41 protein-coding genes and 1 pseudogene (2 of these 42 running past the window's edge) are annotated in these 57,671 nt (G+C 42.5%); 29 read left to right on the top strand and 13 right to left on the bottom strand.

The window, feature by feature from the left end:
* Nucleotides 1–673 carry the beginning of a site-specific integrase gene (locus OCW38_RS13865; RefSeq protein ID WP_261894542.1) on the bottom strand. It extends 2,408 nt beyond the left edge of the window, so the window shows 673 of its 3,081 coding nt (coding positions 1–673); its start codon is at nucleotides 671–673; the stop codon falls past the left edge of the window.
* Nucleotides 663–2,282, bottom strand: coding sequence for a hypothetical protein (locus OCW38_RS13860; protein WP_261894540.1), 1,620 nt, complete (start codon nucleotides 2,280–2,282; stop codon nucleotides 663–665). Before OCW38_RS13860 ends, OCW38_RS13865 begins: the two co-directional genes overlap by 11 nt.
* Nucleotides 2,283–2,744: 462 nt before the next feature.
* On the opposite strand from OCW38_RS13860, the gene OCW38_RS13855 reads away from it, so the two are divergent.
* Nucleotides 2,745–3,923: a hypothetical protein gene (locus OCW38_RS13855; RefSeq protein WP_261894538.1), complete on the top strand. Its 1,179-nt coding sequence runs from the start codon at nucleotides 2,745–2,747 to the stop codon at nucleotides 3,921–3,923.
* 347 nt (nucleotides 3,924–4,270) lie between these two features.
* On the opposite strand, the gene OCW38_RS13850 is transcribed toward OCW38_RS13855, so the two are convergent.
* A complete protein-coding gene (locus OCW38_RS13850) occupies nucleotides 4,271–5,980 on the bottom strand; it encodes a putative bifunctional diguanylate cyclase/phosphodiesterase (protein ID WP_261894536.1) in 1,710 nt (569 codons plus the stop codon).
* A 355-nt stretch (nucleotides 5,981–6,335) separates the two neighbouring features.
* On the opposite strand from OCW38_RS13850, the gene OCW38_RS13845 reads away from it, so the two are divergent.
* Together OCW38_RS13845 and OCW38_RS13840 are read left to right on the top strand one after the other, a co-directional pair.
* The gene (locus OCW38_RS13845; RefSeq protein WP_261894534.1) at nucleotides 6,336–6,518 is read left to right on the top strand and encodes a hypothetical protein; all 183 of its coding nucleotides are present in this window, start codon (nucleotides 6,336–6,338) and stop codon (nucleotides 6,516–6,518) included.
* Complete coding sequence (locus OCW38_RS13840; RefSeq protein WP_241904388.1) at nucleotides 6,503–6,703, top strand: hypothetical protein; 201 nt, start codon at nucleotides 6,503–6,505, stop codon at nucleotides 6,701–6,703. Before OCW38_RS13845 ends, OCW38_RS13840 begins: the two co-directional genes overlap by 16 nt.
* Nucleotides 6,704–7,336: 633 nt before the next feature.
* On the opposite strand, the gene OCW38_RS13835 is transcribed toward OCW38_RS13840, so the two are convergent.
* A complete protein-coding gene (locus tag OCW38_RS13835; protein WP_261894532.1) occupies nucleotides 7,337–11,521 on the bottom strand; it encodes an MSCRAMM family adhesin SdrC in 4,185 nt (1,394 codons plus the stop codon).
* A 493-nt stretch (nucleotides 11,522–12,014) separates the two neighbouring features.
* Between OCW38_RS13835 and OCW38_RS13830 the strand changes: the two genes are divergently transcribed.
* The 15 genes from OCW38_RS13830 to OCW38_RS13760 all read left to right on the top strand — a co-directional run bounded on the left by OCW38_RS13830 (nucleotide 12,015) and on the right by OCW38_RS13760 (nucleotide 36,339).
* Nucleotides 12,015–12,575 (top strand): hypothetical protein, encoded by a 561-nt coding sequence (locus OCW38_RS13830; RefSeq protein WP_241904387.1) that lies wholly within the window; start codon nucleotides 12,015–12,017, stop codon nucleotides 12,573–12,575.
* Nucleotides 12,576–12,692: 117 nt separating this feature from the next.
* A complete protein-coding gene (locus tag OCW38_RS13825) occupies nucleotides 12,693–13,058 on the top strand; it encodes a hypothetical protein (protein WP_261894530.1) in 366 nt (121 codons plus the stop codon).
* A gap of 58 nt (nucleotides 13,059–13,116) precedes the next feature.
* The gene (locus OCW38_RS13820) at nucleotides 13,117–13,881 is read left to right on the top strand and encodes a hypothetical protein (RefSeq protein WP_261894528.1); all 765 of its coding nucleotides are present in this window, start codon (nucleotides 13,117–13,119) and stop codon (nucleotides 13,879–13,881) included.
* Between the two features lie 478 nt (nucleotides 13,882–14,359).
* Nucleotides 14,360–15,925, top strand: a complete 1,566-nt coding sequence (locus OCW38_RS13815; RefSeq protein ID WP_261894526.1) for a hypothetical protein — start codon at nucleotides 14,360–14,362, stop codon at nucleotides 15,923–15,925.
* Between the two features lie 52 nt (nucleotides 15,926–15,977).
* Entirely contained in the window at nucleotides 15,978–18,149 is a 2,172-nt protein-coding gene (locus OCW38_RS13810; protein ID WP_261894524.1) for an AAA family ATPase, read from the top strand.
* Between the two features lie 161 nt (nucleotides 18,150–18,310).
* On the top strand, nucleotides 18,311–19,513 hold the full coding sequence (gene csm6, locus OCW38_RS13805; protein ID WP_102397605.1) for a CRISPR-associated ring nuclease Csm6: 1,203 nt from the start codon (nucleotides 18,311–18,313) through the stop codon (nucleotides 19,511–19,513).
* Nucleotides 19,514–19,539: 26 nt separating this feature from the next.
* On the top strand, nucleotides 19,540–20,262 hold the full coding sequence (locus OCW38_RS13800; RefSeq protein ID WP_102397604.1) for a vWA domain-containing protein: 723 nt from the start codon (nucleotides 19,540–19,542) through the stop codon (nucleotides 20,260–20,262).
* Between the two features lie 121 nt (nucleotides 20,263–20,383).
* Nucleotides 20,384–20,917 carry a vWA domain-containing protein gene (locus OCW38_RS13795; protein ID WP_102397603.1) on the top strand — a complete coding sequence of 178 codons (534 nt, stop codon included), beginning with the start codon at nucleotides 20,384–20,386 and terminating at the stop codon, nucleotides 20,915–20,917.
* The gene (locus OCW38_RS13790) at nucleotides 20,904–21,668 is read left to right on the top strand and encodes a PP2C family serine/threonine-protein phosphatase (RefSeq protein ID WP_157936169.1); all 765 of its coding nucleotides are present in this window, start codon (nucleotides 20,904–20,906) and stop codon (nucleotides 21,666–21,668) included. Before OCW38_RS13795 ends, OCW38_RS13790 begins: the two co-directional genes overlap by 14 nt.
* The gene (locus tag OCW38_RS13785; RefSeq protein WP_102397601.1) at nucleotides 21,665–23,131 is read left to right on the top strand and encodes a protein kinase domain-containing protein; all 1,467 of its coding nucleotides are present in this window, start codon (nucleotides 21,665–21,667) and stop codon (nucleotides 23,129–23,131) included. Before OCW38_RS13790 ends, OCW38_RS13785 begins: the two co-directional genes overlap by 4 nt.
* Entirely contained in the window at nucleotides 23,131–26,718 is a 3,588-nt protein-coding gene (locus OCW38_RS13780; RefSeq protein WP_261894517.1) for a DEAD/DEAH box helicase, read from the top strand. Before OCW38_RS13785 ends, OCW38_RS13780 begins: the two co-directional genes overlap by 1 nt.
* Nucleotides 26,719–28,752, top strand: a complete 2,034-nt coding sequence (locus OCW38_RS13775) for a hypothetical protein (RefSeq protein WP_261894515.1) — start codon at nucleotides 26,719–26,721, stop codon at nucleotides 28,750–28,752. It begins immediately after the preceding gene.
* The gene (locus OCW38_RS13770; protein ID WP_261894513.1) at nucleotides 28,745–31,597 is read left to right on the top strand and encodes a hypothetical protein; all 2,853 of its coding nucleotides are present in this window, start codon (nucleotides 28,745–28,747) and stop codon (nucleotides 31,595–31,597) included. Before OCW38_RS13775 ends, OCW38_RS13770 begins: the two co-directional genes overlap by 8 nt.
* Before the next feature lie 3 nt (nucleotides 31,598–31,600).
* Nucleotides 31,601–35,278: a DUF2357 domain-containing protein gene (locus OCW38_RS13765; RefSeq protein ID WP_261894511.1), complete on the top strand. Its 3,678-nt coding sequence runs from the start codon at nucleotides 31,601–31,603 to the stop codon at nucleotides 35,276–35,278.
* Between the two features lie 122 nt (nucleotides 35,279–35,400).
* Entirely contained in the window at nucleotides 35,401–36,339 is a 939-nt protein-coding gene (locus OCW38_RS13760) for a hypothetical protein (RefSeq protein ID WP_261894509.1), read from the top strand.
* Nucleotides 36,340–36,409: 70 nt separating this feature from the next.
* Here OCW38_RS13760 and OCW38_RS13755 read toward each other — a convergent pair whose 3' ends face one another.
* Both OCW38_RS13755 and OCW38_RS13745 read right to left on the bottom strand, forming a co-directional pair.
* Nucleotides 36,410–36,874: a DUF6998 domain-containing protein gene (locus OCW38_RS13755; protein ID WP_261894507.1), complete on the bottom strand. Its 465-nt coding sequence runs from the start codon at nucleotides 36,872–36,874 to the stop codon at nucleotides 36,410–36,412.
* A gap of 410 nt (nucleotides 36,875–37,284) precedes the next feature.
* Nucleotides 37,285–38,118, bottom strand: coding sequence for a hypothetical protein (locus OCW38_RS13745; RefSeq protein ID WP_102397595.1), 834 nt, complete (start codon nucleotides 38,116–38,118; stop codon nucleotides 37,285–37,287).
* Between the two features lie 112 nt (nucleotides 38,119–38,230).
* Between OCW38_RS13745 and OCW38_RS13740 the strand changes: the two genes are divergently transcribed.
* On the top strand, nucleotides 38,231–38,539 hold the full coding sequence (locus tag OCW38_RS13740; RefSeq protein ID WP_261894504.1) for a hypothetical protein: 309 nt from the start codon (nucleotides 38,231–38,233) through the stop codon (nucleotides 38,537–38,539).
* A 404-nt stretch (nucleotides 38,540–38,943) separates the two neighbouring features.
* Here OCW38_RS13740 and OCW38_RS13735 read toward each other — a convergent pair whose 3' ends face one another.
* On the bottom strand, nucleotides 38,944–40,086 hold the full coding sequence (locus OCW38_RS13735) for an RNA-guided endonuclease InsQ/TnpB family protein (RefSeq protein ID WP_261894502.1): 1,143 nt from the start codon (nucleotides 40,084–40,086) through the stop codon (nucleotides 38,944–38,946).
* A 213-nt stretch (nucleotides 40,087–40,299) separates the two neighbouring features.
* On the opposite strand from OCW38_RS13735, the gene OCW38_RS13730 reads away from it, so the two are divergent.
* The 4 genes and pseudogenes from OCW38_RS13730 to OCW38_RS13715 all read left to right on the top strand — a co-directional run bounded on the left by OCW38_RS13730 (nucleotide 40,300) and on the right by OCW38_RS13715 (nucleotide 43,559).
* On the top strand, nucleotides 40,300–40,566 hold the full coding sequence (locus OCW38_RS13730) for a type II toxin-antitoxin system TacA family antitoxin (protein WP_261894500.1): 267 nt from the start codon (nucleotides 40,300–40,302) through the stop codon (nucleotides 40,564–40,566).
* Nucleotides 40,557–41,066, top strand: a complete 510-nt coding sequence (locus OCW38_RS13725; RefSeq protein ID WP_261894498.1) for a GNAT family N-acetyltransferase — start codon at nucleotides 40,557–40,559, stop codon at nucleotides 41,064–41,066. The genes OCW38_RS13730 and OCW38_RS13725 overlap by 10 nt, the downstream gene beginning before the upstream one ends.
* A 43-nt stretch (nucleotides 41,067–41,109) precedes the next feature.
* Nucleotides 41,110–41,520: pseudogene (locus OCW38_RS22990) on the top strand (hypothetical protein).
* Nucleotides 41,521–42,203: 683 nt separating this feature from the next.
* Complete coding sequence (locus OCW38_RS13715; RefSeq protein ID WP_065100529.1) at nucleotides 42,204–43,559, top strand: Fic family protein; 1,356 nt, start codon at nucleotides 42,204–42,206, stop codon at nucleotides 43,557–43,559.
* A gap of 115 nt (nucleotides 43,560–43,674) precedes the next feature.
* On the opposite strand, the gene dhiA is transcribed toward OCW38_RS13715, so the two are convergent.
* Entirely contained in the window at nucleotides 43,675–44,187 is a 513-nt protein-coding gene (dhiA, locus tag OCW38_RS13710) for a type II toxin-antitoxin system antitoxin DhiA (protein WP_261894493.1), read from the bottom strand.
* Nucleotides 44,188–44,305: 118 nt separating this feature from the next.
* Nucleotides 44,306–44,758 (bottom strand): excisionase family DNA-binding protein, encoded by a 453-nt coding sequence (locus tag OCW38_RS23055; RefSeq protein ID WP_391852432.1) that lies wholly within the window; start codon nucleotides 44,756–44,758, stop codon nucleotides 44,306–44,308.
* 512 nt (nucleotides 44,759–45,270) lie between these two features.
* Here OCW38_RS23055 and OCW38_RS13700 point away from each other — a divergent pair.
* Nucleotides 45,271–46,506, top strand: a complete 1,236-nt coding sequence (locus OCW38_RS13700; protein WP_261894491.1) for a GlyGly-CTERM sorting domain-containing protein — start codon at nucleotides 45,271–45,273, stop codon at nucleotides 46,504–46,506.
* A 728-nt stretch (nucleotides 46,507–47,234) separates the two neighbouring features.
* Here OCW38_RS13700 and OCW38_RS13695 read toward each other — a convergent pair.
* From OCW38_RS13695 to OCW38_RS13685, 3 genes are all read right to left on the bottom strand, one after another.
* Nucleotides 47,235–47,696 (bottom strand): hypothetical protein, encoded by a 462-nt coding sequence (locus OCW38_RS13695; protein ID WP_261894489.1) that lies wholly within the window; start codon nucleotides 47,694–47,696, stop codon nucleotides 47,235–47,237.
* A 9-nt stretch (nucleotides 47,697–47,705) separates the two neighbouring features.
* Nucleotides 47,706–49,631: an alkyl/aryl-sulfatase gene (locus OCW38_RS13690; protein WP_391852435.1), complete on the bottom strand. Its 1,926-nt coding sequence runs from the start codon at nucleotides 49,629–49,631 to the stop codon at nucleotides 47,706–47,708.
* A gap of 391 nt (nucleotides 49,632–50,022) precedes the next feature.
* Nucleotides 50,023–51,165 (bottom strand): transposase, encoded by a 1,143-nt coding sequence (locus tag OCW38_RS13685; protein WP_261894485.1) that lies wholly within the window; start codon nucleotides 51,163–51,165, stop codon nucleotides 50,023–50,025.
* A gap of 56 nt (nucleotides 51,166–51,221) precedes the next feature.
* On the opposite strand from OCW38_RS13685, the gene tnpA reads away from it, so the two are divergent.
* The 4 genes from tnpA (at nucleotide 51,222) to OCW38_RS13665 (ending at nucleotide 56,669) form a co-directional block, all read left to right on the top strand.
* Nucleotides 51,222–51,650, top strand: coding sequence for an IS200/IS605 family transposase (tnpA, locus tag OCW38_RS13680; protein ID WP_261894483.1), 429 nt, complete (start codon nucleotides 51,222–51,224; stop codon nucleotides 51,648–51,650).
* 243 nt (nucleotides 51,651–51,893) lie between these two features.
* Nucleotides 51,894–53,495, top strand: coding sequence for a hypothetical protein (locus OCW38_RS13675; protein WP_261894481.1), 1,602 nt, complete (start codon nucleotides 51,894–51,896; stop codon nucleotides 53,493–53,495).
* Nucleotides 53,496–53,515: 20 nt separating this feature from the next.
* Nucleotides 53,516–54,205 carry a hypothetical protein gene (locus tag OCW38_RS13670; RefSeq protein ID WP_261894479.1) on the top strand — a complete coding sequence of 230 codons (690 nt, stop codon included), beginning with the start codon at nucleotides 53,516–53,518 and terminating at the stop codon, nucleotides 54,203–54,205.
* Nucleotides 54,206–54,923: 718 nt separating this feature from the next.
* Nucleotides 54,924–56,669, top strand: coding sequence for an EAL domain-containing protein (locus tag OCW38_RS13665; protein ID WP_261894477.1), 1,746 nt, complete (start codon nucleotides 54,924–54,926; stop codon nucleotides 56,667–56,669).
* An 8-nt stretch (nucleotides 56,670–56,677) separates the two neighbouring features.
* Here OCW38_RS13665 and OCW38_RS13660 read toward each other — a convergent pair whose 3' ends face one another.
* Complete coding sequence (locus tag OCW38_RS13660; RefSeq protein ID WP_241497556.1) at nucleotides 56,678–56,926, bottom strand: hypothetical protein; 249 nt, start codon at nucleotides 56,924–56,926, stop codon at nucleotides 56,678–56,680.
* A gap of 380 nt (nucleotides 56,927–57,306) precedes the next feature.
* On the opposite strand from OCW38_RS13660, the gene gdhA reads away from it, so the two are divergent.
* Nucleotides 57,307–57,671 carry the start of an NADP-specific glutamate dehydrogenase gene (gdhA, locus tag OCW38_RS13655; RefSeq protein ID WP_261894474.1) on the top strand. The gene runs 988 nt beyond the window's last position, so the window shows 365 of its 1,353 coding nt (coding positions 1–365); the start codon lies at nucleotides 57,307–57,309; the stop codon falls past the right edge of the window.

Here is a 57,671-nt window from a genome sequence, read left to right as displayed (position 1 = left end):
AGCGAGTAAACGACGCGTCATCGGCTTCTTTATCAGGCCGGCCTTTGCTTTGGCGGCCTTGGATATGTATCAGGCGTAGATAAAGACGGTTATCTACGATTTCAATACAATCTGGCGAAGTCAGTATGTGATGGAGATAGTCGATGGGCAAAGGGGCCACTTCTAGCGCGACGATTAACGCGACCTGCTCTTGACTAAGCGGAGTTCTCTTTTGATAAAAAGTCTCTAAAAACGTGTTGTACCCTTGAAGAAGGCGATGGGCCGCATGCGCATGAGACGTGATGTTTTCAAAGAGTTTGGCGTCGTGGTCGACCAGTTTTTTTTCTTCTGTTTTCGGTATTTCCCACCCAAGCGCATGGTGCAGGTACAGTAAGATGGCGGTCAATGCGTTTTGGTAATTCGATTTGAGTCTTGCCGGTTGGTGTGTCCATTGTTGTCTGATGTCACTTAACGTGTTTTCCGTGACTTGACGGCGGGCTTCTTGAGTGTTTGGCCAACGGTGCAACACCCACTCTATAGCGTCTTCTGATGGCGTTAATGCATGGTTTTGCTGCGTGTAATGCACAATGTGCTGGATAGAGAGCGCATGCAAGAGCGAAGCTGAAGCTTGGATGGCAGCTTTATCGTCTTTATGGCTGGTTGAAGGCGCGCTGCGCGCTGAGTTATCTGACATAGCACACCTTTTGTAAGTTAAAGTTCGAGGCAATGCGATTGACGTGTTGAACGAGCTGTTGACGATGCAGGGGGAAGATATGGTCATTGCCGATATTTTCACCCATGTTCGCGTGCCCCATCAGTCTATCGATTTGAGCGTTACTCAAAGAAGAGGGGGTAACATATTCGAGTGCAAATTGAGCAAAAGTATGTCGTATCGAGTAGGCCACAAAGGTCGCCCCTCGTTGTTCTAAAAACTGCTCCAAGAGACTGGCAGAGACCGTTTGCGCTGTTTGATTGTCATCGATCAGGTACCATAATACGTCTTTCTCTAACTGGAAAACCTGCGCGGGTAAACGCGACATGATCCTCTGTTGTAATCGCTGATATTGATGAATTTGCTCAGAAAGGTACTCATTGATGAAGATTTCACGATAATGCCCCTTATCGTACACACTCGCTTTTTTCCCTGGAAAGTAACGCCGAGACTCAATACTGATATGATGGGTAGGGCGTACACCAGTACAGATCAAAAAGCATAATGTGAGGTGATAGGTGCATAAGTTGTAATAGGAGATGAGCGCCTCGAGAGAGTTGTCTTCCTCAATCAGTATGGCGTGTGAATGGATATCACTCTCCAGTTGGCGAAAAAAGCTCGCTAAAGTCACCACATCTACGTTACGCCGGCTGCCGACCAATAGGGGGGGGTGCGCCGAACTTGGCCTGGATTCGCCGTCGTGATAGTGAAGTTGTTCAATGCTATGGGCTTTAAATACCTTAGGTTTTTTTTGTTTTAAGGTGGTATCCACTAAGTAGGTGTGTTCTATCCCCTTGCTGTTTTTTGTGCGTCTCTCTACGGTGAATTTCTCTTTAAGATTTAATGCTCGGATCTCAAACATTAAGCGTTCAAGATAGCGTTCATGCGCTCGAAATATTTTTGCGCGTATTCGGTCACTGGATTCTTGTTGGTAATACCGAGCATGGTCGTGATGAACTCGATGATGCTGATGAGTAAGCACATATCGAGGCAGTGCGGAGAGGCGATTATCATTTTGAATGCAGATATTGAAATAGTTAATGAGGTTATCTTTTCGGCCCACGGACAGCTCTAACTCATCCAATCCATCTTGTTTCCAACGTTTCTCAATCATTGTTTTGAGTTCGCTTTTTTCCTCTGAGCTTAAAAAAGGCCGTTCGTAGCCGCGCGAGGAAATAAACCGCTGAAAAAAGGGATTGAGACGAGAGGGGACCGGTTGCCATAAATAGACGATGCGGTCTTCGACTGGGTAGGCGACGGCGTATTCAACCCAAGAAGTGGATTCGTACATGACGGTTCGAAACGCATTTTTTTGACACGCTTTGTAAGCCTGTTGGCGGAAAAGATCGGGCAGTGAGTAGTCTGAAATTCTAGCACTATTGTCTTGTTTTCTTAACGAGGCCAATTCGCCCGTGAGCCATAGATAAATGAACACAAAAAAGAATTTTTCTCGTTTTTTGAACGGGAGTTGGCTGCGATTTAAATTTTTGAAAATTCGGGCAAGGGAAGTGACTGAGAGCTTGGCTTCAGGGTAAGGGGCGCCACTTTGTTTGTTTCGATTTTTTCTTTTTTCGTTCGCAATATAACCCAAAGCGTCCCCTCTGATTGATCTTAGAGTGAAGTGTTGTTCAATTAATAAACTGATATTTATAATAAAATCAAGAGTGATTTGTGAGGTCAAGAGAAAAGAAAGGAGGTCACCATTGTTTGTGCGGTAAATGTGAGCTGACATCCAGAAAAAGTGAGTCACGTAGCATCGGCCTGCCGGGTGACATAGACAATATGGCATAACCAGTCAACACACGCCCGATCTAAGATGAAGCGTCTCAAGCCATTACAGTGACTTGACTAAAGTTTATATCGAAGAGAATCACATCCACTACAGAGAGTGGGGCGTTATCTAGCATCTTTTCACAACATGCAATAATGCTACCGGCTTTTAAGGTGACACAGCCTAATAACCGGATAAACATCATCAAAACCTTACCTCGGGCTTTTTCAACCTATGAGTTTTCGGTATGCTACTAGTATCAATCTCAACGACTTGTGCATTATGACAACGGCTCCTCTTTCCTTTCTAACGACAACTCCATCTTCTCCGAAACAGAAGAATAAACTTAATCAGTTATGGGAGGACGTCGAGAAAAAACAGCGTCGCATTGAGCGTTATCAAGCCAAATTGGATGATTTTTATCATGACTTCAAAGCGTCGACTGAAAAGCAAGAACGCGCAGTGTGCCGAGCAACAGAGAAATGGATCCATCGCTTAATTTCTTTTATCCCGCGCAAAACGATTAAAGGGCCACAGCGTGAAGCCTTGTACGACTGGATACAAGAAGAGTTAACCATTTTAGAATCTAATCCCTTTAACCCTGTGGATTCGATAGCGTTACGTGAATCGTTCAACCAAGCCCTTTTGGCACTGCCATCAAATAAAGCCGATGTAGACGTGATGACGGAGGACCAAATTGAGGCCTTTCGCGAAGAGATGTTTATGATGCTGGGCTATGAGCTTGATATCAGTGATGACGAATTAATGGCGATGGTGAAGGATCCTCAGAAATTTCACGATTACCTGCAAAGCGTGATGGCTGAAAAAAGCCAAGAAGAACACGCAGCAGAAGACGACATTGACTGGGGAGGCGAAGACTTTTTCTCTCAAGCCAATGACGACAATCACTTCGAGCCGTCACATCATCAAGCGAGCGATGCGCTTTACAGTGATAAACAAATAACCAAGCTGTATCGCCAGTTAGCCAAACAATTACACCCAGATAAAGAAACGGACGAAGAGAGGAAGTCAGAGAAAAGCGCGCTTATGCAGCAACTGTCACAAGCAAAGAAAGACAAAGATGTGGTGGCCTTGTTTATGTTGGCTCAGCAGCATCTTCCTGATCATGAGATGGTGATGGATGAAGATATGCTTGAACGCTTGAAGATGACGCTGACGGAAAAAATTGAGCAATTAAATCTAGATTATCAAGATCTCAAGCATGGTGGTGACATCAAAAATATCATTTGGCAACGGTTTGGTGGAGGGAATAAAGCATCCCGTCAGAAAGGGTTAAGAGAGTATCGCGAGCATTTAAAAAAAGAGTCACAAGAGCTCCTCGCCCAATCCCAAGAGATCAAAACGGTGAAACAAATGCAGGAGCGTTTAAAGAAAAGAGTGGGGGCGTCTTATTTTGACAATCCGTTTTTTAACATGGATCCGTCTGAGTTGTTTGCCTGATTGTGTTTGAAATGGATGAGTAAATGACAGTGTTAGAAATGTTGGGCTCACCTATTATGGTATGTCATTGCAATCGAGGAGAGTGAGTCCTGCGTAATTATATATTTGAAAAAGTGCTGTTACGTGACTCACTCATATCGACGAGATCTGTTCCGTGAGCGCATGTTTTCACTGATAGAAACCGCCAAGCTTCAGCAAATCTCAGTTTATAAGTGGCAGCGTAAAATCGTCGAGCACCATATGTTTAAAGAGGATTAACAGGTGCCAGTATGCTTAGCATAAATCGACGTCAAGAACTCGCGGGTGAATAGTTACACTTTGATGCAGGTTAACAAAAAAATTAACCGCTATCGAAGCCGTATTGCCTGGGTAGTGTAAGCTAGGATTTGCTCTGCAGGCATAGGTTTAGCGTATAAGTAACCTTGTACCACATCAATGTTCAGAGCTTGACAAAATTGGCTTTGCGACGGGGTTTCGACGCCTTCGGCGACAATCGTCAGATTCAATTGATGACCAATATTGACCATTGCTTGAACCAGGGCGGCATCTAGATCGTGTTCAGGAGCAAGGGTGATGAAGGAGCGGTCGATTTTTAAGTGGGTGATTGGGAAGTTCTTTAAATAACTTAACGAAGAATAGCCAGTGCCGAAGTCATCAAGAGCGATGTTCATACCCTGTTCCTTTTGGGTATTCAGTGTCTCGATTAACCAGTCTGGTGATTCAATCAAAGTGTGTTCCGTCAATTCAATACCCAGATCAGATGCAGCCAAACCATATTTATCTCTGTAAGCCTCTAGTTGATTTAAAAAGTGGATATGCTCTAACTGTTTGCCAGACACATTGATGTCAATCCGGATGTTTACGCCTGCTTTTTTCCATTTTTTAGCTTGAATGCATGCGTGTTTGAGTACCCATTCTCCAATGAGAAGGATCAGGTCGGAACGCTCCGCAATCGGGATGAAAATGTCGGGTGACACCGCTCTATTAGATTCTGAGGGCGCCCATCTGAGGAGAGCTTCGCAAGAGATCAACTGTCCAGTTTGAAAGTCGAACTGGGGTTGGTAAACCAGCTTAAACTCATCACTAAGTAAAGAGTCGCGGAGTTGTGATGAAAGGGTCCATTGTTGTTGCAACGCTTGGCTGAGGGACGAGGTATAGAACTCGTAACGGTTGCGTCCCGCTTTCTTCGCTTGATACATCGCGATATCGGCATGTTTAAGCAGAGTCTCTTTGTTGCCGCCGTCGCGCGGATAGACACTGATGCCAACGCTAGCTGTGAGAAATACATGCTCATCGTAGAGGGCAAAGCTTCGACTAAACGCTCGAACTGCTTTATTTGCAAAGATGTGGACGTCGTCCGTACATTCGATGCTGTGAATGAACAAGATAAATTCGTCTCCGGCAAAACGTGCCAGAAAGTCCTCTTTTCTGATGGTTGTTTTGAGTCTCTTGGCTACGGAAAGCAATAAGCGATCCCCCCAAACATGACCAAAGGTATCATTGATATCTTTAAAATTATCCAAGTCGATAAACAACACGGCAAAGGATTGGTTTAAGGAATGAGCTTGAGCGATCCTAATGTCCAACTCTCTCTCTAAACCTCGTCGGTTTGGGAGGGAGGTCAGCGGATCGGTAACGGCAAGAACTTTTAATTCCTTGCGAGCAGCATATTGTTCGGATAAATCAATATCTACACAAAACATTTCCGGAGAGTTGGTATGTTGCTTTAACATTACGTGCGCAGAAAATACGGGTACGAGGTGCCCCGCTTTGTGACGAAGCATGAGCTCAGATGATGGAATAGGTATCCCTTGTTTTATCCAGGTTTGATGGTGCTGTATGACTTCATCTCGCATTTCATCTGGGATGATGAGGTCTTCAAGTCGATGGCCAAGGGCTTCACTCCGGTCATACCCATAGATTACCGTACTGGCCTTATTCCAGTAGATCACACGTCGGTGAACGTCATAACCTTGAACGGATACTTTAGGCAACGTATCCAGCAACTGAATAAAATGGTGTTCATCAGAGTTATGATTTGGCTTAGTAGGTTTCATGTATCACTAACCTTATTTTTAGAATGGAGATCTCGTGCTGTCCTCGACAAGCTGAACCGTCAAATATTAAGTGGTGTTATGAAATTTGGTGCTCATATAATTATATAATATTCCAATGGAGATGGGGGAGGATAGTCAGAGGGAGGTCTGTAAGTTGTGATGAGGCTCTGAGTTGAAACCACATTGCTTGGGTAAAGATGGGCTTGCATGAAGAACACGCAGCAGAGGACGACATCGACAGGGGAGACAAAACTTTTTCTCCCAAGCCGATGACGACAATCACTTCGATCCGTTACATCATCAAGCGAGCGATGCGTTTTACAGTGATAAGCAGATAACCAGGTTGTATCGCCAGTTGGCCAAACAGTTACATCCAGATAAAGAAACGGACGAAGAGAAGAATTCTGAGAAAAGCGCGCTCATGCAGCAACTGTCACAAGTGAAGAAAGACAAAGGTGTAGTCGCCTTGTTTATGTTGGCTCAGCAGCACCTTCCTGATCATGAGATAGTGATGGATGAGATATGCTCGAACGCTTAACGATGATGCTGACCAAAAAAATTGGGCAATTAAACAGGGGATACCAAGAACTCCAGCAGGGTAACGATCTCAAAAGTTTGATATGGAAACGTTTTGGTGGGGGCAATAAAGCACGCCAGAAAGGGTTAAGAGAGTATCGCGATCATTTTAAAAACGAGTCACAAGCGCTCCTCGCCCAATCCTAAGAGATCAAAACGAGTGGTCTGGGCTATACGATTAACCAGTGAGGCTTTGATCAATCTCTGTCTTTAACTAAGCCTGTTCGTTTTTAAGTCTGAAATGTCACTAATCTCGCACTTCCCGTTGGATTTAGAAGGGCATCAAGGGTGTATCCGGATAACATCGAAAGGACTGAAATGTACAACTCCGTAATTTATTAAGTTATATGTAAAGAAAAGCCAGTAAAAAAGAGTGCTGTAACAAATGATAAGAGCAACGGATCTGACATAGTACTTCAGTGTTCCGTTGTTATTCATTTTTCTATCTTTACTTCGGACATCGCTAATCATCACCAAAGTGACAGTAAGGAATAAGCAAGTAATCACCGTCATTAGGTCATTTCCCGTATTTCGCCCGCTCATGCCGGTAACGAGCACCTTAGGCTCGTATATTTCGTGTATGAATATAGCCCAAGAAAAGGCCAAAATATGGATTAACCTATTCCCTGTTTTTTCGAAGGCATTAAGCTTGTTCTCATCTATAAATTTGCCAAAAAATAGAAAGCTAATAACGTCTTGAATTTTACTTATCACGCTCATTTCAGACTGTATTCCTAAGGTATTAATGATGGCCCCATCCGGAAATGGGGCCCTGAGTTTTTAGTTTTCTGTTACAGTCTTAGCGCTCATGACTGCTACGCTGTTTTGCTGTGTACTCGTTACGGTAAATCCGTACTCCTTCGGTGGCGTATTAGGCTCTAGGTCTGAACCTGATAATGAATCACCTGAAACCGAGCTGGCTCCGTTAAACGTTATTGAATAGGTCCCTACTCCATCAGGAGCATCTAGCCCCGATAAAGAGGCAGTGTGTTGACCTACACTTAGCGTGATTGGGAATGTAAAACAATATTTCGATTTCGTAGTCTGCGTCTGCCCAACTCGTTGGTTGTTAACGTCTAGAGCAAAGTTATCATCCTTTGCCGAACCGTTGTCACACACCGTAATCTGAATATTATTCTGAGCGATGGTCACTTGAAGCTCATTAGACCACTCTGGGTCCTCTTTTAACTTCGCTTTTATTGTATGAACACCTGAAGCTAAGGTGACAGGTAGTCGCACCATCAAGCGGTTTTCAGAAGAACTTGATATCGCCAGTTTCGTTTCGTTATCCAATAGGACTTCGTTTTCTAACTGGACATGGCTGAACCCCGTACCATGAATGATGTATTCATTGGAAAGGCTGCCTGCAACACGTTCAAGATAATCAAGTTGTACTTGGTCATCAACAATTTCAATCGCGCTCTCTAATCGGCTACTACCCGCAGCGGTATCAGCGGCCTGCACTTCAATGTTGTAGGCATGCCCTTCGACTAAAAAGTTATTATCAACCATAACCCAAAGTTCCGTGCCGTCACTTTCAATATGATACGGCGATAACGTTAATTGTTTATTCGTGGTTGCATCCTCTAGAATGATTGTTGGCTTCATCTCACTGCTGAATATACCCGGATCATAAGAACCTAACCCCATACCGTTAATGATAATCCTTACTGGTGCGTCAGGTTGAGTTAATGAGGAAGGGGTCGCGCTCTCTACTGAAATTGGAGCTAGGACATTGAAATCAATGAGAAGATCATTGTTATGAAGATCGTAAGCGTAATTTCCTATCTCCCCAAACATGGTCGCGGTACCAACCCCTGTTTTATATATCGCATACGCATTACCAATAATTGGAACGGCTTTGAAAGCGGAGCGAGACAGCGCCTTGGCAGCGGCATCAATCCCGTACTTCTTAGCAATATACTGAGCGACGGCTTTAGTAAATGGGCCATTACTAGTAATGTCACCCTTCAACTTGGCGATGAAACTATCTACCGTGGCATCTTTACTACCACCACCAGTTGTAAATGACGCGACTTCTGTAGCGAACCATTGGACTTCACTTAAGATGGTTGTCAGTTCTTGGCCTTTTAGTTTGGGAAGTTCCGCTTGATCGAGCCCCCAGTTTACTATCGGTAATGCCATCGATTCGAGTAGTGAACGATAAAACAGAATCGCATGAATCTTGTCGAGCTTTGGACTTAACTGACTCACACCGATCTTCGAATCATACTCTACATCGCTACCAGGGGTCAGAATTCGAACCTTACCGGATTGATAGTTTTCAAGGTCGTAACACTTCCCTTTTCCTGACACATACCAGAAGCTACTTTGTGGACCGACGAAGTTTTGGCTAAAGAAGTTATCTCCGTATGTACATCCCGGCACTATTTTTTCGTTGGAATCATAGTATTCGAATGCAGTAAATAGCTTAGTGTCATTGGCTACAATTAGATCGCCACCTGAAAAAGAAACACTCATACCATCCAATTCGCCATCTGGCACAACCGTGACTGATGTTGAAGAGTAAGACTGTACACTTTTTGATTGAAAGTAGTTGTTGATTGCCGCAATCGCATCGGTATAAACCTTAGTTTCGTATAGGTCTAAGGTGGTTAAGTAGTTAATATCAGAACTTATAGCCTGGTAGGTATGAGTTCCAAGCGCCTCAATTTCTGGCAGGGTGAGTAAGTTTGTAAGAGTTATTGAAGCGTTGGCTTCTTTTGTCCAATCAAGATCCATCGTGAACCACAACAAACCAAGTGCTGTCGTTTTACTATTCAGCGTATAATCGTCTACGTTAGGGATTGTCGGTAAATAGCCAACAGGAATTGGTGTCTCCGTGTCATCAACGTGTAGTAAGGTGACAAGATCACCGACTACATCAGATACGGCAATACTTGTGGTGCCTGTTGAAATTAGGGTTTCGTCATCGTCAGCTGAATCCAAATAAAGTTTGCTTCGGTCTAACCCCGTGGCTTGTTCAACCTGAACATAGGCAGTATTTTCAGCTTCGTACCCAATATAGAAAGGTTCGGTTTTACTTCCGATATGTTCTAAGTATGCATAACCCTTTTCGAAGGTATCTGGTAGATAAAATGACACGGAGGTGTTGTTGTAACTGTATGCGTTATCTACGTCAAGGTATCCACCATCCCATTTTAATGTGAAGTTCTGATTTAGATTGTAACCATTTAGAGTGATGCGAGAACCATAAGAAGGTAATGTAACTGATGAAACGTACAGCGCATCTTCAGGAATGAAGGTCATGGCATATTCAGTTGTCGCAACAGCCCCATCGCTTACGAACAAGTTTACAGAAGAACCAATGGGACCGTCTTCACAATTAAATACGTATTTATTGTCTGTTAGTGTGTGAGGGATGACTTTTTGTACAGTGTCACCGGACTGTTTAACGATAACTTTTGCCTCTTGACTCAAAGCGCTAGGATCAGATACCGAGAGGGTGAGCTCTTGGCCAACACGACACTCAAAGACTGGCACTTCATTTACATGAATTGATTTAACCGAGACGGGATCTTCTGCCTCTAAGGGGTCAATGGCAATGTTTGGTGCTGCATCAACGGTGTCTAATAAGTTGTCATTATCATTATCGAGGTCGAGGTAATCAGGTTCGCTGTCTGAGTCAGAGTTGTCAGGAGAGCGGAAGTCAAAACCATGCTCAACAATATCTTCTATACCGTTGCCATCAGAATCTAGATCAAGGCTGTTAATGTTACCATCACCGTCAACATCAGGAACTGTGTTTTGCATCTCTCTCGTGTCAGAGATCAGATCCCCATCTGATTCTGTGTCCCACCAACTTGGAATTAAGTCACCATCTATATCAACGTTAGATAAACTGTGACCATAGATTTCTAGATAGTCACTAACAAGATCAGAATCAGAGTCTTGAGTACTCGGGTTGCTGTCGATTGCGATCTCAATTTCATCTGAAACCCCATCATGATCAGAGTCTAAAAAGCCCGTCAGAACATAATTAATATCAGAGTCTGTTTGAGGTTGTGTGATAGCCAGGTAGTAATTACCGCTTTCAGAGATAACGGCGTTCAAGAACTTTTGAGTATCAGTGACACTGCGGGTGGTGTAGGAAATAGGATTTCCGTCGCTGTCAAGGAGTAACAGGCTACCAGAGAACTCACTATTACTAACGGTGAAGCTAAAAGATAAAGCGCCTGCTGGTAGAGTTAACTCATAGTAATCCTGATCATAGTTTGATGCTGAGTTTAGCTGGCCTTTGATCGTAACTGGAAACTCCGTGACGGTCTCAGCGACAGCAATACCATTGTTTTCATTGGACGTTTCAGTTTCAACATAAGAAGGGAATTGGCTCTTGGTCGAGTCAAAGGGGTACTGATCATGAAGGTCTAAAACTCCATCAGCGTCTTCATCCGATTGATGGTAGTTACTAATACCGTCGCCATCACTGTCGGCATGTGAAGCTTTATCGTTCGGAAAAAGGTCGTCACTGCCTGTGTAGCCATCTCCATCCGGGTCAGTATCTGCTAAGTCCAAAATGCCGTCACCATCGCTGTCTTCAACAACCTCGATTAGGTGTGTACTCGTGCTCGTTTGCCCTTGTTCATTACTAACTGATAGTTCGATCAGGTATTCACCTGCAGTATCGGTTATAAAGCCGGTTGCCTCTGTTTTGTTTGAGGTGATCGTGTATTTAGCCCCATCAGGTGATTTCAATACCCGCCATACCGGATTGATACCAACGGAGCCGTCTGAAGCCAATAAGCCAATGCTCTGTGGCTCTGCTGATGGGTACGTGTTTGCTACCGAAATTTTTGTGAAACCAGTAATCAATGCGTTGGGTGTAAAGCCCTGTGGACTCGAGTCCGAACCCGAATCTGAACCCTCACCGTTACAACCCGTAAGTAAAACTAACGAACATGCCACCCTGACGAGGTTTGCCTTGTTTTTATTGTTATTCAACATAATTCCTTTATCTAATTTGATTGAGTGTTAAAAGAAAGGTTATCTCAATATACCTATTCACCCAGTAACATATTACCCATGGATGTATTCACCGACAATATAAGCCTCAGTTTTTGCAGGTTATTCCACGTTTTATAGGACAAGGAACTCAGGGAGCGCTAGAGAGGAGTCGTTATGCTAGGTAAAGAACCAACGCTAAATACGAATGAATTTCTAGATATCCTGTCATAGGAATTAAAATCACGGCTGACTTGAAATCTAGAACTCTGTGCCTATCGAATGAGATAGGTCTCATCGTGGCAAAGCGAGCGGGTGTGGGCACATCTCTCGAAAATGAATGTAAGATCGGAACTGGAGGTGGGTTTGATTTAGTGCGAGCCGAGGAAGAAAGTAAGTTCTTTGTATGTGTCTTGTTTATTATGTCAAAGACATGACTATAAAAATGACCTAAGATACTGTTAATGTTAAACATAATGATTTAGGTCGATGGATTGTGGCTAAACATGAAATATTAATTATTGAGTCAAGAAGTGCAAAAGATATTTTTGACGATAGATATGAAGGCGCGACTCTTAAAGAGGTTTTGAAGTTACAAGGGGTATCAGCAAAGCATTTTGAAGTGGTCAATAAAGCTTACTTTGAAAAAGCCATTAAATATGCAGCAAATAAACACATCAAGTATGTGCATTTTAGCGGGCATGGCTCTGAAGAGGGTATTGCGTTAACGGACGGTTTCATTACGTGGCAAGAGTTTGATGAGATAGCGTGGCCACACTTGAAAGATACCTGTCTATGCTTTTCGAGTTGCGATGTTGCAAAAGGTGTTGAAGAAATATTCGAATACCATAAGTCATTTTGTAATGCCGTGATAGCCCCTACAAGGGAAATTACTTGGGGAGAAGGCTTGGTGGCCTTTAGTGCTTTGTACCATCGAGCTTTATCATGCTCGACGAGCTCCAGTCAGGATGTGAGAGTGTTAAATCATATTGTTGGTAAGGGAACATTCCGTTTTATTGCTTCTACTTATCGAGCGACCACTTACGCTGTCGGTTAATTATCGTCAGTAAGTGGTGCGCTGTGGGCCTGATACGACGGTGCACATCCGTAATCGTACTCTCAATTTACTTTTATTTTCTCTGCTTATTTTAAAAGCTTGGACGACAGACTCAATATGAATAAGACCGACTTTCCTGAACTGCCAATTAAGCTCTCTCACCCAATGGCCAGTCTTTATCGGCTGTTAGATGAAAAGAAAGAACATTCCCAATCACTAAGTGAACAAAACTCGATCCTTGAGCTTCAGTTATATCTTCAAAATATATGTCACCTTGCAAGGACGGCGTACTCTGCATCCATCACATTAAAAAGCCGACCGATGCTAGAGCAACTGATGAGAAAATCGTTTTCACTTGAGAGACAGCTGAACGCGATGGCCAAACATCATGAATGGTTAGAAGATTCTGATACCCAAATGCTGAAACAGATGGGTCTCATTATGGACGCCTTGTCGAGCGAAAATATGCATCTGAGTGATTAAGCTTTCCGATTTTGCTACACCTGAACATTACCCTCATTGAGAACTTGGAGATCTAAACATGAAACGATTGATTAATGAGTTACATTTCATTAATTCCCCAAAATCTGTAGACACCATTGAAGTGGACATAGATAGCCTTCCGAAGGGGTACTACGACTACATCGATATTGTTACTGAGACTTTGCGACCATTGGCTGAGTCATCACCGGATCTGCGCGCCACTATTTATGTACAGCAGGCCTTGTCTGTTAACTTTGGGCATTCAGGCTGCTCAATCTTTATTGGTGTGGTTGGAAGCCCAAATGCCTTAGCGTTAATTTTAAATGGATTCCAATCCATACCTGGGATAGGTGCTCGCTACGGAGATTCTATTTTCACAAACCAATCACGCCGTAGGCTTCACATAGAGGATGGTTTGGTTTGGCAGCAGGAAGATGATGTAACTTGGTTTGTCGCCTCTTCGATAGAGGGTATTGCAGAGACCGATGATGACAGTGACCAGTATGGTGAACAAGATTTTGAGCATTACCCAAGTCAGACTAATGTTTATGAAGCCGGGGATTTGTTAAAAAAGACAGCCCAAGCGAAGGATTCTGAAATCGACGATGTCGTCAATCCAGAGGCCCTTGTTGCATCACACTCTAAAGGCATTTATACCCGCTCTCGATCGGTCCGAGCAGACGCAAGAGTTGGATCGATTCGCACAACAATAGAAGGGGTTTTTGGGCTGCCGGAAGGGTCAGTAAAGCTTTGCGACCCCGAGGGGAATTCATTACGTGCCGATGCAAAAATAAGCACACTTCGTCGACGTTGGGATGAGTGATAAATCATTCGGCTTTATCGTTCTAACCCTCCCTGACTATAACGACGATTTAATGACTGGGTGATGGGGGGGGAATCTTTTGAGGCTAGAGTCATATTTAGTCAAATGGTATGTACGGCTCAAAGACGTTTATCATCTGCTAAAAGATGTTATCTATCTGAAAGAGCCTTGGTGGTCTGAATTTTAACCCATGGCACTTTTAAACCGAGAAGTGTTCCTTTTTAATTTAGCCTTCTACCGAATTTGCTTTCGCGAAGTTGTCTTATGCCCAAGCGCTTTTACTAAACGAAAGAGAAAAAGTGCCCATCCGCAGTTATTGAGGCTCGTTGCACTGCTATTGACATGGTTTATGCAACATGGTTTGGATAAGGGGTTTAACTATTGATGCATAACAAGTTTGTCATCAACATTATAGAAGAAAAACACTTTAGTATTGTTTTAAAAGGCCCCCAACGTAATGAGCGGATAAAGAGTGTTAATGATGACTAAACGAATTGATAACCCTGAAGTTGCAAAACTCATAGCAGAGCAGTCGGCTGATAATGATAGCGACCTGTTGGCGAGCAAGTTACGACTTACCCCTGAGCCAGCGCTAAACATTCGTAATACCCTAACGAGCTTTATTCGCTCCTACAAAAATAAACCGACTGAACAGTCGCCGGTTGTTTGGCTAGATCATGAGCTTGAATTGTATCCACAACTATGGAGCGATGAATCGGAGAGAAAAAAAACAGCCAATATCATCACTGATACGGTAGGTCGTTATTATCATCATCGTATCGATCTCGATAAACATTTTGATAAAGGGTTAAGTCAAGCCAGTTGGTTAGATGAGAAGCTACGACAGGGGGCTATTGCTTCGGGACATAACAATTTTAAAGAGTACGCAGGCAATATTGATATTGTGTTGGATAGGGCTAATCAAAATAATATCAATGTGTTGTACCGAAATGATGGCCAGATCAACCAACAGTATAATCTCGATGGCTTTATTGCCGAGCATCATCATACAAACAGTTTTAACCTTGATGCTGCCGCACAGGGTAGTAAATATCACGCTGAAGTCTTAGAGCCTAAGCCGGGTGAAGCCTACGGAAAAAACTCGGTCGATATCATAATTAAAGATGGTAATGGCAAGACAGTCAGGCGTTATCAGTCTAAATATGGCAAAGATGCTGAGTCTACAGAACAATTACTAAAAAAAGGTGACTATCGTGGTCAACGCAAGTTAGTACCAAAGGGGCAAGCTGAGCAGATAGAAAACAGCACCGACACTATCGAAGTTGGTGGCATAAAGTCGAAGCCATTAACAAAAGAGCAAGCCAAAGAGATGCAACGCAAGGCGCAACTTGAATACGAAGCTAAACAATATGATTGGTCACAACTGAATGGTAAAGCGTTATCAAAAAATATCGCTAAACAGGCGGCTGCCGGGGCTTTGTTGTCAGTGGGGTTTCAGGGAGGACGTATTTTAGGGCGCCGGATTTGGAATGGTTTCACAGGCAAAAAAAATCCTGACGTTGAGTTGGATCTACAAGAGTTTATCTACGCTTCTATTCGAACTGCAGGTCAGACTGGTATTGCTGTGGCGATAACGGGGGCGATGACGGTGGCGATAAAAAGCGGCTGGTTTGGTAAGGCGTTAAAAAATACACCGGTGGGTAATATTGCCAATTGCGTCACATTGGGGATCGAAAATAGCAAAATCTTGTATAAGTTTTCAAAAGGTGAGTTGACCGGAAAAGAAGCTGTAGACCAAGCAGGTTGTGCCAGTGTCAGCATGGTTGGAGCGATAGCTACAGGCGGAAAACTAGCCAGTGTAGGGGCTGGGTTAGGCAGTGTGTTTGGTCCGGTAGGTACTGTGCTAGGCGGTGTAGCTGGCGGATTGCTTGGTGGTATGGCTGGCAGTGCTGTGGGGGAGGGGATCTATCAAGCAGGAAAAGCCATAGTCAGCTCGGTGGCTCGCAGTGTTACTTCATTGAGTTCTAGTCTCAGAAGTTCCGTCTCTTCAGTTTGTGGCTTTGTCGGTTCACTGTTTAGTTAGATGGAAAGTAACGCAGATTTTGTATCATAATTTAAGTAGATAAGGCTCTTCTATGTCAAGTAATCCAATCGTTCAACCCATGATTTACGCGATTCAATCTGGTGTGCCTGGGATTCAACTACACAGTCATGAGTATCTACGTAGTGATAAATTAATTCAACACGTAGCAGATGCATTGGCAATGTCCCAAATTAAAGAATGGAATCTCAGTGATGGCTGGGTTGATTTTAAGAATAAACGAAGTGTTCAAGAGTACGATATCAATCCGCCATCATTATATACTTGCTTGAAAGAACTGGATGATCTCAATCTAGATAATGTATTGATTGTAGTAAAAAATGCTCAGAAAGCATTAGCAGAAACCCCCGCAACAGTAGCTCGATTACAGCAATTATTATTGCGTATTCAGCGTCATCATCGTGGCGTTTGTGCCGTGATGTTGTGTACTGAAACGACCTTTCAATACGAAGAATTGCAAGGTTTGTGTCATCAGTATCAACTAAAGCCTTTATTCAAGTCACAGATAAAACAATTAGTTGAGCGGTTTATTAAACAGAATGGTTGTACTACTACTACCGAGGTTAAAAACCAGTTTGTGTCTTTATGCATTGGGTTGGAGCTTGAGGTTATCGAGCAACTACTTAGCTCGATAAAAGTACAGTATCAGAAAAAATTCGATGCAAGAGCCCTAAAGTTGGTCAAAGAGGTAAAAGAACAGATTATTACCAACAGCGGCTTACTTGAGGTGATCAGTATGCCGAATCAGGGGAGCGTAAAATTAGCAGGGTTAGATAATCTCACTTTATGGTTAGATAAAAAGCGTCGCGTTATTGAAAGGAGTGAGAACCAAGAAAAATATGGTTTGCCTGCGCCAAAGGGCGTGCTGCTCGCTGGGATACCTGGCTGTGGTAAGTCTCTTTCAGCAAAGTTGGTTGCTGAAAAGTTACAGTATCCTTTATTTCGACTCGATCTAGGTCGATTGATGGGGAAATACGTTGGTGAAAGTGAAAAAAACATGCGTGAGGCATTAAATTTAGCCGACCAAGCCAGTCCTTGCGTGTTGTGGATCGATGAGATTGAGAAAGCTTTTTCAGGTATTGGTGGGAGTGGTGGTAACGGTGAAATAACAACACGATTACTTGGTTTGTTACTAACATGGATGCAAGAGAAATCCAGCACCACCTTTGTGATCGCCACTGCGAATAATATTAAAAGTTTGCCCTCAGAATTATTACGAAAGGGAAGGTTTGACGACATTTTTTATGTTGACTTCCCTAATTGTTATGAGCGCGAGCAAATTTTGTCGGTGCACCTACAGGGTAAGCCTATCAGCCATATTGACCTCAAGGTGGTAGCAAAACAAACCGAACTTTTCAGTGGCTCCGACCTTGAAACGTTGGTCAATACCGCTCTAGAAAGTGCTTTTTTAGATAATTGCTTGTTATCCAATCAGAATTTGCTGAACGCAGTCAAGGAAGTGATCCCTTTAGGAAAACAGAATAAGCACCAGTTGGATGAATTAAAGACCTTTTTTCTTGAAAATAATTTTAAGCCTGCGTCCTATACAGAGGCACAATACCAACAGTTGGCCGACCAATATCAACACACCGACCCTATGGTCAGAAAGCAGGTCGCATCAAACCATTTTACCTCGGCACAAGTTCTGAGCAAGTTGGCTGACGATAACGATCTTTTGGTGAGAGAGTCTGTATTAAAAAATCACAATTGTCCCGTCGAGTTACTAACTGCAAAGATATCGAATTTTAAAGGAACCATGGGATTTGATTTTACCCAATCTGGCGTCTGGTCGAACAGTAACCCTAATGAGATGGTAACCACTCGGAGAGAGTTTGAAGCGGCATTGCACCATCCTAACCTGAAGTTAGAGCAGATAGAGTTGCTATATCGAACCGGCAACATCAACAAGGAAGATCTGTTAGCACTGGTTGAAGAGCGCGGTTATCAAGCGGAGTTTAAAACCTTGTGTCAAAGGGAGCGAATATCGTTACCAAAGACGGCCGCTAGTGGCATCGTTCGTAAAATCTACTGTCATCAAGGGCAGCTGTTAAAAGTGGGCGATATGATTTTTGAATATGACAATGCTGAAGGGAACAGTGAAACCGTGGTGTGTCATCAGTCAGGCTTGATCGAAGAACTGTCGATAGGTGTTAGTCAACGTTTATACTCAGGTGACACCATCATGCAACTTATTACTATTGAGTAGTTTATATTTAGTAAATAGATAAAAAGAGAGCTTTTACAAGTTTGTTTTTCGCATCATTGTCGACATATCAGGTATGATTATTTTAGTTGAAATACAAGTTTTATGGTTATTGTTGAAATGCTCAATAATAACCATGTAAATAAATATATAAGGGCAAATTAATGAAAGAGATATTAATTTCTGTCATGGGGACTAGCCCACAAGTATTAACAGAGACGTTGTACGCCTTGTTCACTCAAGGTAAGACATTTCCTGAAGAAATATATGTCATCACATCAGAGAACGCCAAGCAAAAATTAGTCAAAAGTCTTATTGACGATCAACAACTTAATAAATTGCTTACTGAGTACAATATGCCGCATATCGAATTTGATCAGCGTCACATATTACTGATGAAAGACGCTTCTGGTGAGCCCATATTTAATGGAAAACGAGAAGAAGACCAGAGTTATATAGCCGATTCGATCATGAATATTATCGCTAGCTTTACCAAGCAGCAGGACACCCGTATTCATGCATCGATTGCGGGGGGACGAAAATCTATGTCTTTTTACATGGGCAATGCGATGTCACTATTGGGTCGTGAGCAAGATATGTTGAGCCATGTTTTTATTAACGAAGAGTTTGAATTTTGTGACCAGTTCTTTTATCCGACCAAACAAGATAACTACATTGAGGTTAAAAAGGGTAATCGTACATTAAGTTTAAATACTCGTGATGCTGAAGTGACTTTAGCGGAGATCCCGTTTGTACGTATGCGTCATTTAATTGATGGTAATTTGCTGCAAGATATTGATCAAACCTCTTTTAGTAAAACAGTAGCGAGCATTAATGCCTTACACCAAAAGGGCATTACATTGACCATGAACGATAAAGCAAAAACGCTTTCGGTCAATGGTGTCGATATTAAGCTAACACCGAAAGAATATGGTTATTACCTTTGGTTAAGTATGCAACCCAACAGGCGTTTATTGGCTGATAGAGCGTTTTTTGACGACAAAGAATGTGCAAGAGCGTTTTTAGATATTTATCGAAACCTCACAAATGATCAAAGACTACTTAAAACTTTCGGGTTAGATATCGATGCGATTGATGAGGGATTTGAATGGAATGAATCGCTATTTTTAAAAATTGAGGGCATACCTAGGCAAATTGTACAAGAAGCCCGCAGTACAATTAATCGTAAGATAAAAGAAGCTCTGCCGACCGAAGCTTTCTATAAAATTGGTATACAGAGCGAGAAGTCAGAGGGGTATGCGACGTATTGGTTGGATAACGACTTTACGATTCAGGTCATCCCTATAAAGAAAGTGGATACTGAGTTCACTCAAATTAATCAACTCGATAAATTATTCGCACATTAAAAAATCACACATAATTGGAGAGCACTATGGCTGGATTCAACCCTGCAGACTTTACGGTAGCAAAAGCAAAACCGTTGCCTGTTGTTTTATTGTTAGATGTTAGCGCAAGTATGGGGCCAAATGAAAATGAAACAGCCCCAATTAATGTTTTAAATCGAGCTGTAGAGCAAATGGTTGTAGATTTTTCTGATAATCAAACGAATGAAATTGAGATTTTATTATCAGTGATCACTTTTGGTGCCGACGTGAAGTTGCATTTACCGTATACAGTAGCCAATCAAGTTGAATGGACGCCACTAGAAGCCAGTGGTATGACTCCTATGGGAGGCGCGTTTGCGATGACTAAAGCTATGATTGAGGATAAAGAGGTCACTCCATCTCGTGCTTATAGACCCACTTTAGTACTCGTTTCAGATGGCGGACCAAACGATCCTCATTGGCAAGAACGTTTATCAAGTTTGGTTAATGAAGGACGTTCAAAAAAATGTGATCGATTAGCAATGGCGGTGGGAACCCAAGCCGATAATAAGGTGCTTAAAAAATTCATAGAAGGTACAGAACATACGGTATTCCAAGCAGAGGACGCTTCAAAAATTAAAGAGTTCTTCCAGTTTGTCACGATGTCGGTCACCTCTCGTACGGTGTCACAGAACCCAAACTTGGTGCTGCCTGATAGTTCAATTGAACAAAGTATTGAACACAGTGGGACCACCTTTGAAAGTGCTGAGGAAGAGGACAGCATTTTTTAATCGGTAATCAATGATGTTCTACCAGCCACACCAATATTCTTTGAACATGTGATTGGTGTGGTCGGCAGAATGTGATCATTAAATGATAGCTAGAAACTCTTTAAGTCAGGGATAAGCAATAATGAATATCGTGATCGATCGTTCTGGGAGTATGGTAGAAAATGGTAAACCCAGACTCATACTCAATTTGGTTCGGTTTATACGTCAGTATTTATCTTCGAGAGAAGTTCAAATCTATACATTACAAGATCAACTTAACCAAGTGCATGTTGATCCAACATTGGATATTGAGCTCCCAGAATTAACAGGCTCGACCAATATCGATAGATGTATCGAATTTTTAATTGAACGAACAACAGAGCCTACCGTTTTCCTGTCCGATGGTTTTTTTGATCTAACTGAATCACAAAAACGAATTCTTAAACAACAGCACAACCTGGTGGTGGTTGCTGTTGGTGCTGATGCTGATCTTAATAATTTGAATTTTCTTGGTTTACCCGTGTATCCAGCCCAAGATATTAGTGTTGCGATTAAGCATGCTAATGGTTTGAATGCACAGCGAACACTACCGCCTTTGCAGCGCAGTGATGTTCAATTAAGTGAATCCGTTTGGGGTACGTTCCATGATCAAGGTGAAGACGATGACTGGGATTAATCCGTCTCGTGATAAAGAAATAGATAGAGATAGTCAGACTATTTTTAAACAATTTGGTCATAGCGAAATTGGCCCCCTACATAAAAAATATCAGCAACCCAATCAAGATGCTTTTTGCCACTATGCCTATTCGTGGGGGGAGTTAATTGCTTTGTCTGATGGTCTGGGAAGTCACACGTTGTCGCAGTATGGCTCTCAGGCAGCTTGTGATGCGGCACACAGATTATTAGATCAATGGCATCAGTCACCCGAGTTATCAGCCACCGACCTATTGACGATGTTTCATCAAAACTGGCTACAGAATTTGGCCGGACAGGATATAAGTCAGTGTGGTTGTACTATTTTGATGGTATTGCGCTTAGAGAGCACTCTATTTTGGGCACAACTTGGCGATGGTTTAAGTGTTTTGTTCCGAAATGATACTAGTGAACCTGAATGTTTAACTAGAAAGAGTGATCTGTTCTCTAATCAAACCGAAGCGCTCAAAGAGAAATTTAACCCTACACAGTGGCAAATGGGTTATTTTGACGTAAATGTATGTCGGGGTTTTTTTCTGTGTAGTGATGGAATTGCGGATGATTTGGAGTTGGGGCAGCAGGCCGCTTTTTTTAAGCAATTATACATTCAGTATCAGCCTTTGACAGAGCAACAGATAATCGTTGATATAAAACAATGGCTACAACATTGGCCAGTACCAAGGCACAGTGATGACAAAACGTTGGTCGCGATGATGGTCAAGGAGGCGTCGTGAAGAAGGAAAAGCAAAGTTTGGAACACTTTGGGCTACTTACCCCTATTTTACAGGATGAATTGAGTCAGCAGCACGAGCTAACAAAGGAGTTGGGCCGTGGTGGTCAAGGTGTCGTATTTCGTACCACCGACCCCGAACTCGTCGTGAAGTGCCTTTTAAAAGACAATCAAGTGGTCACTAAAACAGAAGAAAAAGAGGCGTATAAAAACAAGCTGTCGAAGTTATCGCTATATCCGATTCATCCAGAGTTCAACATTGCGAAGCCTTTGTTCATGCTAAAAGATCAGGCGGGTTACGTGATGCAGATGATACAAGATATGGATCCTGTTCAAGCCCTTTTGAATCATAAAATACCTAAAGAAAAAAAGAATAAAATACCAAGTTGGCTAAATAGCGAGTTACCTATCGAGGTCAGTTACCCTCTAATGCATTACGCACAAACAGGAGGGACGAAACAACGTTTAGCGATATTGATGCAGACTGCTACTGAGTTATCAAAACTGCACAATGTGGGGTTGCTTTATGGGGACATCTCTCCTGAAAATGTATTTTTCTCTGCGGATCGTCAGTTTAATCATGTTTGGTTTATTGATGCTGATAACATCCGCTTCGATAACCCTAAGAGTGGTTCAATTGTTTACACCCCAGGGTATGGCGCACCTGAAGTAGTAACCAAACAAGATGGTTGCCGACCACAAAGTGATTGTTACTCTTTTGCGATATTGGCGTTTAAGATGCTGGCGATGGTGGATCCTTTTGATGGTGAAGCTCTCAATGATGAGGGGGGATGGGATGAAGGTGAGGATACGGTTGAGGACAAAGCTCAACAGGGTTTATTGCCTTTTATTGATGACCTAACGGATGACTCTAACCGAGCAAAGAGCGGCCTGCCGAGAGAATTAGTCTTAACACCAGTCCTCAAGACCTTATTTGCGAAAACATTTACCGAAGGGCGTGTCAACGTATGGCAACGTCCGACAGTTCATCACTGGCCTGAAGCATTAGCTGCGGCACATGATGCGATGATTACTTGCTCTGGCTGTAATATGAGTTATTACCCTGACAATAATCAAGATTGCCCTTATTGCAAGAAGCCTATCCCCAATTATTTCCAGTTGAGCTGTTATGAATGGCAACCTGATAGTCTGTTGCGAAAAAGCAATTGGCAAAGTCTCCATGTCGTTAAGAATGAGCCGATCACCGTACCTGAGCGAGTGTTACAAGAGTTTAGAATTGATGGTCACGACCAAGCGGTATTGGAGTTGTACCAATTAGAGGGGGACTGGTTTATTCGTCAACTTACTGATCAGCATATTATCTCGATCACTGATTCACAGGGCGTTTTTAAGCCATTAGTTGGTCAGTGGCATATAGAGCTAACACAGTTAGAACAGCAGGGGATTTTACTGTATGTGCAGAGTGATTTACCGCGAGTGATTGAACTGAAATGGCAGGGAAAGTAGTGGATTTAAAAAAACTGAATATCGAGTTTAATCATCTTGTCTGGGTTAAGCCTCTATCTAAAGTGCTACCCGTAGCGGTGGGAGACATCGGTCGTTTGATGATAAGTTCACGCACGCAGCGTTTACAGTTGGTTATCAAGGGGCAACTGGCATCGATTGAGTGTCGCCACCTGGGAATTGAAAAAGATATTGTACATCAACTATCGAGACGTAACAGTAACTTGATACAGGTGATGGGCGAAAGTACCTCAAAAGAAGGGGAGCAAGGCATAGAGCTTGGTATCTCATTTTTTAACGGTGAAGTGATTGACTTTGGTGAACTGGATATTTCCTTAGATGGCGTCATTTTGAGGCAAGCTGCTAAGCTCGATTTTGGGGAGAGTTTTTCCGATGTCAATGACACTTTGTTAAGCGGTTGCCAGTTGTTGCAAGATGATCTAGACCCTGACTATTTTTATCTACCTGCAATGTTAGGCAATGCTGCATTCGATGAATTGAATCGAGTGCATGAGCTATTAAAAATTGAACAACAAAGTCAGACAGATGATATTGATGAGTCGATTACCTATGATGAACGGCTTAGTAACCAACAAAGCTTGGTTCACAACCTGGTGTTACTTGGTTCAGGGTTTCAGTTAGCGATTACCGAGCAAAAGAATATTGATTTTAACTTTTTAGCGGCAAAAAAGTTGGTACAACGTGTTAACTCGGCTCCAGGCTTTGCTGTGAGGTTGATCAGGGCTAAGCTGAAATTTACTGACATGGATAATGTGGCACGACTACAAACATTGGCAAGTCAACAAATGAAGGAGCTGTCTGAAAAAGAGCAAGGCTATCTAAACGTTTGGGATAAATATGGCGACTTGGAAGGCGAGACATTGCTCAAAAAGGCTCGCGAGGTTGATATCATTGAATGTACGCCAGATAACAGTCTTTTCGATCCAAAAGAAAAGGGTTTGGAGGTTTCAGTTGGTAGGGATTTAAGGAAGCAACTGAAAGCCGGGGATTATTTGGAGTTGGTCGACCTCGATAACCTCCCTAATTACTTAGCTAACCCGGAATTGTCTTGGGGTGATTACAGTACTGAAAAGCTGACTGAGTATCAAAAAAAGAAAGGCATTAGTCCTGTGTTAGCCCCGTGGGATACGGTTGATAAGTCGAGTGATGGCGACGATATTCTAAATAAAACCCAAGAAAAGAAAAAAAGAATTAATAAAGATCGCATGGGGTTCGACCCCATTAAGGTTTTAAAAGTTACCGCGGATACATTGATTATTGATATTCAAGACATCCCAGAACGAGCCTACACTTTTGTGTATTCGATGCTGGGTGATCAGGTACAAATCGAACGCCGAATGTCAGCACGAGCGAACATTCAAAATGGTACCAGCGCAATGCCAAATTTAGGCGCATTGATTGAAGAAGATGGCATATTATTACCTCGAAATAAAAAGCCTCGAATTAAAGCACTGACTTCCTTTGTGAAGGAGAAAATCTTCCCTAAACATCCACCTACGATGATGCAAGAGGAGGCGATTTCGGTTGCATTGAATACGCCGGATATTGCCATTATTCAAGGGCCACCGGGAACAGGGAAAACCACGGTGATCACGGCCATCATTGAACGGTTAAATCAAGAATCTGCAAAAGATAAGCAAGTAACAGGCAGTATTTTGGTCAGTGGTTATCAGCATGATGCTGTTGAAAACCTGATGTCACGGTTAAGCATCAATAACCTCCCTGCCATTAAGTTTGGCAAGCGTTCGGGGGAAGCTGAAGCGTCGACGGCAACGGCGATGAAGATCGACCATTGGCGCGAACAAACCGCACGACGCTCATTAAATAAGAACCCTGATTTAAAGTTGAGTCAAAGTTACTTAACACTTGAAAGGGATTTCCGACGTTACCTAAAAAACCCTTCTGATGGTGTAGCACTACAGATGATAAAGGTAGTAAAGGAATTTATTAGTGGTAAAACCGATGTGCCGTTTCTATCTCAGCTTAATGCTTTACATGAAGAACTGACTCAACAACGTTTTAAAAGTGTGGAGATGCTGTCTTATATTCGTGCGCTTCGTGTCACCGAAGTGGGATTCAAAGACGACGGTTGCGCTCGAGCGGCAATGTTGAAGACTAAGCTTCAGCCGTTTTTTGAAACCGGCGATAAAGTACAGAGAGAGACCCTTGAATTATTGACTCTGGCATCTATCTGGAATCCTTCTGAACCGCTTAGCTTTTTAGCCGAGTTAAAGCAGATAAAACGAGATCTGCTCACTCGTTATGCGCCAGTTGTACAGTTAAAAACGCCAAAAGTGAGAAAGGATGTTACTCAGTGCATAAAACGGTGTCTGGAGTGGATTCCACTCAATGATAATCGCATTACTGAGCAAAATCAGGTGATCTCTGAATACCTCGCTTATTTAGAGGGTAACTCGAAAGAGGTGCACGATACAATTGCAGAATATAACGTGGTTTATGGAGCGACGACGCAACAGGCTGAAGGAATAGCGATCCGTAAGGCGAAGATCGAGGGCAAGGGCTTGATGAGATATGACACTATCATCGTTGATGAAGCCGCTCGAACCAGTCCTCGTGATTTGATGATTCCAATGGTGCAAGCCGAAAATCGTATTATTTTAGTTGGAGATCACCGACAGCTGCCACATATGGTGGATGAAACCGTGATCAATAAAATGAAAGAGATGGAGGCTGCGCAAGAGGGGGGGCAATCGATTGAGGAAGCACACCTTAAACACAGTATGTTCCAATATCTATTTTCTCGTCTGCAACAACTGGAAAAGCAAGATGGCATCAATCGAACGATCACTTTAGATGCTCAGTTTCGTAGTCATCCATTATTAGGTCAGTTTGCCAGTGAGCAGTTTTATCAGCGTTATGGTGAGGCTTATCAATCCCCATTACCGGCAACGCTTTTTGACCAACAACTACAAGGAATCGAGGGTAAGGCTGCACTATGGTTGGATGTTCCTTATTCAGAGCAGTCAAAAGAGCGCCGTAACTCGGCTAAGAGCCGTTACCGTAAGCTGGAAGCCGAAAAGATAGCTGAGCAACTTAAAAGGTGGATTGATTCGGATCAGGGTAAAGCTCTTTCGTTTGGTGTGATTAGTTTCTACAAAGCGCAAGTGCAGGAAATCTTTAAGGCATTAGCTCAGTATGGGATTACGGAACAAATTGAAACTGAAAATAGTAAAGATTGGGTGATTAGCCAAGATTATGCAATGTTGCATGACCAACAAGGAAGACCGCTAGAGGAGCGATTGCGCATTGGCACAGTCGATTCATTTCAAGGTATGGAGTTTGACGTGGTGTTGTTGTCGATGGTTCGTACGCTGTCAACAAAAGAGGTGATGCGTAAACACATTGAAAGCCCTAAAGATCAACAAAGTGTATTTGGTCATTTAATGTCGAAGAACCGCTTATGTGTGTCGATGACTCGTCAGAAAAAAGCGTTAGTGGTCGTAGGGGATGCGGCATTGGTTCAAACGGCGCTTGCGGAACAAGCTATCCCGGAACTACAGGCATACCACCAGTTGTGTTGTTCTGATGAACTCGGGGGGATGTTATAAATGACTATTATTAATGTAATTAGTAATTCACCAAATGTTGATCGGTACCAGCCGGATGCTTGTATTGATATTTTGTGGCCCTGTGAGTGTTATACCGTTACGTTGCTTGCCAGTACCCATTGTGAGTTGAACTTTTTAGAATCAACCGTATTGCAGCTGTGTGCATTGGAGTTGAAAAATAAAACTCAGATAAAAGATTTACTTGGCCTAGAAAGCGAGTTGGTTGACTTCGTGTGCGACAAGCTCGAGCAGATGTGTTTAATCGATAGACGGATGACGATTTCTATTGATGGGGTAACTCTACTGAAACAAGTAAAAGAGCAGGCTACGGATCCAGTTACCGTAAATATTTATAGGAATAAAATTACTGGGCAGTTTTTACCTATCATTATTCAGCCACTAACGGCACAGCAGTGTCATAGCGACAACAGTAATAACTTAACCTTCTCTATTGGTAATACAGGTAAGCAGGAAACGATCACTGCTTATCATTTAAGCTCTGATAATCACAGTGCTACCGTAGAAGAGTCGTTAACCGAGCGCACTGTACTCAATATTATTGACCGATTTAAGCGTCTAAATCGAAAAAACTCATTGCTTTCAAATATTAGTTCACCTCGTTACTCAAACCAAAGCCAACAGATCAAGATCACAGCAGAGGGAGAAGATGTTTTCATACATTGTCTTGCTTTCATTCCAAAAGGTGGTGATGAGCTGATGGTTTGTGATGGCTTCTTTTCAATCTATGATGTGGGGCTGACCAAAGCATTTAAACGTGAATATGGTCTTATTAATGTGTTGAAAGAAAGTAAACGGAAAATTACTAAAGAAAAAAATAAAGAGCTAGAGCAAAAAAGAAAGCAGCAAATCACTCTAAAGGATCATTATCAAATGATTTCTCAAGAGGTAGTCAATGATTCATTTGAGCGTGCCCAATTGGAAGATAAAAAAACTGATTATCTCAATAGTGTGTATTCATTGATTGAAAAAAAATTTGCGGCTCAGGCCTTACAATATCGATGGCCAGATTGGCAGGAGTACTTTACAGGGAGTGTTCATCAAAACAGACGAGTGGTATCTGAGCTTGCTCAACAACTAGGTCTGAAGCCATCTAAATCAACTGGTCATAATAAAGTTATCTATGACAAGCTTGTAAATCCCTTATTTTCGGTGAAATTAGGTAGCATGAAGCACCTAAACGTGGCGAAACCGGAAATGAAATCCGCTCTGGCTATGCTGTTGCTATCGGCAACACTGCATGAAAAACACCCATTGAAAGTATTTGCCGAAAGCCACCCAGATCTATTACTTAGGTTAGGGAAATTACATCATTATCGTAATGCTCTATCTCATGGTGATTTGACAGTATTGGAGCAAATATCTAAGGATGAGTTATCAAATATTCATCAGTTATACGTTTTACTTGTGGGTGATGAAGATATAGAAACTCGTGTTGAACATACCGCCGAACCAAAGTGGCTCCGAGACGATATTCGTTTTAGACATCGGGAGAAACTGCTGGCGTTATTTGGCCATTACCTTATTGATCATGTTGATCGTGCTGTTTTAAAACAGATGGAGCAGGCTTTGAGCGCTGCCAATTCCGATGATGGTCGGATACGTGTGAATGCCCTTGCTGGTGCTTTGCAGCAGAGTTTGTTTATCGCTAATACAGCTCTGATTAATGATAACAACCCTAGACAAGTTAATGACTATTTACAGGTAGTACAACAATATTGGGGTGAGGTACTACCAGAAAACCTGGTCAAGACCGCTAAGCATAATATTCAACGCGCCCTTGATGGAGTCGACAGTACGTTAGGCGCCAACTTGATTGTCTATTTAGCGCATGAGTCCGAGTACAACAACAAGGAACTGAAGAGACTCGATAGCCAATTACTGAGCAAAATCGCAAATCTAATCAATATTAGAGGTCATGGAGGCGCAATTTTTGGTAAGAAAGTTGAACTTGATAACCTCGAAAAAACAACCTTTAAATTTATCCATTTCCTAATAGAGAGTTACTGTGAGTAAAAATACGGAAAACACCCTCGATCTCCAGCAGGTTAACAAGCAGCAACAAGAACTTAAAACCCAATTGGAACAGCTGGATAAGCAACAGTTAAGACAGGATGACGAGGCTTTTGAGCTAAAACAAAAAACGGCTCAACTGGCGCGTGAACAAAAAGAGTTTGAACAATCTAAGCAACTGTTAAAAAAAGAAAAGCAGTGGATTCAAGAGCAGCAAGAAAAGCTGAGCAAAGATTCTTTAGTCATCCAAAATCAGCAGAATAAAAAAGAAGAGCAGTTAGCCTCACAACAGACGGCATTAGAAGTTCGTGCGCTGGAAATCGAAAATGGTTTACCCGATCTAGCAAAGCAACATGTTGCAGAACAGGTTGTACTGATTGAAAAAAGAAAACAGGCATTTAAAGCTGAATATAGTGAATTTCTGGAGCAACAAGAAGCCTTTGCCAACAAGCAAAAGGACTTAGCTGCGTGGGAAGAACAACTTACGCAATTAAAACAGCAGGCAGATAATGACTTTGCAGCGCAACGTGCAGAGTTAACCCAAGAACTGTCTGTATATAGAACGGAACAAATATCCCTATTGAACCTAAAAATGGCTCAGGAGGAAGAGCTGGCACGCAAAAAAATTGAACAATCCTTGGCGCAACAAAAGTTGGATTTAGAACAAAGCCAAGAAGAATTGAAACAAGCCCAAGGGATTCTTGCTGCAGAAAGATTAGAGTTGCAAAAGGCGAAAGCCCATTTAAAACAGCAGCAAAATGATCTGGAAAGAACCATTTCTCACCGGATGATTGAGGAACGTAATCTTCTTGAGGGAAAGATTAGTAATCTTGAAAAGCACAATGAGCTATTGCTGACACAAGTAAAACAAGCCGACTTCTCTGTTAAGTTGTATGAGTCATTACAACGTGAACTAGGTGAACAATCTCCTGAAGAAGTAATACGCTTACTGACGGCTCGAACTGAAGAAATTAATCGTCTGCAAGAAGAGTTATTCAGTCGCCCAAGCGAAGAGATTCAGAATTATTATGATGAAGCTAAGAAACAAGTCGATGACTTAAAACATCGTAATGAGCAACTCAACAATAAACTGACTACTTTGCTAAATGAAGTCGATGGCGTTGATCAGATAGAGTATGAATTGAACCGCGAAAAACGCAGTCATGAGAATTTACAGATCCGTTATGATGCGATCAGTGCTGACAATAATCAATTACGTGAAGAGTTAAAACGTTTAAACCCCGCTTATGAAGAGCAACAAACTCGTGAACAGCGTATTGCTGGTGTTAAGCGTGAAGTGATCCCTTTTGTTAATCATAAGCCATTGGCTCGTAAGCAATCAGATGTGATTAATGAGTTAAGTTGGCTACAACAAATTCAAAAAGATACGACAAACTATGGTTTGTATTTCAGCGAGCGTATTTTATTCGCTTTTCATACCGCATTAAAAACGGCTGAATGGTCACCATTGGCTGTATTGGCTGGGGTCAGCGGGACAGGTAAATCTCAACTGCCTAAACTATACTCACATTTTGGTGGGATAAACTTTTTGAATGTGCCCGTACAGCCTAATTGGGACTCGCAAGAGTCAATGTTGGGGTATTTCAACTCAATTGATAATTGTTTTGAAGCGCAGCCGATGTTGAACTTTTTAGCTCAAAGTTGTGAGTCTTTAGTTTGTAATGACGATGAACGTTATCATGGCTTAAATGATACGGTCAGCATGGTATTGCTCGATGAGATGAACCTCGCTCATGTTGAACTCTATTTTGCTGACTTCCTCAGTAAATTAGAAGATCGTCGAGGCAGCTCTAAAAGTAAGTTACCTTCAATTTCAATAAAATTGGGATCCAACATAGCCCCTTATGAAATCCCATTAGGTCGAAATGTCTTATTTGCTGGAACAATGAATCAAGATGAAACGACTAAATCGCTATCTGATAAAGTTATTGACCGTGGTACATCAATTTATTTTCCTAGACCAACTAAACTGCACGAACGCAAAAAGCTAAAAGTGCTCCCTAAACCAGCAGAACTGCTGAAAATGAAAAGCTGGTCAAGCTGGATTAAGCTTGAGAGCAACCTTGCTAATAGTTCTTATAAGGAAACTATTGAATCTATAAACCATCACTTAGGCTTTGTCGGTAAGGCGTTAGGGCATCGTGTTTGGCAGTCTATTGAATATTACATGGTCAATCATCCGCTTGTGTGCGCATTGGACAGCGAACAATACCCGGATGAATATAAAGAAGCTTTGGACTTTGCATTTGAAGATCAAATCGTTCAGAAGGTGATGCCTAAACTTCGTGGTATAGAAACGCGCGGTTATGGAAAAATTGAATGTTTAGATAAGATTCGTATTCTACTTGATGAAAAGAAAATCAATCTATTAACCGACTTTGATCATGCGTGTCGCGTTGGCCATGGTCAGTTTATGTGGGCGAGTGCGGAATATCTTAATGATGAGAATACTAACCAGCGGTACCAAGAGTTAGTTGAATTAGCGATGAAGCAATCAAGTAGAATCGATAGCCCTGAGAATAAAACACCTCCAGTCAGTGACATTCCATTGGAAAAGCAGTCAAAAAGCTCGGTCGTAAAAAACACGTTCAAGAGTATGCTTAATAATGTGACGAGCAAAACAGACTCTACTAACGCTGTCTCTGATGGGCATCAGGCTCTCCCTTTGACAGGAGAAGAGTTTCAACGCTTATCTTTGTACGTTAATGACAAAAAATTGGAAATAAACACGCTTTCGATAAGTGAAGTCCGAGCCGCTTTAGAATCCATCAATTGTGATGTAAAAAAAACAAAGCAAGTATTTGATTACTTAAAGAAGCAAGGATGATTCATGAATGAAGAGAGCAAACTGGCCGAGTTCGGCCAGTTGTATTTGAATTATCACGAGGACAATCGAGCGAAGCTTTTGCTCGATCTGCAGCACCACTTCTTATCGCCATTGCAATTTGATCCGGTGACGATGCAACCTTTGACGTTATCGTTGTCTCAAATATGTCACTCTGCCGTTACTTTAGGAGAGAGTAAGCAAAGACAAGATCGATTGACTCTTCTTCTTGAGCATTGCTTACATGCGATTAAACGGGTTTTAGTTCAACCTCGTACCACCATCATCCGTGAGCATGAGATGGTGCCAGTGTATAAAGCGCAACGTATCGATAACCGTTCGATTGAGTGGTTAAGCCGACAGCCTGGGCGAAATGTACGTGAAAAACTGGCTGCACAACCTCATGTACTCGCTCAAGCACGTAAAGAAAGTTATGACACGTCAGAAAACCGCTTACTGAAAGCGATGTTGATCCAATTAGAAAACCTGTTGTTTGCAAAGCAGTCATGTGGTTTGAATGATGATCAAGAGCTGGTTATTGATATGATCCAACAAAGCTTACAGGTGCCTTTGTTTAAAGCAATTAAACCGTGGCAACATATGCCACCAAATAATGTGCTGATGCAGGATAAACAATACCGTAAGATCTGGGATAGTTGGCGAGCCATACAACAACTTGATCAACAACTGCAAATACAACAACAAGAGAAAAGCTCGTTGCTGTATTTTATTTTTAAAGAGATCGTAACTCAACTGGTAGCGAACCCGCAGTGTCATCTTGTTGAACAACCGTGGCAATGTGATTCGCAACAACTTTCGTTGAGCAGTCCCAAGTATCAAGTTGAAGGTATAGAGCGGAGCGATCGCGCAGCAGTGAAACGTTTCAAATTACGATTATTGCCCGAGCAACGTATTGAATTGGAACTGGCTAATCAAATATATAGTGTTGACTTTCATCAAGATGACCATTTAATCACCAGTCAGTTAAATGGTCATCTTCATGACAGCATTAAAGCTGATCTTAAGATGGTTGAGTCCTTTGTACAGAAATTATTAATCGATGCCTTTGACTTCCAGCGGACTTATCGAGGAAAGGTGAGGTCGGATAAGTCGCTAGTGGCGGATCTTATTTCGATTGAGTTAGGACACAGTAAACCTTTGTTGATGCTAGATCAGAGCAACCCACTCCGGCTTAATAACCACCTTATGAGTGATCAAGAGGGATTGGACTGTCGTTATAGCCGAGCTTTTGATGTTACTCATGCAGTATCTAGTGGGGTGTGTTTAGACCAAGGTAAAAGCGGGCATGCCAGTGCTAATGTTGTGGAGGTCCTTGCTAAGATAATGAAACCATCACAGGCCATGCACTATTTGGTGAGTGACCATCACAGTGATTTTGCTACGATAAACCTGCGTCGTAATTTTAATCGTTTCTTTACTAATGCGTCACCTTTACCAAAAAGTATAGCGGCTGCGTATGAGCTTTTAGGTAATAAGAATATTACATTAAAAGCGGATGACTTGTTATTAGTCCTCGATAATAGTGCTGATGCACTTTATGTTTCCCCTGTTACTTTTAAAGAGCAACGCGATAACAAGAATAAAATCCCACAGGTTTATTTTGAACGTCACCCAACGTTAAAAATACAGGGTGAAACTGAAGCGCAACTACTTTTACAAGTATTACAACAATCATATCCACATTACCCAACTCGCGTGCTCACTAAATTCGTTGAGTTGTTTAGTTATCAAGATTTTTCTCAGGCTAAGTTTAGTTTCACTCTCAAAGATAACAACGGCTTTTATACTGTTGATCACATTGCTATTAAACCGTTATTAGACAAAGTTGTAACGTCTTTTCCGACTTCTGAGTTATCTACCTTACTTAAGTCTATTCACCATAGTCGATCGTTTTATATACCGCTGAGTCGTACGATTACCTGTCCTAATTTAGGGATACAAAGTCATCAATGGTGTGAAAAAGTAAACCTTGTTCGAGGCTCACAAACTTTATTGTATAAAAAACAAAGTGAGCCGAATGGCTTGTTTTGGAAAGACCATTTACCTCAACTCAGTACTCGTTTACTTAAAAATGGTCATGAAGTCCCATTCATGTTTGTTGGTGATAACGTCAGCATTAAACCTGAACGTGATAAATCAGTGCCGATCCGAGTTGAAGAAGGCTTTGAGTTACCGATAGGAAAAGAGCAAATTGAATTTAAGGTCACACAGGGGGTAGGTGAACTAAAAACTGTTTTCCCTCTCACTTTATCCTTGAAAAATAAATTGAAACAGCCACTTGCCTGCCACTTAGACTTGAGCTACCGCTATGGTGATGAGCAACCCTATCAGTTGCGCTTTAAACCGGTAGCTGCTCATGCTCCGTTTAGTTCTATAAAGGCTGAGTGGGGTAGCCCCGACAATAATGAAGTCAAGGTGGACTCCTATTTTCCTGATTTTCCAACAGGTCAAACGATTGCACAGTTACGAAAAATACCAAAGAAGGACAGTAAAACAGAAACTACTAATGTGATTGATTGGATGATGCATAATCTTGATGAGGTACTGGATTATGAAGCTTTTTACACTAAAGGAAGCAGCGGAAAGCGGATAACTATCGATAGTAAGACTATTGATTGGCTCCCAAATAAAGATTTTGGTTTTGAGCGAAGCCATTTGAATAACGGTTGTATTTTTATTCATAAAAATGACTTGTATGATAATTTCATACAAGGTGACAATATATCCGGTAATCTAGTCTTTAATAAAACAAAGAACCGGTATTCATTAAAAGATATCACCCCTGCTGGGCAGCTACCAAAACCGGACTTAGCTAAATTACGAGCTCGACTCCGCTTTCCATTAATGTGCTTTAATGATTATGCTAGAGACTATCTAGATTCTGATTTGCCGCGAGAATGTATTGATAAAATTACCCAAGCACTCCAAGCGGCAGAAAACTTGATTCAAAACAGTAAAATACCAAATTGGCTTTCTAAGGAGCTTTCAATACTATCTGCGTATTTTCATAGAAATACTCCGAAATTCCTTGTCGATAAGCTCTTAATTGATATTGATAGTATAGAGCGATTTAAAGAACAGAAATTGATGTTCAGTTACGTTTTAGGAGATGTCTCTCAACCATGGCAACAGCAGTTATTAGATAAGATTTTACAGACTGAAGGTGAGCGAAGTGCCATGAGGCATGTATCTTTGGAGGTTCTTTCTGTCGCTGTTTGGCGGCACCCGGATGTCATTCATAAACTAAACTCAACACAAGCCACAAAGTTAATAGAATGTTTAACTGGTCATTTAGATCATCTTATATTGAGAAACCGGGGTTATAACGGGGCGTCACTTTTACGCTACTTGGAACTTATGTTAGCTATTGTCCGTTGTCGAGGCAGTCAAGAGCGACAAACTAAAGATGCTGTTAGGCTTTATTCGCCCCTATCAGAATTGATGCGCAATAGTTGGGTGAATATCAACGATAACTTGGGTCTTCAATTGCATCAACAGATGCAGCAGCCGAATAGTAAGGTCAGATCACGAGTCAAACTCGCGGTGGCTAAACCGCCAGGATATGAAAATACCCCTGATATTTTATATGCCTTAAAGCTATACCTTACTGGTGAGGATGGTGCTAACCAAATTAGTATCACCGAGTTAGTTGATAGTGATTAGTCGTAAAGTACGATTGGGCTGAGCTTGCGACTAACTAATTTTGCAAGCTTGTAAATAAAATCTTATTCAGTCATTCCATTATTATACCTCTCAACGACTAATATTCATTGAGAGGTCAGATCATGTGCCAACAAGTTAATTACACCAGATATCAAAAACGCGTTATCAAATCTCTAAACGATCTACTGGGTGTTGAAACACCATTTACATATGAAAGAGCAAAAAACAATCACTTAAAAGTTCTCATTGAAGGTGTTGCTAAGCCAATGTACACAGGATCGACCCCGTCAGATTGTAAGTCCATTAATAACTTCATGGCATGTGTGAGAAGAGAAGTGAAGGCAAGTAAACTTAAAATTGAAGATGAGCACAAATCAGCGAAAGTCAAACCAACCAACTTTACCAAACAGTCAAATGAAAGGTTGATCCAAAGCTGTGTGAAATCGCTGCGCACACGTATTTTAACGTTAAAGATACAAGAAGAAACGTCAGTTTTAGAGAGTCAAGGTGTTGAGGTGATCAGTGGAAAGCGCATGGATATCGTAAAGCATGCAATTAACCATACCCTTAAAGCTCGTAAGCAAGGGACTTACATTAAGCCAAAAGAGATGGGTGAAATAGAAAAAGCTGTCATGACCCACTTTAACTTTATGTTGCCAACAATGGCGTATTACAGTGAGTTGCTTAATAGAAAAAATAAGCACCAAGTGGAACTACAAGAGTCAGTGACTAATTTAGCGGCAGCAAGAGAAGATGTATCGTGTAATAAAGCAGCATCAACACTATTTGCGAATTCAAAAACAGAGCCAAAAGTCGCCAATGAAATGGCAATTATCCCAACTACAACTAATGATTCCACGATTGAGCTAATGGCTATGTCAACAAACAATCGTATTAGCTTATTGCGTAACTTAACTAAGGCTCAGATGTTGACGCTGATTGATGATATTAATCAATCCATGGCACAAAACCGAGAAGAAGATATTGAAGCTGTAATTAGTCTCATTCGTGATAAGGATTTGCCATTAGAGGTTATTATTTCACGTATGGAGGCTGCTTAAGTTCTATGTGATTGATACCCAGAGAGGCATTACGAGGTAAAGCTGAGAAAGGCGATTTGGTTATCCACAGCTATTTGTATTCGGGTTTTGTTTTTCTCTGGATTCGATCTTGTGTTGACACACTTTTACTGAGCTTTTCCAAAGCGGATAATGTGATTGAATGAAGGTTATTCTTAGTTGGTTTTCTGTTCTTGACGGCTTTACCAGCAACACTTCCGGGGCCATTGAATACCTCGTAGTAACTGCCATCGGGAAGAATCTTAATACCTATGTAGTATTCTGGAGTATGGTCGACTGGAAATGTCAGAGAGTTTTTCATGGTGGTCTTGATTTGCACCTTTCGACCATCAGGTGTTTTTCCGTCATGATGTTTTTCTAGGCCGGGGTACAGTTCTAGGTCATAGTCTTTTTCGACTAGAATCTCCCCCAAATCACCAACTAACCTTCCATCTAACGTAAATTTTTTTTGGCTATATTGCTTTTGAAGGGCTTCAACAATTTTTAGCATTTCTTTGACAGCGTGATGGATTTCCATATCTCACCTTATTACTCTTACGAGTGTGAATTTTTACCCACTCTACCATCGGTGGATTAATTTAGGTGAAAAGTGAAGTTATCTTTGAAGATAACGATTTTCTAAACGCTATCTACCCGTATGGTGAATAGAGTGTACCGATGCCACACTACTTTTATTTATACCGAGCGAGGCTTGTCAGGTTAACGTCTTAGCATGCGGTCCAAGGTATTCAGTACTGAGCTGTCAGAGATAACTCAGCTCAGTAAATTTTCAGTGTAGCACTGGCAATAAAGTAGAGACTATTTTGAGCGGCTTTGAAACAGTGAATGTGCTACTTAGTGATCTCAGAAAACACCTTACTATCATTGGTGTTGCTACTGAATGCTTGCATGTAAACATACAAGCCTGCTTTTTTGTCACAAATCAGCTTAAGGATCACTTGTTTTAGAGTCAGTATGAACAATCCTATTTCGATAATAACCTTCCCAAGGCCCTAAAGGTTGGGGAGATGATACACGTTTGAACCCACTGACATAGCCTTGTTCATTCTTATCTCCGTACATTAAAAATAGGTCATCGGATACAATGTCTATGTACACAAAGCTCGACATCCACCCAGGCCTCATCACAAAGTCAGTTCCATTAATGACGTCAAAGTTAAACTTTTCCTTATACCACTTAATATTGTTCTGCATGATATCTTTTGGTACAGGCGCCATGTTCCTGTAATCGTTGTAGTCAAATAAGACGATTGTATTGTATTTAAACAAACGGCCTGAAGTGCTATACGTATGGTATGTCATGGACTGATTATCGTAGTCCGAATACTTGGCTGGATGTTCTTCTAAATATTTAGACCTCATTGCCTTATTTTGCTTGTAATTTAGATCTTGTTTGGGGTGCTCACGGCTCAAAAATTTATCGTAATGAATGGATTCAATCTCATGCATCAACCTGTCTTTTAATCGAACGCCTGACTTAGCATGACCTATTGATTTTATATCTGAGAAATACCTTATTTGTTCATTTAATTCATCCACGCCAGAAGGTGTAAATAGGACAGTGATGGGTGATTTTCGTTGGTCAAAGTCCTTGATAGCTGCATGGTAAGGCGTTTTTGGCTTGTTTACTGTCCATTGCCCTTCAAAATATTGGGCATTAAAGACTTCTGGTTTATCTCCCTGATTTTTACTGTATATACGCCTCTCAGCCAGAGTTGATGTGGAAAAGGTGATTAATGTCATAAATATCAATAACTTCATTTAGTATCCTATGTCTCATTTTTTTGCTTCGACGTTTTACTTTACAGCAAAAAATATATATTTTTCATATTCTTGTGCCGCGTGGCATTCATGAGTTGTATTGGAGTTCAAAATGAAGAAGGTATTTCTTTTAGCTGCCGTTTCGAGCAGTCTTATTCTTACTGGTTGTCAACTTACAGGTTCGGAAACGTCGGCTGGACCTGCTAATTTTAGTGATATGTCTTGTGAAGAGATTAAATCTTCTTTGGATACACAGAAAGACATGATCGATAACATTGATAATGGTGGTGACTTACTCAGCATGGTTGGTATGGATTCTGGGACACAAGCGGCAAAAAGTGCGGCTATTACTGCTTATCAAACGTCTTTAAAAGCAGCAAAACCAATTGTAGAAATTAAGAAATGCGATTTTAAATTATAAATTCCGCATTACTAACCTAACAACAAAAGGTCGCCGCTCGGTGATCTTTTTTCGTTGTGCGCCGAGTATGGTGTCAACCTCTGACGTGAAGTCACTCATAGTATTGAGTTAATTAGAAAAGAAAGAGGAGTTTCGAATGAGTAAGCTTGATGAATGGGTTGGCAACAATATGGCATTAACCAGCATCATCATAATGGTTGCGGGGGTTACGCTTGGATACATCCTTTTCTAACATCGATTACTAGGGTTTCGACGAAAACCTCAGTCGTTGCAAATGATATATTTGCAGCCATCCCCACTCGCTCCAATTGTTTGCCTGCCTGTTCCACAACTTAGGGTGACTACTCACCGCCCGTTGGGCGATGCTTCTTATTTCGTTAGCCAATGCTCGATAGTATCGAGTCTTATGCAGCTTCCATAAGCAGAAACGACTGTCCAGCCGTCTTTAATTCTAGAAGGCCTTTATCACGGATATTAAGAGCGGCATTTAGATCCCGATCTATATCTGTAGTGCCACAAGAGGGACAATCCCATTTGCGAACTGATAGCGGCATTTCTTCCATTTTATGACCGCAACAATGGCATCTTTTAGAGCTGGCGTACCACTGATCGAGTTTAACAAGATGCTTGCCTTTCTCTTTCAACTTATACTCCAATTTAACAACAAAGCTATGCCATGAGGCATCGGCTATGTGTTTGGCTAGTTTGCGGTTTTTCATCATATTGGCTGATTTCAGTGTCTCTACAATCACAGCGTGGTTTTTGTCTACGAGTGTTCGAGATAGTTTATGTTGGAAATCAGCGCGAGCGTTCGCTGTTTTTTCGTGGCACTTTGCGACACGCAAGCGAGCTTTAGCTCTGTTTGCGCTACCTTTGACCTTGCGTGAAAACTGTTTCTGTTTACGTCTGAGATTCTTCTCAGCACGCTTTACAAATCGTGGGTTAGCCTCTTTCTTGCCGTTCGACTGAATTGCAAAGTGTGACAATCCCAAATCAATACCAGTAACTTTATCGATTGAGTGAATCAAAGTAGGAGCTTCAAGGCCATCATCCACAAGGATGGACGCATAAAACTTACCTGTTTTACTCAAACTGAGAGTGATACTTTTAACCTTACCAATAATCCCACGATGGATGTTGGCTTTAACTGGCTTCATCTTGGGTAGTTTAATAGCACCATCAAGAACCTTAACACCAACACAATGGTAGCTGGATTGCTTGCCATGTCTGCGTTTAAAGTTTGGGTATTTAGCTCTTAACTTGGGATTGAAGAAGTTATCAAAAGCCGTGTGTAGGTTGATGACTGATTGCTGCAAGGCAATTGAATCATATTGTTTAAGCCATTGGTATTTTCGTGACTTCTTGGCAACCGCGAGCAGTGGCTTAATATCCTTTTTGGGATTCAATGTAGCACCATGCTTGCGGTACATATGAGATTTGAGATGCAGAGCTTTGTTATACGCAAAACGCACAGCACCAAACTGAGCTATTAAAAACTCAGCCTGATCTTCTGTTGGGTAAACGCGTACTTTGGTTGCTCTTAACATCAAAAACTCTCAACTGTATTAATACACAGTATATACAGGGCGGATTGAGTCTGTCTATCTTAAAGTGCTATCGCACCTTCGGCTTATATCACCGCCCTCATCGGGCGATGGTTTACGCCGATTTTGCTAACTTTAGTGAGTTTGTGTATCTATTGACTACACAAATTAGGGCGGTATACTTGTGTATGTAATCGATATACATAGGTAATTATTATGGCTACTAAATCAGCCCCGATCAATATGCGCGTATTCCCCTCCGTCCGTGATGTTATTGACGCAGCAGCAAACCTACAGAAAGTGGATAGAACCGTATTTATTCAGCAAGCCGCTTTGAATGAAGCTCAAAAAGTACTGGCAGATCAGAAAGACTTCAAATTAGAACAAGACGCATTTGACGCATTTGAACAAGCGCTTGATGAGCCACCTAAAGTTCTTAAAGGTATTCAAGATTTATTCGAAAGGAAGGCACCTTGGGATTAGTTAAACCTCGTTTATTAATAGGTAGTGATCTCACGAGTTCTTTTCACTGTGGTGTTGAGTCCTTAGATCTGTGGCTTAAGAAACAAGCGCTAAAAAGTCAAAACCGTGGTAATACGAAAACTTATGTCGTCACTGATTCAGATACGAATGCTGTAGTGGGATACTACGCTATCGCGATGGGGTCAGTATCAAGAGATATTGCTTTTAGTGCTTTAAAACGAAATAGCCCAGACCCAATACCAATGGTGGTATTAGCAAGGCTGGCCGTTGATTTGAAATATCAGGGCAAACACGTTGCGATTGGTTTGCTTAAAGACTGTATTTTGCGCTCCATGGCAGCAATGGAAGTGGTCGGTGGAGCAGGTATATTAATTCATGCTTTGGACGATAATGCACAGTCCTTCTATAAACGGTTTGGCTTTAAAGAATCGAGCATCGATAGTTTGGTGTTGATGGCGAGAATCAGTGATTTAACAGAATCACTTACGCTGGAAACGTAGTGAACTAAAATATGATTTGAAACATTGAATGGAAAGGTGAGCTATGAGCAAAAAATGGTTGTCTGAAAAAGAACTGGTCGAGGGGATGACTCCTTATAATGCCCACTGTGATTTACTCGCAAAGACCGAAAAAAAGCCTGATTGGATGTCTTTCACTGACTAGGCAGAACGAATTACAGATAATGTCATGACTAACCGAACGGAGGCTTTCGATGAGTTTAGTTCAGATTTGGTGAACCTTGATATTTTTCTTTCAAACCTAAAGTTAGCACTTGATAGCCTTCCTGATAGTGATAGTGATAGTGATATTGAACTTTGTGACTTGGGCAATGAAATTGGTCGGGTTATTGCTAATTTGAACTCACCAAATAAGATACTCTTACGTGAAGTCACTCATGGTATTGAACATGGTTTTGACTTAATTAGAAAAGAAAGAGGAGCTTCGAATGAGTAAGCTTGATGAATGGGTTGACAACAATATGGCATTAACCAGTATCATCATAATAGTTGCGGGGGTAACGCTTGGATACCTCTTTTTCTAACATCGATTGCTAGGGTTTCGATGAAAACCTCAGTCGCTGCAAATTTTATATTTTCAGCCATTCCCACTCGCTACAATTTTTTAACAGCTTATTACACAAATCAGTCTAAATCAAAAATGCCCTATCCTGTATCGGCAGCTAGCTATCACAGAATGCAGTCGCTAATTTTGACCTACTTGTAGCTCTAACTATGTGACCAAATCTGCTAACCCACTACAGTCTGAGTTGTTTGCCTGATGGTGTTTGGCGCCGTCCTTCCGTCGAATGCATTTGTGGTTCGATGTTGGTTTTAAAGAAGATGAGTGTCGAATAGGTCGAAAGTAAGGGCAGGTGAGAATGACAAGTTGGTGATAAGTGAGCAGTGATAAGGCCGTATTACTGCTTCCCCTAAATTAGCCATTTATGAATAACCAAAAGTATGGGAAGTCACTTAACTTGGTGTCCAGTATTGAGACAACAGATCCATCTTTGTTCGGACATACGATCTGGATAAGCCCATCTTTACTGTGACACTATAGTTGTCACTAAATGATAATTACGCCATAATTGTGACACTCAAGTCAACGAAGGTGTCACAATTAAAAGGGTATTTGTCATGAATAGGTTTGAAATCCAACGTTATATCGAGCAACAGTGTCGCCCTGTGTCCATTTCAGACATTATTATGGATCATCCTGAATTAATTCGTCGTACGCTTCAGCGCTGGCTTAACAAGCTGATTGAAGATAAACAGATAGAAGCCATTGGTAACGGTCGTTCTCGTCAATACATTGCGAGCCTCGTTAGAGAAGCTATATCCAATTCTAGCCATAACGAGCACAATGACTTTCCTAAATCGATCCCACTTTCACCTGACAGTTATGACATTCTTAATTATCTAAGTAAGCCTATTTTTGAGCGTGATCCTGTTGGTTATTCACGTGATTTTTTAGATGAGTACTCCCCAAATAAAACTTACTACCTTTCTGAACCTATTCGTCGTCAGTTACACCGTATGGGAAAAACCATCTATGCGACACAGCCTGCGGGCACGTATGGAAGAGATATTTACAATCGTTTATTAATCGACTTATCTTGGGCATCCAGCCACCTTGAAGGGAATACTTATAGTCGACTAGACACGGTAGAGTTAATTGAGCATGGTCAGTTTGCACAAGGAAAAGACATCATCGAAACACAGATGATTTTAAATCATAAATCAGCGATTGAATTGTTGATTGATAATGTCGATTCCGTTGAGTTCAATCGTTTCACTATATTGAATTTGCACAGTGCGCTTTCCGAAAACTTATTAGCCAACCCGTTTGATGAAGGGCGAGTGCGTAGTCATGTGGTCGAGATAGGGGGCAGCGTTTATAAGCCAATGTCATCCGAAGAGGTACTTTTTATCCAACTGGAGTCGATTCTTAATAAAGCGAATCAAATCCTCGATCCATTTGAGCAATCATTTTTTATCATGGTGCATTTACCTTACTTACAACCCTTCGCTGACATTAATAAGCGCACCTCTCGTTTGGCTGCGAATATCCCGTTGCTTAAAGCTAACGTATGTCCTCTTACGTTCCTAGATGTCCCCGAAAAAGCCTACAGCAAAGCGGTGCTTGGTGTGTATGAAATGAATAGAATCGAGCTTCTTCGTGATCTGTATTTATGGGCGTACGAGCGTTCAACAAAAGAATACCTAGCTGTGAAACAAGAGTTAGTAAAACCTGATCAGCAACGCCTGCAATATCGAGCGAAGATAAAGGAGATAGTTAAACAAGTCATACTGACACCAGAGTCACAGCCCCTGGATATCATAGAATTACTGATAAGCAACGAGCAAGAAACGGATAGGCAAAACATTAGCGCCCTTGCATTAGAAGAGATAAGACGAATTCACGAAGGGGTCTTGGTACGATATGGCCTAAGACCGTCTCAGCTCGAAAAGTGGCACCAATTACACGGATAGAAAAGACTGTCACCACCCGCTCGGACGAGGGGGGGGCGAGGTAGAAGAGCTTGAGTTTTGTTGCATTTTTGGACCGCAACACTTATCAATATTTAGACGGACAAAGTAAAAAGGCCTACAAATAAGTAGGCACTCTATCTTTGGCTAATTCAATAACGGCATGGCCTAATTGAACCAAAGTGCCAAAACTGGGTGTTGTTTCAGGTTTTAATGAACGATAAGCACTCGTTCTACTTCTAATACCTGCGCGCTCAATGACAGCATTGTGACCAAATTGCTCGACATAAGAGCGGATGGCCGCTTGCAAAATGTCAGCTCGACCTTCTTGCATTGAATCCCATGATGCCGGCTTGATTACTCTTTCCATTTCTTTAACGTCAAAAGGCGTTAAATCCGATTCAGTATAACGGCCAACCGTGATTTCCTTTAACGTTGCCGCTGATAGTTCAACACCACTCCAATCAAGGGAGCCGTCAGCCTTTAATGCAAACTTTTTAAAATCAGGTACATGGCTAAATGCTTCTTTTTGAAAATACTCAGTTAAGTTTGCTTCACCGATATAGCCGTCACTAAAAGTAAGCTCAAGCGTAAAATCAGCGACCAAATCAACATCAATTACTTTTAACATACGTCACCTATAATTTACCTGGGTTAATACCAGCAACTGCTTTTTTCCACATGGTCATCCGTTTTTCTCGATTGTTTTCAATGTGTGATTCTGCTCGTTTTCGTTGCTTGTTTGGCCATTAATATCCCATATCCATTTCTTGGTCTAATGCCGATAGTTCAGCAAGAGCAGTTAGTCTGTCCTCTTCTAGGCGGTGCTTGTACTCCATAAGATCAGCATAAGCGACCTTTCTACGGTTGCCAGTACGACTAAACGGAATATCACCAGAATCCAGAAGCTTAATGAAAGTAGGACGAGACATGTTTAGCATATCAGCACCTTCTTGCGTTGTGAGTTCCGCATGAATAGGTGTGATGCTAACAGAGTTGCCTTGACCTAATTGAGTCAGCACCTCGATCATCATATTTAATGCGCTTGCTGGAATAGTGATTTCGTGAGTCTTACCAGACTTATCGACAACATTAATCCTTTGAGCCTCACCATTAATTTCTATAACGGCTGACAACTCTTGGCTACCAAGCTTAGCCAGTGCCATTTCTTCAGCGCTTGGCAATTTTGTAGCAGTATTCATTGTGTTTCTCTCTCGTTTTTAGTTTCTGATGTCATGGTATACAAATCTGCATACCATGAGATTATTCGAAATATTCGAAAACAAGAGAGTGTCACATTATCGTTGGACTTAGTGTTCGTAGTCGGCTTAGTTTAATGTCTATCAATGCATGCTTAACTCTCTTTAATCATAGGACTTCGATATGTCGTGGATGAGTAAAACTAACCACGAGTGCGTCAATGTCGTCGACTCAACAATAACTTCACAGACTGAACTCCTACCCGTGGCACATTCTATCTTAGATATCGCTCTAAAAGTGTTAAATGCTGCCCATGCATTTTCTTGACCAAGTATCTGAAATCTTCGCTATGTACGCTAGATGTGCGTTCAGGGCTGTTTTGGTAGCTAGCTCACAGGTTTAACATAACAAGAGCCATACACGCCTGATCATTTAGATTTTATGTTATTTTTTATGGCGTTACATTCGATTGGCTATCTATCTAACTGACGATATATAAAGGATTTATCTGATAATGAACAAAACATTCGCCCTTAGTCTTGCATTGGTGGCCGCGCAAAGCGCAGCAGCCACCAGCACACTCGAAGTGAGCCTATTTTATCCGCAAGAGTATGAGACAGACTCAAGCCTTAACTTGCCCGTTGAGATTGTAGGTTTCTACCGTTCGATTGAATTGGGTAATGCGCTCTTTGCTCGTGATGGCGTTGACCTAGTCGTTAAGCCGACCTCAATTCAAGCCACGAACGAATGGGGCGCAAGTGAAACCATTTCGAATGGCATTAGTTTGATAAATTATAATACGTCGGTTGACGCTGTAACCGATGTCGGGGATGTGGCAGTGGGGCTTTTTCAAGCCGACCACATAGGACTGGCTGTTGTGCATAGCGTAAACGCATCAAATTATATTGACTGGCCGAATCGCACAGAAAAGATGGCGATGGGCGCAGGCTACATGATGGGGCGTGATTCAAGTAATGGATTTCAATACATGTTCGCGCACGAGCTGTTTCACACGATGGGTGGGGAGCACGACAAAGCACAGGCTTGGGATTGGTCTGAAAATGGCACGTATCGTTCAGACGGTCACGGCGTAACTTGTGCTAGTGGGGTTAACTCGCTTCTCCACGCTCATGGTGCATTCACACCGTTTGCCGACGTCACCATTAGCGGCTCTCCAACCTGCCAAGATGACAGTGGAGACAATGTCGCGTTTGTGAACCACTACGCACCGATGGCGGCTCAATACGCTCCAACGGAGATTAATGACCAGACATTGACGATGAGCGCCGTAGAAAATCTTAATTCGCGTTCATTTGACATTACCGTGACGCGTCACGATGCGACACTCGCTGAAACCATGAAACTGTATGTTGCCGGTGGACACGCCACCGCAGCGGATAATCACCTTAACACCATTAATGTGACCTTTGCTCAAGGTGAAACAGAATCACAAGTTGTGGCGCTTTCATTTGACGATGTTTATCCTATCTTCAACCAAGCGAATGACCATGTGAACAGCGTTTATGCGGTAGCAGTGGGTGAGAGTGAAATTTCAGGCTCTACGCTCGACATTATGGCATTGGCAACGGATTGGACTGCGCCTGTTGATGTGCCAGATGTGCCAGATGTGCCAGATGTGCCAGTAGATACAGGCTCAAGCAATGGCGGCGGTAGTGGGGGTGGCAGTATGCCACTGTGGGGCTTGTTTGTTTTAACGGGTCTTGCCGTTTTTCGAAAAATCACTCAATAGTACAAACTCATCGAGTAGGAGGAGGCCTCATGGCCTCCGTCCTTGACACCACCGTACATACTTGACTCACCGACGGCGGTTTCGAATATATTTTCAGTTATTTATCACTATGATGAACGTATGTGACCCATGTAAGGTGCGTTATACGCTGAAGTGGTTACGCTTTGCCGTGTTCCGATTCATGAAGCTTGTCGTGCGTAAGCTATCGATATTGCTGAGAGCATCAGAGGGTTTGAACTTGGATCGCTCTATATGTTCTAGGGGCATAAGCCATCTATCCAGTGACGACGCTGCCCAAGAGTAGGCTAAATGTCCCCTGTTTTCGCCCATATAAGGTGTCACTTCATATCGAATATCAAACGAAAAAGGAACGATGCAAGGGGCGTACTTGGGGCTCTCATTGAGCGCCTTTTTTATTGCGTCGGTACAAGCAGGTCGTCATGTTCACTGCGATGCACACTGTCTCAAAGGGCCTTCAATGGCCACGATTGTGTCTCAGGGGGAAACGGTCGCCTCTGCAAGGCTTTGATTTTAAATGGGTTTTAGGGGCGTGTAAAATAGCCCTAAGGCGCTATGAGCCTTCGTTAAGAGTGGGCTATGGAGCACAAGGGTTATCGAAAAAGAACGGCTGAAGCGAACATAAAAAAGACACCGGCTTTCCTGCGAGCGATGAAAGCCGGTGTCTTATATGCCATTTCACAAATACCAAAGTGATTTAGCGGTATTTATCAGGTCTCAATCAACACCCCAAGTTCGCGAGCTTGCTCGATCGTGATCTGGTTGGATATTAAACCTTGCAAAGCGGCTTCAGACAGTTGCAATACCTGTTCGTTTTGACTCGGTGGTGAGACGTGAACTTCGATCGAGTTGCCGGTCTGACTGGTGCGTGACCATAACTGGCGATCAACCACATAGACATACGCGCCTTTAGGCAAGTCAGGGTTGTTTTTGGTCATCAAATTTAACCACCAACGGGTTCTTCTTAGCCCCGCTTGGCCTTCTATGGACTCGAGTGGTGGCATAGATTGAGAGCGGATAGCCAACTGAGTGGCAATGGACACATCCAGTGCTCCAGGGTAGCTCTCGCTAAATGGGTTGGTAAACAACCCATCATAAGAGCAAGCCCATGTTATTGGGCTGGCTAATGCGATAACCCCAGAAGCGATGGCCGTTGTTAGACACTTCTTCATCATTCCTCCTTAAGGGGTCACAATATTGAACCAAAAGTTAAAGTTATCCAGCATGCCCACGAAGTCTTTCAATACTTGTGGATCGCCCTCTAGATTAATTTGACCGTCTGCAATGGCTTTCTCTAAGGTGATGTTCCCAAGTTGAACGTCATCCAATGTTGCTTTGGTCAGGACTAAGGATACGTCAGGTTGTTCAGCGAGCTTTGTTGTATGGTTAAGGACGGAGTTCTCGACATATAACGAGTACTTTTCATCAAGGTCGGTAAAGTCCAGGTTCATGACAAAGGCTTTCCCTGCCGCTTTTTCTGGTAGGATACGAACGGCTAAGTAGTCGAACAACATCTCTGGTGGCATATTTTTAATGATGTCAGGAGAAGCCACATTCGTCCCGCCCGCACTCGGGGTGCCGTTTCTCAACTCAAGAGCGCCTTGCAGATAAACCGAACGCCAAGGTCCAGACTCCGCTTGGTAGCCCATTTGTTCATAGGCATCCGCTAATAGGTTTTTCCCTTTCTCACTATCAGGGTTAGCGAAAACAACATGTTTTAGGACTTCGGCCACCCAGCGATAATGACCTTTATCAAAGTCAGCTTGTGCCTTCTTGATGGCTGCTTGTTCGCCGCCCATGTATTCAACATATTTAATGGCGGCATCCGCGGGTGGTAGGTTGTTGAGATCCGATGGGTTACCGTTGTACCAACCCATGTAGCGCTGATAAACGGCTCGGCTGTTATGGCGTAAAGTGCCGTAGTAGCCTCTAGAGCTCCAGGTGTTAGCAATCTCGTCCGGAAACTCGATCATCTCTGAAATTTCTGAGCCAATATACCCCTGGTTCATCAAGCGAACGGTTTGGTCGTGCGTGTATTTATACATATCACGTTGTTTTTTGAAGTATTTGGCGATGTCTTCTTGCCCCCACATTGGCCAGTGGTGGCTTTGGAATTTCACCTGGACTTCATCGCCCCACATATCAATGGTTTCTTGTAGGTAGCTGGACCATTTCAATGCGTCACGAACCTGCGCGCCTCGAAGGGTTAAGATATTATGCATTGTATTGGTGGTATTTTCCGCCATCCAAAGTGCTTTCTTTTCCGGGAACCAAATGTTCATTTCGGTTGGCGCTTCAGTACCTGGTGTATATTGGAAAACCATTTTAATACCGTCAATGGTACGTTCTTCACCCGTTTTCTGGATGATATCGGTTGGCTTGATCATCGTCGCAACGCCGGTGGATGTTGTTTGACCCAAACCGCCGTTGACACCGCCTTTTTCATTTTTGGGTAGAAGAGCGCCGTACATGTATACCGCTCGTCGTCCCATGGCGTTCCCCGCGATGACGTTTTCAGACACGGCATGTTCGGTAAAGCCTTGGGAGGCGACGATAGGAACTTTACCTGAAATCACGTCTTTTTCATCGACGATGCCTCGCACACCTCCAAAGTGGTCAATGTGACTGTGGCTGTAGAAAACACCAGTCACGGGTCTTTCACCTAACTCTTTGTTAATAAAATCCAGTGCCGCTTTCGCTGTTTCCTGAGAGATGAGCGGATCAAATACGATCCACCCTTTATCGCCTTTAATAAACGTGATGTTAGATAAATCGTAGCCGCGAACCTGATAGATACCATCAGTCACTTCAAATAGGCCATTGATCATGTTGAGTTGAGCGTTACGCCATAAGCTTGGGTTAACGGTGTCTGGAGAAGGCGTATCTAAACGGATGTATTTTTTATACGCTTCAAGATCCCAAACCACATCCCCCTTGTCATTTTTAATCGTGACAACATCTTGCTTGGCAATAAAACCTTTTTGAGCGTTTTCAAAGTCTTTCTTATCGCTGAACGGTAAGTCTTCTTTGACTTGGTTATTGACACTGATAGTGGTTTTCGTTGCGTCTTTAGGGGCGGATGCGTTAGCACTTAGCACCACTAACATAGCCAATCCCAACGTTCCTATTTGTCGCATGCTATTTCTCCTTGTATAAAAGCTGCTCTCTAAAAGTAAGCGATGTAATGGTGTCATTCTTTGAAAAGTTAACGAATAAGCCTGAGATAAGGTCATCATATGCATATTTTATGAACTGAATCACAATTTATAATTTATAACCATAGACTAAAATGTGGATTTATCGATCCGTGTCTCAGGAATGAGGTGATTATCCGGGGGAGTGCTTCAGTCCATTTAGGCGGGTTTCTGCTCCTGCCTCTATATCGCTTTGACTATAGATGACTCCTGACTTTATCGAGTTTCTTAACCCGGTGACTTCTCACCGCCTTATCAGGCGATGCTTCTTATTTCGTTAGCCGTTGCTCGATAGTATCGAGACTTACGCAGCTTCCATAAGCAGAAACGACCGTCCAGCCGCCTTTAATTCTAGAATGCCTTTATCACGAATATTGAGGGCGGCATTTAAGTCGCGATCAATATCCGTTGTACCGCAAGATGGGCAATCCCATTTGCGAACCGATAAGGGCATGTCTTCCATTTTATGACCGCAACAGTGGCATGTCTTAGAACTGGCGTACCACTGGTCTAGCTTTACTAGGTGCTTACCTTGCTCTTTCAGTTTGTATTCCAGTTTCGCAACAAAGCTATGCCATGAGGCATCAGCGATATGTTTCGCTAGTTTGCGGCTTTTCATCATATTTGCTGATTTCAATGTCTCAACTATCACCGCTTGGTTTTCGTCAACGAGAGTTCGTGAGAGTTTGTGTTGAAAATCAGCGCGAGCATTCGCTACCTTTTCATGGCATTTAGCTACAAGTATTCGAGCTTTCGCACGATTGGCACTGCCTTTTGCCTTGCGTGATAGCTGACGCTGTTTACGTTTGAGATTCTTCTCAGCACGCTTTACAAATCTTGGGTTAGCTGTCTTTCTGCCGTTTGACTCAATCGCAAAATGAGACAATCCCAGATCGACACCTGTCACTGTTCTTACCGTGTGGAGTGGTGTTAAGGCTTCTACTCCATCATCCGCAAGGATTGATGCGTAGAACTTGCCTGTCTTGCTCAGGCTCACTGTGATGCTTTTAACCACACCTTCAATCTCACGGTGAACATTCGCCTCGATAGGTTTCATTTTGGGAAGCTTAATTGATCCATCAAGTACCTTTACACCCACACAGTGATAGCTCGACTGCTTGCCATGTCTACGTTTGAATTGTGGATACTTGGCTTTCAACTTCGGATTAAAGAAGTTATCGAAGGCTTGGTGAAGATTGATCACTGATTGCTGTAAGGCGATTGAATCATATTCCTTCAACCATTGATATTTGCGGGATTTCTTGGCAACGGCAAGCAGTGGTTTTATATCCTTTTTTGGATTCAGTGTGACACCATGCTTGCGGTACATGTGCGATTTTAAATGCAGAGCTTTGTTATACGCAAAACGCACGGCGCCAAACTGAGCGATTAAAAACTCAGCTTGTTCTTGCGTTGGGTAAATGCGTATTTTTGTTGCTCTTAACATTTTAGTGCTCACATGTATAATTCATTTATATTATTGTCTTATGAGGATATTGTAAAGTGAGTGCACACAACAAAGAGTTACTTCAAGACTACCTCAGAAAAAGGCACAGCGTGAGCAAATTGGTTGTTCATCTGGTATTTACAACGAAGTACAGACGCAAGTTGTTTACTGGAGTTATGATCGAACAGTTAAGGGAAGCTTTTGAGTCAGCGTGTGTAAAACTCGAATGTGAATTGATAGAAATGGATGGTGAACAGGATCATGTTCATTTACTGATCTCATACCCTCCAAAACTTTCAATCAGCGTAATGGTTAACAACTTAAAAGCAGTTTCATCTCGTATGCTACGACGACAAAACACACACCTTACAAGGCAGAGTAAAACCTCCGCCCTATGGTCTCGTTCATACTTTGCTTGTACTGCTGGCGGTGCGACTATTGAAACATTAAAAGCTTATGTGGAAAGTCAGTCCACCCCAGATTAAGACGCTATCGCGTCTTACGCCTTATATCCCCGCCCTCATCATCGGGCGAGGGTTTACGGCGAAATTGCTAAGGTGCCCCGTTATTGGCGACGGTTATTGACGACTATAGGTATAACTTTCTCACTCCCACTCAGCTGGCCATTTCATCAGTAGGAAAATTTATAAACTATAAACTATGATTATTTGGTTGCACTTAGTTGCATCTATCGACGATTGTATTTTCATTTAACATGGAACGCTGATATGAAAAGAAACCAAATAGCCATCGCGCTTGGTCTCAGTAGTTCGCTTGTACTTGTTGGGTGTGAAGACTCCGGAGGAGCCTCTGGAGAAACGACACCACAATCAAGTACCTACAGCATAACGGCTATTGACGGCTACTTACGCAATGCCGAGGTGTGGCTTGACCTCAACAGAAACAGCACAAAAGATCCCGATGAGCCCAGTGCCACGTCAGGAGTCGGAGGCGTCGCTGAGCTCGATGTCACCGGTGTGGCAAGTCCTCAAGATTACCCAGTCATCGTACGGGCGATTGCCGGTCAAACCGAAGATGAGGACCAAGGTCTGGTCACTACGGATTATGTGATGTCGGCGCCTCCCGGTGAAGACAAAGTGACGCCCCTTTCAACTCTCGTTAATGTTCTGCTAGAGCAGTCGCTCACCGGCTCTGAAACGTCCGCTGAATTGGAGCAAAAAAAGCAACAAGCGTTAACCGATGTTGCGCAGCAGCTCGGTATTGATAGCGATGATGTATTAGGTGACTTCATTGCGGACAATCAAACGGCGGCCGCTTACGCTGCTGAGAACTTAGTGCTCTCTCAGGTTCTGCCCAAAGACAGTTCGGAACTGGCCAACATATTAGAGCAAGACAGCAATAACTCCTCTTTTGTGAAAGTCGTCCAAGTGGTCAACGCCGAGATCAACAAAAAGATAGATCAAGTTGAATCCAGTAGCGGCAGTATGGATTTTGACACCGTGGGGGAGGCGCTTGATGCCCCCGTTGGAGTGACGGACAGTGACGGTGACGGTGTGCCAGATGATCTGGATAAGTTCCCCAATGATTCTGAGGAATATGCCGACTTTGATGACGATGGTACAGGGGATGTCGCCGATACAGACGACGATAACGATGGCATCGATGATGATACCGATCTCTACCCTTATCAAGATGATAGGGCGGGTGACTTTGATAACGACGGCATCGACGTATTAGACGATCAATTTCCGAATGATACCGATAACGATGGCCATCAAAACGACGTGGATGCATTCCCTCAAGACCCTTCTGAGAATGCCGATAGCGACGGAGATGGTACCGGTGACGTAGCGGATCTCGACGATGATAACGACGGTGTCAACGATGTCGATGACCAATACCCGAACGACAACACCCAAGCCGGTGATTTTGACAATGATGGTATCGACGATCTGGATGATCAGTATCCAAATGATACTGACAACGATGGTTACGAAAATGATGTGGATGCGTTTCCTCAAGACCCAACAGAACATGCGGATAGCGACGGAGATGGAACCGGTGACGTGGCGGATCTCGATGATGACAATGATGGTGTCAACGATGTCGATGACCAATACCCGAACGACAACACCCAAGCCGGTGATTTTGACAATGACGGTATCGACGACCTTGATGATCAGTATCCTAATGATACTGACAACGATGGTTACGAAAACGACGTGGATGCGTTTCCTAAAGACCCAACAGAACATGCGGATAGTGATAACGACGGTATAGGTGACAATGCTGATACGACACCAAATGGTGAGCCTGGTACCGGCGTTTGGGATACTTCCAACTGGGATAGTGGCGCCACTTTCCAATAAAACGATTTAAGGACGAAACTATGAAAAAGCAAATTCTTATTGCAGCTATCTCTGCTGGATTGACACTGCCGGCTGCCGCTGTACCGAATACCTTTACCGCAGGTGATGCGATAGTGGCATCGGAAATGAATGCCAACTTTACTGCGCTAGAAGAACGTATTGAAGAGCTGGAAGCACGGTTAGGCATCAATGCCACTTTCGCTGAAATGATCAGTGGTAACACTTATTCAGGGCAATTTATCTATTTTGGTTACTTCGGTGATGACCCTTCAGATTCTGGAAACTTTGAACACGCTTCAGGCAGTGGGTTCGTCTCACCATACGCGGTTCGTTTCTTGAAAGGCGGTGGCAGCACAACGATGACTTTCTTGGCTGATGGGACCATAGCTGATGACATAGGCAAAGAGTCAGAGAGCGAAGGTCTGCTCGTTGGGGCATGTAACAACTTTAGTGTCGATCCATGCCCAAGCTTTGATAACGACATGGAATACAATGAAGACAGCTGGAATGAAACGGCGACAAGCAGCACTTGGAGTGTCGATGAGTCAACCGGCATCGTGACCATTGTCTTTGATGGTGATCCCAATGATACAGAGCAGCTTAAACTATCAGGAGACGGTAGTGTTATGTATGGCCTAAGCTACTTTAATGAGCTTGATGGCAGTATGCGCGAAGTTGAGAATAGCGTCGTTATATTAACTCGAGAGTAATCGATACCTTTGAAATAGTAATCAATGAAAACCGAGTGGGCATTGACCACTCGGTTTTTTTGTTCTGTTAACGGTTGGCGTCTAAAAAATGAATCGTAATTTCAGGTGGAGATAAGCCTTTCGAGCACTGTTAACTCAAGCTTATGGCCATTGACTTTGTTGGTTTATGAGAACCTATCATGCACAGGTTGTGTGGGGGGACTTACGCGTTGAAATGAGATTTACGGTGTTCAGGCTTACTCCAAAATGTTCAACGAGTTAAGGGGGATTCTTTTTGACAATCGTTTAATCAGCACGACACTTAGCATTTGGCTAGAGTATAGGAATGTTGTTTCGAAATGTATGATGCAGTCCAGAGTGAGAGCGGTCTGTAAAGCCACGTTTCAGATCATCTACGTCGTTTATGACTAAGTGCACGGTTACCACTTATTACATTTGAAATTGGTTTATGAACAGAGGATGTTCGTATACTGTCATATATTCGTATACTGTCATATAAAAGTAGCTCTCTGTATGCTCTATAATCATCTAGCTGAGTATTCGAACAGATATTCAGAGTGTGTGTACGTGGACACTGCACCGTTGAACACAAGGTCATGTTGCTCGGTAGGTTTACGAGTGAACTTTATATGATCTGACGTCAAAGGGGCATGAGTGAGTTTTACGTCATCAGTTCGCCTAGATATCCTCGGCAGATTTCAGTACTAAGGAGTCACTAATGGCTTGTGAATCAACGTCAATTAAAACCGATTGCTTACTCACGATGAACCAAGAAATGTTCATTTGTAATGCCGAATCCACAAAGCATAGCGTACGCTATCAGAATGTTTCTATCGTCCTTGCCATTAAACCCAGTAATCTTGAACCCAGAGTGTTTGACGCATTTCATAAAGTCATGCAAACCGTTAAAAGCGCACAGGTTGTAGGACGCTTGAATCAAAGCTTTTTCTTGGTGTACTTATGCGAGCCTATTTGCATGAGTCAAAACTACGCCCGAGCGATTCATTTCAGCATTCGTCATTTCTTCTCTGAAGTAAAACATTCTGATGAGCGTATGTACCGCTATTTAACTTCCGGGAAAGTGGGCGTGTCTGTGTTGGGGATGGACACCCAGTCTATTAAGAAGGCTGTTGTACATGCATCTCAAGCTACATTAGCTCAACCAGCAGGGCATAAAAGTCGTATCCAGTTTTACGACACCGATTTGCAATTGACGATTAAACGCTATGTGCTTCTAGAAGATCTTGTGAGTGACGCTATCGAGAAAGGAGAGGTGGGCGTTCAGTATCAGCCGATTATAAGTTGCCTGGATTGGGAGGTGGTAGGATATGAAGCATTTTGTCGTTTTAATATAGACTCGACACTTAACGCTACAACCACTGAATTGATAGGACTAGCCGAGGACTTAGGCCTGATATCAGACTTGGATTTACTCATTTATCAGAGTGCATTTTCACAATGTTCACTTCTATTGAAAAAGTCCGGAAATTTTCTGAATCTCAATCTGTCGCCGAATACCCAACAGAGTTTGCCTGAAGTGTTGGAGTGCATGGTGGTGCTGGCGAAGCAAGAGGAGATTGAACTGCAGCAAATTATGATGGATATAAATGAAGTTAAAAGCCCAGCAGAGACTCTTGACTTTGCAACACTTCTTCCTGGATTTCGCCAGCGTGGCATTCAGTTTGCGTTGGATGATTTATCTAAAGGTTTTCGGTTGGCTGACTTACTCAATAAAGGAGAGTTTAAATATCTCCGAGTTAGCCGTGAGCTGATTGAACGCAGCAATAAAGGCGGCGAATACTATCAAGTCATTAAGTTGCTAGTCAGATTATGCCATCGCTTGGATGTACAGGTGATTGCTGAAGGCATCGAAACATCGGATGAGGCACGTTTTTTGTCTCATCTGGGGGTTGATTATATGCAAGGGTCTCTTTTTGCCAAGCCTGTTGATTACAACGAACTGCAAGATACAGAGAAACAGGTCGATATCATACTTCGACAACTGCATACCGATGGAATGACGGATAGCTCAGATGTGGATAAAGAAGCGACTACTTTGTACCATATTGCCAGTAAAAGCCTACCTCGTTTAGATCCAGGAGAGCCCCTCTTTCTTGCCAATGAATATTTGAAGCCCGACACTATTAACATTATCCCTGTGATTAACAAAGGTGAATGTGTGGGGTTAGTGGACAAATCGCAGCTTAATCTTCATTTGACGCCTGCGATGGGAACCGAACATGAAACGATGAAAGAAGCGAATATCTGGAAAAAGCCTGTTACCAGTATGATGGACACTCAATTCACGGTCATGGACACTGAAAGTATGCTTACAGAGGTGTTTCCACTGATTAAAGAGAGGGCCATTTCTTTACCGATCGTCTTAGTCTCCAAGAACCTCTACAAAGGCTTGGTTACGGAAGCCGATATCGCCTACTACCTTCTAAAGCGTCTAGAGTTGTAGCGCAATCTCTAGACGTTTGCTAGAAAGCAATGAGTCATACTGACTTGCGTTGTGAGATCCGCATGAATAGATGTGAGGTTAACAGCGTTGCCTTGACCTAATTGAGTAAGCCCCTCGATCATCATATTGAATGCGCTTGCTGGAATCGTTACTTCGTGAGTCTCACCAGACTTATTGACAACATTAATCCTTTGAGCTTCACCATTAATATCTATAACGGCTGACAGCTTTTGGCTACCAAGCTTAGCCAGTGCCATTTCTTCAGCGTTTGGTTCTTTTGTAGCAGGCTTGATCTCATCTTAATTTTCACGTTCAAGCCTATTCTGTCGTTCGCCCCATTTTGTTTGTTGTTATTCTTCCTACTGTCGCCATATTGTCGAGTGGTCGCTCTCCTCACAAACGCTCAACCGATTCTTGGCTGTGTGTCTTTGTCTTTACGACGGTGGTCTCGATCGTCTATTCGTTATTTTATGAGTGAAAGATACTGCGCTTGGGAATGGCACGATAAATGTGTAAATTGATGCGTAACACACGGTACTGATGTGCGCATTCTGTTTTATATTGTAAGCGACACTTGATAATGGTGTGCGTCGTGATAACGTGGGCATCAATTTATAAACCTATCAAGGATGGATAGATGCAACATATACACGATACGCTTGCTTCATTACAACGTACAAGCCCAGCGCAAAAAGAGTTTTATCAAGCAGTAGAAGAGGTCTTATCTTCTCTCACCCCCGTTATTGAAAGCAACCCTCAATACCAAGAACAAGCGATCATTCAGAGAATGGTCGAGCCTGAAAGACAGATTATTTTTCGCGTGCCTTGGGTGAATGACGCGGGGCATGTGCAAGTGAATAAAGGTTATCGTATCGAGTTCAATTCAGCGTTGGGTCCCTATAAAGGCGGGCTCAGATTTCATCCATCGGTGAACGCAAGTATCATCAAATTTCTCGGCTTTGAGCAAATCTTCAAAAATGCACTGACGGGGTTGCCCATTGG

This window comes from Vibrio cyclitrophicus (genome assembly GCF_024347435.1).
Lineage (GTDB): Bacteria > Pseudomonadota > Gammaproteobacteria > Enterobacterales > Vibrionaceae > Vibrio > Vibrio cyclitrophicus.
The sequence above is the reverse complement of the archived record's forward strand: the minus strand, read 5'-3'. Positions and strand labels throughout refer to the sequence as shown.

Excerpts from the sequence above, each read along its gene's own strand:
- OCW38_RS13665 (WP_261894477.1), top strand. The coding sequence starts at position 54,924 with ATGGCTTGTGAATCAACGTCAATTAAAACCGATTGCTTACTCACGATG.
- OCW38_RS13660 (WP_241497556.1), bottom strand. The coding sequence starts at position 56,926 with ATGGCACTGGCTAAGCTTGGTAGCCAAAAGCTGTCAGCCGTTATAGAT.
- OCW38_RS13745 (WP_102397595.1), bottom strand. The coding sequence starts at position 38,118 with ATGAAGTTATTGATATTTATGACATTAATCACCTTTTCCACATCAACT.
- OCW38_RS13855 (WP_261894538.1), top strand. The coding sequence starts at position 2,745 with ATGACAACGGCTCCTCTTTCCTTTCTAACGACAACTCCATCTTCTCCG.
- OCW38_RS13760 (WP_261894509.1), top strand. The coding sequence starts at position 35,401 with ATGTGCCAACAAGTTAATTACACCAGATATCAAAAACGCGTTATCAAA.
- OCW38_RS13700 (WP_261894491.1), top strand. The coding sequence starts at position 45,271 with ATGAACAAAACATTCGCCCTTAGTCTTGCATTGGTGGCCGCGCAAAGC.
- OCW38_RS13755 (WP_261894507.1), bottom strand. The coding sequence starts at position 36,874 with ATGGAAATCCATCACGCTGTCAAAGAAATGCTAAAAATTGTTGAAGCC.
- OCW38_RS13690 (WP_391852435.1), bottom strand. The coding sequence starts at position 49,631 with ATGTTAGTGGTGCTAAGTGCTAACGCATCCGCCCCTAAAGACGCAACG.
- OCW38_RS13765 (WP_261894511.1), top strand. The coding sequence starts at position 31,601 with ATGAATGAAGAGAGCAAACTGGCCGAGTTCGGCCAGTTGTATTTGAAT.
- OCW38_RS13670 (WP_261894479.1), top strand. The coding sequence starts at position 53,516 with ATGAAAAAGCAAATTCTTATTGCAGCTATCTCTGCTGGATTGACACTG.
- OCW38_RS13775 (WP_261894515.1), top strand. The coding sequence starts at position 26,719 with ATGACTATTATTAATGTAATTAGTAATTCACCAAATGTTGATCGGTAC.
- csm6 (WP_102397605.1), top strand. The coding sequence starts at position 18,311 with ATGAAAGAGATATTAATTTCTGTCATGGGGACTAGCCCACAAGTATTA.
- OCW38_RS13735 (WP_261894502.1), bottom strand. The coding sequence starts at position 40,086 with ATGTTAAGAGCAACCAAAGTACGCGTTTACCCAACAGAAGATCAGGCT.
- OCW38_RS13815 (WP_261894526.1), top strand. The coding sequence starts at position 14,360 with ATGATGACTAAACGAATTGATAACCCTGAAGTTGCAAAACTCATAGCA.
- OCW38_RS13840 (WP_241904388.1), top strand. The coding sequence starts at position 6,503 with ATGCTCGAACGCTTAACGATGATGCTGACCAAAAAAATTGGGCAATTA.
- OCW38_RS13790 (WP_157936169.1), top strand. The coding sequence starts at position 20,904 with ATGACTGGGATTAATCCGTCTCGTGATAAAGAAATAGATAGAGATAGT.
- OCW38_RS13795 (WP_102397603.1), top strand. The coding sequence starts at position 20,384 with ATGAATATCGTGATCGATCGTTCTGGGAGTATGGTAGAAAATGGTAAA.
- OCW38_RS13850 (WP_261894536.1), bottom strand. The coding sequence starts at position 5,980 with ATGAAACCTACTAAGCCAAATCATAACTCTGATGAACACCATTTTATT.
- OCW38_RS13715 (WP_065100529.1), top strand. The coding sequence starts at position 42,204 with ATGAATAGGTTTGAAATCCAACGTTATATCGAGCAACAGTGTCGCCCT.
- OCW38_RS13820 (WP_261894528.1), top strand. The coding sequence starts at position 13,117 with ATGAAACGATTGATTAATGAGTTACATTTCATTAATTCCCCAAAATCT.
- OCW38_RS13835 (WP_261894532.1), bottom strand. The coding sequence starts at position 11,521 with ATGTTGAATAACAATAAAAACAAGGCAAACCTCGTCAGGGTGGCATGT.
- OCW38_RS13740 (WP_261894504.1), top strand. The coding sequence starts at position 38,231 with ATGAAGAAGGTATTTCTTTTAGCTGCCGTTTCGAGCAGTCTTATTCTT.
- OCW38_RS13675 (WP_261894481.1), top strand. The coding sequence starts at position 51,894 with ATGAAAAGAAACCAAATAGCCATCGCGCTTGGTCTCAGTAGTTCGCTT.
- OCW38_RS23055 (WP_391852432.1), bottom strand. The coding sequence starts at position 44,758 with ATGAATACTGCTACAAAATTGCCAAGCGCTGAAGAAATGGCACTGGCT.
- OCW38_RS13810 (WP_261894524.1), top strand. The coding sequence starts at position 15,978 with ATGTCAAGTAATCCAATCGTTCAACCCATGATTTACGCGATTCAATCT.
- OCW38_RS13730 (WP_261894500.1), top strand. The coding sequence starts at position 40,300 with ATGGCTACTAAATCAGCCCCGATCAATATGCGCGTATTCCCCTCCGTC.
- OCW38_RS13685 (WP_261894485.1), bottom strand. The coding sequence starts at position 51,165 with ATGTTAAGAGCAACAAAAATACGCATTTACCCAACGCAAGAACAAGCT.
- OCW38_RS13800 (WP_102397604.1), top strand. The coding sequence starts at position 19,540 with ATGGCTGGATTCAACCCTGCAGACTTTACGGTAGCAAAAGCAAAACCG.
- OCW38_RS13825 (WP_261894530.1), top strand. The coding sequence starts at position 12,693 with ATGAATAAGACCGACTTTCCTGAACTGCCAATTAAGCTCTCTCACCCA.
- OCW38_RS13695 (WP_261894489.1), bottom strand. The coding sequence starts at position 47,696 with ATGAAGAAGTGTCTAACAACGGCCATCGCTTCTGGGGTTATCGCATTA.
- dhiA (WP_261894493.1), bottom strand. The coding sequence starts at position 44,187 with ATGTTAAAAGTAATTGATGTTGATTTGGTCGCTGATTTTACGCTTGAG.